The sequence below is a fragment of the Micromonospora sp. CPCC 205539 genome (assembly GCF_036906815.1).
Taxonomy (GTDB): Bacteria; Actinomycetota; Actinomycetes; order Mycobacteriales; family Micromonosporaceae; genus Micromonospora.
Genome location: NZ_JBAKHW010000015.1, coordinates 1 through 57671, shown reverse-complemented (window position 1 = coordinate 57671; position 57671 = coordinate 1). Strand labels below are relative to the sequence as shown.

Below are 57671 nucleotides of genomic sequence, written 5' to 3'. Positions count from 1 at the left end.
GGCGGGCGCGCCGGTCAGCGCGGCCCGGGTGAACGCGGCCAGCTCGGCGTCGAAGAGCACCGCGGAGTGGCTGTCGAAGACCGCGTGGTGCACCACGAACTGCAACCCCACCCGGTCGGCGGCGAACCGGACCAGCCGGGCCCGCCACGGCGGCGGGGTGTCCAGCGGGATCGGGGTACGCGCCAGCTCGGCCAGGGTCTCGTCGTAGCGCGCCCCCTGCTCGTCGGCGGGCAGGCCGCTCAGGTCCAGCTCCGCCAGCTCCAGCGGCTCGACGGCCCGGACCACCTGCACCAGCGCGCCGTCGACGATCCGCAGGTACGTTCGCAGCGACTCGTGCCGGGCGACCACCTGGCCGAACACCTCGGTGGCCTGTGCGGCGGTGACGCCGACCGGGAACCGCCACGGCGCCGAGACGTTGTAGACCGGCGATCCCAGGTCGAGCTGGTTGGCCGTCCACACCCGTTCCTGGGCGAGGGAGGCCGGGAAGGTCCACTCCTTGCTCATGACGCTCCCTCGCGTACGGAGCGGGGGCGCATGTCGGTCCAGACGGTGTCGATGTGGGCCAGGCACTCGTCGCGGGTGCCGGCGAAGCCGGCGTCGTGCCACCCCGCCGGGAGATCCCGCTCGGCCGACCAGATCGAGTACTGCTCCTCGTCGTTGCGTACGACCAGGAATCGGGGCTCGGCCATCACTGCTCTCCGTTGGTGTCAGGGGTGTGCGGCTCGGCCATCGCCACGGCGATCTTGCGGGGGCCGGTGAACGGTTCCCGCCCGTGGGCGGCGGTCATGTTGTCGACCACCAGCACGTCGTCGCGCTGGTAGTCGAAGCGGACGCTCGCGGCCCGGTAGGCGGCCCGCAGGTGGTCCAGGACGTCAGTGGGGATCTCGCCGCCGTCGCCGTAGTAGGTGTTCGACGGCAGCCCGTCCGCGCCGAACATGTCCAGCAGGCCCTCCTGGAGGTCCTTCGCCAGGCTGCTCACGTGGAAGAAGGTGGCGTGGTTGAACCAGCGGGGAACGTCCGAGCCGGGGCGGTGGTGCACCGCGTCGCGTACCGCGCGGGTACGCAGCCCGTCCCGGCCCACCCACTCCAGGGTGATCCGGTTGGCCGCCGCGTACGCCTGCACCTCGGCACGGTCCTCGGTGCCGAACACGTGCTGCCAGGTGGTGCCGAAGTCCTCGTGGAAGTTGCGCATCAGCATCCAGCGCCGGCGGACGAACTCCTCGCGTACCGCCGGGTCGATCTCCCGGTAGACCTGACGGATGTCGGCCAACGGGGTGGCGCCCAACGTCTGCGGCGCGGTGATGCAGTAGAAGAACAGGGTCAACGGCCACCGCGCCTGGTACGAGTTCTCGTTGTGCAGGAAGATCTCCTCGTCCGGCGGGTAGTCGGTCGAGGTGTACACCCGGCCCTTGATGGCGTGCCGCGGCGAGGACCGCTCGGTGTAGGTCAGTGGTTCCCCGGACAACGCCCGGACCACCTGGTCGAAGCCGTCCACCCCGCCCACGTCGAAGCCGCGGAACAGCAACCCACCCTGGTCGGCCAGCGTGGCCCGCAGCTCGGCGCGTCGATCGGTGATCAGCTCGGTCAGCGCCCGGCCGTCGGATTCGACGACCACGGGCAGCGTGGCGATCGTGTCGCTCATTGCTCTCTACTCCTGATGTGTCGTTACGCGCGGGGCAGTCGCGGAATGGCGGTGGTCGTCGCCGGGGCGGCCGGCTCGTCGGTGCTGGCGGCTCGCAGCTCCTCGATCCGGGCGGCCAGCCCAGCCACGGTGGGGGTCTCGAAGAGGCTGCGCATCGGCAGCCGCACGCCGGTCGCCTTGCGCATCGCCGCGATGAGCTGCACCGCGACCAGGGAATTGCCGCCCAGGGCGAAGAAGTCGTCGTCGACGCCGACCTGGGTCACCCCGAGCCCGTCCTCCCACACCCCGGCGATGATCTTTTCGAGCTCGGTGCCCGGCGCGGCGCTGCCGTCCCCGACACCGGACCGGGCCGAGCCGGTGGCCGCGTCGTCGCCGGCGAGGTCGTCGGCGGTGACCCGACCGGCCCGGTGCCGGATGTCGGCCACCGTCCGGGTGGCGATGACGACCTGGGCGCCGAGACCGGCGGTGAGGCTGCGGCGGAACGCCTCGGCACCGTCCACCGGCCGGATGTCCTCGGTCGAGGCCGACGGCGGGGCATCCACCGCGGACGTCTCCGTGAGGCCACCGGTGACCGCCCCCTGGTCGACCCTGCGCAGCACGAAGTCGCTGATCGCGACCAACTCCCGGCCGTCCGGGTCGCGCAGCGACAGGTCGGCGGCGACCACCTCGTCGGTGTGACCGGGCCGGTGTCGCAGTTCGCTGGTGAACCGGGCCGGCAGCGAGCCGCGTACCACGATCCGGCCGTAGGACAGCGGCAGGTAGGCACCGCTGCCCTGGCCCCGGCCGAACGCGGTCGCCACGTCCAGCAGCGCGGGGTGCAGGCCCCAGGCGGGCAGGTCACCGATCGCCGCGGCAGGGGCCTCGATCACCGCGACCTCGGTGTCGTCGGCGAGGTGGTGCTCGTTCAGCGCGGCCCAGCGCGGCCCGAAGGTGAGCATGCTGGTGCGGCCCCGGCCGAACGACGCGTCGTCGTCCACCCGCCGGCCGGCCGGTTCCGCCGGGCTCGCCGGTGGGGTCGGCTCGTCGGTCCAGCCGGCTCCACCTCGCACGTGGGTGCGCAGGAGACCGCCGGCCAGGCTCCGGACGGCGAAGTCGGTGCCGCCGTCGTCGGCCGGCGTCAGCTCCACCCGGTACTGGGCGATGGTGCCGTCGGGCACCGCGAACGGCTCCAGGAAGACCACGTCGCGCAGCTCCACGGCCGCGTCTCCCCCGCGCGCGGGCAGTGCGGCGGCCACCGCGGCCCGTACCGACTCCAGGTGGGCGGTGCCCGGTACGACCGGTACGCCGGCGATCCGGTGCTCGTCGAGCAGCCAGTGCGTGCTGGCCGAGACCAGGCCGTGCAGCACCGTCTCCGTCGGCCCGGTGACCTTCGTGGTGAGCACCGGGTGGTCGACCGTGCTGGTCACCGTGTCACGGCCGGCAGCCCGGAACCCGGCCGGCACGGCGGTCTCCACGGCCATGCCCACCTCGGCCCAGCCGCCCCAGTTCTGCGACAGCACCGGGGCCCGCCAGCCTCCGCCCGAACGGGCGTGGGCGTCCAGGAACGCGTTCGCGGCGCAGTAGTCGACCTGCCCGAAGCCGCCGACCACCGCGGTGATGGAGGAGCAGAGCACCACGAAATCCAGCGGCAGGTCACCGAAGACCTGGGCCAGGGCGAGCGTGCCGGCGAGCTTCGGCGCGAGCACCCGCTCGGCGTCGGCCCTCTCCTTGACCTCGAGCATCCCACCGCCGGGCAGACCGGCCGCGTGCACGATGCCGTCGATGCCGCCGTACGCGGCCTGCGCGGCGTCGCGCACCCGGCGCAGGTCGGCGGGGTCGGTGACGTCCGCGGCGAGCACCAGCACCTCGGCGCCCGCAGCCTCCATCCGGCGGATCGCCGCGATGGCCCGACCGGCCCGGTCGTCGCCGTGCACCGCGAGGTGGTCGTCCCACCGCTCGCGCTCCGGCAGCCCGGAGCGGGCCAGCAGCACCAGCTTCGCCCGGGCGCGGGTGGCGAAGTCCTCGGCCAGGGTGATGCCGATGCCGCCGAGCCCACCGGTGATCAGATACCGGCCGCCGTCGCGCAGCGCGCCCGGCTCCCCCTCGGCGTCGAGCGTCACCTGCTCGACGTCGGCCACCCACCGGCGGCCGCCGCGCAGGGCGACCTCCGGCTCCCGGGGGCGGCGCAGCTCGGCGACCAGAGCGGTCACGTCGTCGTCGGCCGGGTCCGCGTCGACCAGCCGGACGGCCAGCCCGGGTAGCTCGGCCGGGAGCACCCGGGCCAGCCCGGCGAGGGTGGCGTGCTCCGGGCGGCGCAGGTCGTCGCCGCGCACGTCGCCGGTGCCGGCGGTCACCAGATCCAGGGCGACGTCGCCGTCCTCGCCGGTCAGGCCGGCGCCGGCGAGCGCCTGCACCAGGTGCAGGGCGCTGAAGAAGCCCAGCTCCTGGGCCGCCCAGGTGGCCGCGATGTCGGTGCCGGTCGGCGCACCGTCCAGCGTGAACGCGTGCACCAGCCGAGTCGGCAGGCCACCGTCGGCGGTGAGCGCGGCGACCAGCGCGTCATGATCCGAGCGCACCCCGGGGCGCAGCCGGTAGCCGCCGTCGGCGGTGAAGGCATCGCCGGGGCGTACCGGCACCGGGTCGGCGCCGGCGGCCCGCAGGCCGGCGACCAGCGCGTCGCCGCGCGGGCCCGCGGTCAGCACCAGGCAGCGGCCCAGCGACCCGGTCGGCGGCTGAGGCGCGGCCTGCCGCCAGACCGGCACCCCGAACCACTCGGGCAGCGGTCGCGGCCCGGCGTCCACCGCGGCGGCGGCGACCTGCTGCTCCGGGTCCGGGTCGATCCAGTAGCGACGCCGCTCGAAGGGGTAGCTGGGCAGCGGCACCCGCCGCGCCGCCGGGTCCACGGCGAACCGTACGGGCAGCCCGGCGCACCAGAGGGCGCCGGCGGTGCCGAGCAGGGTGGCCAGGTCGCCGGTGGCCTCCCCGGCGGCGGGCAGGCTGCCCAGCGGGATGAGCGGGCGTTGCTCCGGCGCGGCCTTGGCGACCTGCATCCGGGCCAGGCTGGCCAGTTGGCGGCCGGGGCCGCACTCGATCAGCTGCCAGGTGCCCGCCGCGAGCAGGGTGGCCACGCAGTCGCCGAAGCGGACCGGCTGGCGCAGGTGCGCCGCCCAGTACGCCGGGTCGGTGGCCTGGTCGGCGGTGATCCAGGTGCCGGTGACGTTGGAGAGGAACGGCACCGTCGGTGGGCGCAGCGACACCGTGCCCATCAGCGCGGTGAACTCGGCGAGGATCGGCTCCATCATCGGCGAGTGGAACGCGTGCGAGGTGCGCAGCATCTTGGACTTGGCCGTCAGCGTCGTGGCGAACGCCTCGACGGCGGCGGTCTCGCCGGCCACCACGCAGGTCCCCGGACCGTTGACCGTGGCCACCGAGAGCCCGTCGGGAAGCAGGTCGGCGACCGCCGACTCGTCCAGCGAGACGGCGAGCATCGACCCGGCGGGCAGCGACTGCATCAGCCGGCCCCGGGCGGCGACCACCCGCAGCGCGTCCGGCAGGCTCAGCACCCCGGCCACGGTGGCCGCGACGTACTCGCCGATGGAGTGCCCGATCATCGCGGCCGGGCGTACGCCGGTGGCCTGCCAGAGCGCGGCGAGGGCGTACTCGACGGTGAACAGCGCCGGCTGGGTGTAGCGGGTCTCGGTGAGCTTCTCCCCCGCCGCCGGATCACGACCGAGGATCAGGTCACGCAGGTCCAGGCCCAGGTCCGGGAGGAGCAGGTCGGCGCACTCGTCGACGACCGCCGCGAAGCGGGGCTGCTCGGCGTAGAGCTGCGCGCCCATCCCGGCGTACTGGGAACCCTGGCCGGAGAACAGGAAGGCGACGCTCGGGGCGGGACCGCCGGTCGATGGTTGCGGCCCGCGTTTGGGCGCGCGGAGGGCGGCCACGGCGGCGGGGAGATCCGACGCGACCACCGTTCGGCGGTGCGGGTGCGGGCGGCGGCCGACGAGCAGGGTGTGCGCGACGTCGGCGAGGTACGCGGGCCCGGCGTCGGCGGTGCCGTCGAGGTGCGCGGCGAGGCGCTGCACCGCGGCGTCCAGGGCGCTCGGGGTGGCCGCGCTGACCTGGAGCAGGTGCGCCGGGGGCACCCGGCGGTCGCTGCGGTACGCCGCCGGCGCCTCCTCGAGCAATACGTGCGCGTTCGTGCCGCCGATGCCGAACGAGCTGACCCCGGCCCGGCGCGGCCCGCCGTCGGTGTCCCACTTGGTGAGGGTGTTCGCCACGTAGAACGGGGTGTCGGCGAACTCGACCGCCGGGTTCGGCGTCTCGAAGTTGATCGTCGGCGGGATCAGGCCGTGCTCCATGGCGAGCACCGTCTTGATCACGCTGACGATGCCCGAAGGTTGGCTGAGGTGACCGATGTTCGACTTCACCGAGCCGATGCCGCACCAGCCCCGCTCGTCGGTGTCCCGGGTGTAGACCGCGGAGAGCGCCGCCACCTCGATCGGGTCGCCCATCGCGGTGCCGGTGCCGTGCGCCTCGACGTAGCTGATGGTGCGCGGGTCGATGTCGGCCATGTCGACGGCCTGGGCGATCGCCGCCATCTGCCCGTCGACGCTGGGCGCCGTGAAGCCGACCTTGCCGGCACCGTCGTTGTTGATGGCGTTGCCGCGGACCACGGCACGGATGTGGTCGCCGTCGGCGATCGCGTCGGAGAGTCGCTTGAGCAGGGTCACCCCGACGCCACTGCCCCACACGGTGCCGTTGGCGGCCGCGTCGAACGGGCGGCACCGGCCATCGGGCGAGGTGAAGCCCTCCATGCCGAGGTAGCCGACGTGCGGCAGCTCGATGTTGACGCCGCCGGCCAGCGCCATGTCGCACTCACCGTTGCGCAGCGCCTCGCAGGCCAGGTGGAACGCGACCAGCGAGGTGGAGCAGGCGGTGTGCACGGTCAGGCTCGGCCCGCGCAGGTCCAACCGGTACGACACGTTGGTGGCCACGTAGTTCGGCGAGTTGCCGGTGGCGATGGAGACCGCGCCGTGCGGGTTGCCGCCCACCCGCTGGTTACGCAGCACGTAGCGGTTGAGGTAAGCGTTGCCGCCGGTGCCGGCGTACACGCCGACCGCGCCGTCGTAGCGGGCCGGGTCGTAGCCGGCGTCCTCGAGCGCGGTGTGACAGGACTCCAGGAACAGCCGGTGCTGCGGGTCGGTCAGCTCCGCCTCCCGGGCGGTCATCCCGAACAGCGTGGCGTCGAACTCGTCGTAGCCGTCGACCAGCGGGGCGCGGTTGACCCAGCCCGGGTCGTCGACCTCCGCGGGTGTCGCGCCCCGGGCGAGTTGCTCCTCCCGGGTCAGCTCGGTGGTGGACTCCACCCCGTCGACCAGGTTGCGCCAGAACTCGTGGACGTCGGCGGCGCCGGGCAAGCGAGCGGCCAGGCCGACGATCGCGATCGGTTCGATGCCCTGGTCGGACAGCTCGGTGACGTCGTCGGACTGGTCGTTTGCTATGGGGTTGCTCATCAGGCTGTCCTTCGTCACGCGGAGCCGCCGGGGCGGCGAGGTGGGTTACGACGGGTACGACTGCGGCGTGCGGCGGCCCGCAGGGCGGCCCGGGCCAACTCCGGTCGGTCGGCGGCGCCGTCGAGGCTGGCGGCGAGCGCTCGGACGGTGGGGTGGCGGAACAGGTCGAGCATGCGGAGGGACCGGCCGGTCGCGGCGGTCAGCCGGGCGTGCACGGCGGCGAGCGCCAGCGAGTGCCCGCCGATGTCGAAGAAGTTGTCGGTCACCCCGACCCGGTCGCGCTCCAGCACCTCCCGCCAGATCCCGGCGATCAGCTCCTCGGTCTCGGTGAGCCCGTCCGGGCCGACCGGCATCAGCGCGGACGGGGGGCCGACCGGGTCACCACCGGCGACCGTCATCGCGCCGAGCTGCGGCACCCGCACGGTGGGCCGGGGCAGCGCGGTGGCCACCTCGCGGGCCGGCGTGTCCGCCGCCGCGGCCAGCGCGCCCACCAGCTCGGCCAGGTCGGCGAGCAGGTCGTCGACGCGCCCCGCGTCGAACAGGTCCGGGTTGTAGACCACCTCGACGCCGGTACGGCCGCCGCGCTGCACCACGTAGACGGTGATGTCGAACGGTGAGCCCGGCTTGGGCACCGACACCGGCTCGGCGGTCAGCCCGGTCAACGTCAGCGCGGGCGGCGCGAAGTTGAGCACGTTGAACAGCACCTGCACCAGCGGTGCGCGGGCGGTGTCCCGGCCGACGCCGAGCGCCTCGACGATGCGTTCCAGCGGTGCCCCCGGGTGGGCGGTGGCTTCGTGCAGCTCCCCGGCAGACCGGTCGACCAGCTCGGCGAAGCTCGCCCCGCCGGTGCGGACCCGCACCGGCACGGTGTCGATGAAGAAGCCGATGACGTCGTCGAACGCGGCCAGCCGCCGGTCGGCGACGATCGCCCCGAGCACGTGGTCGTCGCCACCGGTGAGCCGCGCGATCAGCTCGCCGAAGGCCGCCAACAGCACCGCGGCGACCGTGGTGCCGCGCCGCTCCGCCAGCTCGCGGACCGCGCGGTCGGTGTCGGCGGGCAGCCGGACCGCCGCCTCCGCTCCGGCGTACGTCTGCACCGCGGGCCGAGGGCGGTCCCGGGGCAGGTCCAGCACGGTCGGTACGCCGTCCAGGTGCCCCGTCCACCAGGCCAGGTCGGGCCCGCCCCGTAGGCGGTCCCGCTCGGCGCGCCACACCGCGTAGTCGGCGTACCGGGCCGCAAGCGCGGGCAGCGTGGGCACCTCGCCCGCCACCGCCTGGGCGTACCCGGAGGCGAGGTCGTCGTAGCAGATCCGCTCCGACCAGCCGTCGAAGACGGCGTGGTGCCAGGTGACGGCCAGCACGTGCTCCGCCGGGCCGAGCCGGTAGACGGTCACCTGCCACGGTGGCCCGGTCGCCAGGTCGAAGGGGTGCGCGGCACCGGCCGCGAGCATCTGGGCCAGCTCCGCGTCGGGCTCGGCGCTGCCGGTCAGGTCGACCACCGGCACCGCCACGTCGGTCGGCTCGGCGCAGACCGCGTAGGGCACCCCGGCGGTCTGCGGGATCCGCCAGCGCAGCACGTCGTGCCGCTCGGCGACGGTCCGCAGCGCCGCGCCGAGGGCGGCGATGTCCAGCGGGCCACGCAGCCGGTGCGCGACCGCGATGTTGTACGGCGCGCTGGACGGCGCGAGCTGGTCGACGAACCAGAGCCGGCGTTGCGGTGGGGAGAGGGTGGGCGGGTTGCCGGTGCTCAGCCGGTCGTCGCCGACGGGTGCGGCGGCCACCCGCTCGGCCAGCCGGCCGAAGGTGCGCTCGGTGAACACCTCTCGGGTGTCGAGCTGCCGGCCCAGCTCGGCGCGCAGCGCGGCGACCAGGCGCATCGCCGCGATGGAGTTGCCGCCGGCGGCGAGGAAGTCGGTCGCCGGCCCGGGTGCCGCGCCGAGCAGTCGGGCCCAGATGCCGGCCACGGCCGCCGCGAGAGGATCGCCGGGCACGTCCGGAGCGACGGTGTCGGCGGGAGGGACGGTGTGGCCCGCGGCCAGCGCGCGCAGCGCCGGGCGGTCCAGCTTGCCGCTGATCGGGCTGACCGGCAGGGCCGCGCTGCGCAGCACCCGCGCCGGCAGCATCGCCGTGGTCAGCCGGCTTCCGGCGTACGCGCGCAGCCGGTCGTCGTCCGGGGCGTCCGCCGGAGTGAGGAACGCGACCAACTCGGTGCCGGCCGGGCCGGGCACCGCCTCGACGGCCACCCCGGTCACTCCGGGCAGGTCGGCGAGCACCGCCTCCACCTCGCCCAGCTCGATGCGCTGCCCGCGGATCTTCACCTGCCGGTCGGCCCGGCCCAGGTAGACGATCCGCCCGTCCGGGGCCTGCCGCACCAGGTCGCCGGTGCGGTACAGCCGCTCACCGGGCAGCCCGGAGAACGGGTCGGGGACGAACCGCTCGGCGGTCAACGCCGGCCGGTCCAGGTAGCCGTCGGCCAGCCCGGGCCCGCCGAGCAGCAGCTCACCGGTCGCACCCGGCGGCACCGGGTCCAGCGCCTCGTCCACCACGTACGCCCGGTGGTTGGGCAGGGGCCGGCCGATCGGCACCGGGTCGACCTCGACGGCGCTCAACGGGCCGCTGACCGCCACCACCGTCGTCTCGGTGGGGCCGTACGCGTTGAGGAAGCGGCGGCCGGGCGCCCAACGGGCGGCCAGCTCGGCCGGCACCGCCTCGCCGCCGCAGAGCACCGTACGCCAGCCGGGCAGCTCGGCCGGGTCCAGCATGGTCAGCACGGTGGGCGTGATGAAGCCCCAGTTGACCTCGTGCTCGACGATGAACCGGGCCAGCCGGACCGGGTCGGCACGATCCTCGGCGCCGAGGAGCTGCACCGTCCCGCCGAGAAGCAGCGGCACGAACAGGTCGATGGTGGCCGCGTCGAAGCCGAGCGATGCCAGGCCGAGGCTGCGTACGCCGGCGTCGGCACCGCTGAGCGCGGCCATGCCCGTGACGAACTCCACGACGTTGCGGTGGCTGGTGAGCACACCCTTGGGCCGACCGGTGGAGCCCGAGGTGAACAGCACGTACGCCGGATCACCGGGCAGGGCCGGGCAGGGCGCGAGTGGGGCCGGGCCGGGCAGCACGACCGCCTCGATGCCGGGCGCGTCACCGAACTCCGCCTCGGCGGCGTCGCCGACCACCAGGGACAGGCCCGCGTCGGCGGCGATCCCGCGAAGCCGCCGACGCGGGCCGCCCGGCTCCAGCGGCACGTAGCAACCGCCGGCCAGCAACACCCCCAACACGGTCGCCACCAGCTCCGGCCGGCGGCTGCCGCACACCCCCACCCGACTCTGCCGGCCGACACCCCGGGCGCGCAGCTCGGCAGCCACCCCGGCGGCCTGGGACAGCAGCTCGGCATAGCTGAGCCGGCTGTCCCACTGGCGCACCGCCGTCGCCTCCGGCGTACGGGCGGCCTGCGCGACCACCAGCTCGGCGATCGTCGCGTCCGGCCAGGGCAGTGCCTCGCCCCGTACGGCGTTGCTGGACAGTAGGTCGGTCACCCGTTCCCCCCGGGATAGCTGTTCGGATCGGTCATCTGCAGGCGCAGCTCACTGACGTAGCCGCGGCCCTGCGCGTCGGTCACCCAGCTCTCGTTCGGCGCCGGCAGCAGCTCGCTGACCACGAGTGCGGCGTCCGGCCCGACGCGGGCGGCGGCGTCGACCATCGCGCACAGCGACTGGGCGTGGAGCGGGCCGCTGAAGTCCACATAGCAGGGCTTGACCTCGGTGCTGACCTTGACGAACACCCGCTCCGGCAGGCCGAGTCGGGCCCGCCACCGGCGTACTGCGAGAAACCGCGCGGCTTCCCCGGTCACCCCGGCCAGGCCGCTGTCGCCGACCGTGGTCCGCCAGGTTTCGCGGGCCACGACCAGACGGTCGATGGTGATCCGGGGTGTGTGCGGCGCCGGGTCGAGCAGCTTGAAGCTGTCCACCAGCAGCGAGCCGAGCAGGTTGGCGAAGACCTCCACCAGCGGCCACCGGCTGCCGTCGGGCAGCACCGCCGCCAGCCGGTCTCCGGCCGGTTCCACCCGCACCTCGGTCGCCGGGACGAGCTGGTCGATCTCGCCGCCCCGGGCGGTGTCGATGCCGAGCTGCCGGTCGGCCGGGCTGGTCAGCCCGTACGTGGTCCGGGTGGTGACGCGGGGGAAGCCCTCGGGGTAGAGGACCCGGACCCGGGCCGGGCCGAGGTCGGCGTCCAGCCCGGCGCGTAGCGCCGCCGGGTCGGGATGGAACGGCACGAAGACCGCGTTGTCGCAGGTGGCGTTGGCCGGGTGCAGCTCGCCGAGCACGAGCAGGAACTCGCCCCGGTTCAACGCGGCCAGGTCGACGGCGCGGATCTGCACGTCCGGGCTGTGGATCCGGGCCGACGGCCAGCCCGGGGCGTCGGCCGGGAACACCCGACGGGCCCGCTCGAGGAGCTCCACGCCGCGCAGCCGCAGCTCGGACTGCCCCGGCGGCAGAGCCGCCAGGTCGAACAGCTCCGCCCAGCGGGCCGTGAAGCCGGCTCCGGCAGTGGCCAGCGGCCCATCCGGGGCGAGCAGCAGCCCCTGGGCAAGCGACCACACGTCGGCCAGCCGCACCGGCCCGTCGGCGTGCAGCTCCTCGTACAGGTCGGCGAGCAGCCGTTCACAGGCGGCACCGATCTCGGCGGTCAACCACCGGGCGGCGTGGAGCAGCACGGCCAGCGGTGTGGCGAGGGCGTCGAGCACCGCCGTCCCCACGGTGATGGTGAGGTCACGGGCGGTCTCCTCGTAGACCACCGTGCGGCCGACGTACATCTGACCGGCCGCTCGGGTGGCGGGGCGCCCGCTGACGGCGGTGAACTCGGTGTTGAGCGCGGCCAGCGCGGCCCCCAGCCGGTCCGCGTCACCGGCCGCCGCGGCGACCTCGTCGCGAGCCGCGCAGAGCCGGTCGAAACTGTCGGTCACCTCGACGCGCAGCGCGGCGTCACCGATCGCGGCCAGCCGTGCCCGCAACACCTGCTCGGCCCGAGGGCTGATCGGCAGGCCGGCGTCCCAGGTCAGCAGCCCGCGCTCGACCAGCCGGTCGAGCAGCAGGTACGCGTCGGCGGCGCAGCGCAGGCCGGCGTCGGCGTCGGCGAGCACCCGCTCCGCGAGCCGTACCGCCGGGGTGCGGCCGTCGCAGCCGGCCAGCAGCCGGGCCTCCAGCACGGACAGCTCCACCGGCGGGTGCAGGGGTCGGTGCAACCGCCGGCCCGCCACACTCAGGTGCGGTGGCAACGCCGGTGCCCACCAGCGGCGTACGGCCGGGTCGTCGGCGAGCCGATCGGCGTACGCGACCAACGCCCACCCCTCGAAGTGCACCTCCCGCCGCGACAGCGGCCTCGGCCCCGGTCGCAGCCGGGTCGACTCCTCGACCGGGTCGAGCGTGCCCCAGCAGACCGGGCCGAAGAAGCCGATCGTCTCGGCCTTGCCGCAGTAGCGCTGCCAGTAGCGCAGCAGGCTGAGCTCGCGCTTGCGCCGCCGCACGTTGCGGACCGACGGGTCGGTCCGCAGCAGCCCGTCCAGGGCGATCAGCATCTCCGGGTTCTGCCAGGTGACCGCCTCGCGCAGCAACGGGTCGGCGGCGATCCGGCCGGCGGTCGCGGAGGAGTCGGCGAGGGCCGCGGCGAACGCCTTGTCGAACACCTCGGCGGCCGACCGCTCGGCATCGGTGCCCAAGGCGGACAGCAGCGCATCGGCGTCGGCGGCGACGTCCGGAGCGGCGAAGTCGGCCAGACCGTCGGCCGGGAAGCCGGCGGTACGCAGCACCACGTCCCGCCACACCGACCAACCCGTCCCGCCCAGCGGCAGCACGTGACTCATCGGACCGGTTCCGGCTCGTCGGCGTCCACGATGTGCAGCCGCAGCTCGCTGAAGTAGCGCCGACCGGCCCCGTCGGGCACCCAGGCGTCCTGCGCGGTGGGCAGCATCTCGCTGACGACCACCGTCGCGTCGTCGCCGCCGTCCCGCTGTGCCGCGCGGATCATCGCGCACAACATCTCGGCGAAGGCGGGACTGCTCAGGTCGACGAAGCAGGGCTTGGTCTCGGTGCCGAGCTTGACGTACACCTGCTCCGGTAGGCCCAGCCGGCGTCGCCAGTCCCGTACCGCCAGGAAGCGGGCCCGCTCCCCCTTCGCCGCGCCGAGGTCGCACGCGCCGACGGTGGTCCGCCAGGTCTGCCGGGCCACCACCAGCCGGTCCAGCGTGATCCGCGGGGTGTACGGTGCGGCCGCGACCAGCTTGAACCCGTCCACCGCGTGCAGGCTGAGCAGCCCCGCGCACACCTCGGTCAGGGGCCAGCGCTGCCCGTCGGGGGCCACGACCGTCAGTCGGCCGTCCTCGTCGTGCACGGTCAGTGCCACGGTGGGCAGCACCCGGTCCGGGTCCGCGTTGGGCGCTGCCGCGAAGGCCATCTGCCGATCGGTCGGGCCGATCAACGCCTCGGCGACCCGGCTCGTGCGGCGCGGCCAGTCGGTGGGATAGAGCAGCCGGATCCGGTTCGGGCCGAGGTCGGCCGCCAGCGCGGCGCGCAGCCGCTCCACGTCCGGATGCGCGGCGGTGAACACCTGACAGTCGAACGACGGCCAGGCGGCGTGCAGCTCGCCGAGCACCACGGTGTAGTCGCCACGGACCAGCGCGTCGACGTCGGCCGCGCAGATCTGCAGGTCGGGGCTGTGCAGCCGGGAGTTGGACCACTCCGGCCGGAGAACGGGAAAGACCTCGTCGACCCGGGCGGCCAGGTCCGCCACGTCCAGCCGCACGTCGGTGCTGCCCGGCGGCAGGTCGGCCAGCCCGAACAGCCCTGCCCAGCGGGCCGCGAAATCGCCCGCCACCGCGTCGACCGGGCGCGGCCCGCTGCCCCAGAACATGCCCTGCACCAGGAACCACAGGTCGGACAGGGCCACCGGGGCGTCACCGCTCTCGGCGCGCAGCTCGTCGTACAGCTCCCGGAACACCGCCCCGTACGCGGCCTCCAACGCGCCGGCCAGCCAGCGGGCGGCCCGCAGCAGCACGCCCATCGGGGCGGCGATCCCGTCCAGCAACGGCGCGCCGAAGACCACGTCCAGGTCCCGGCTGGTGTCCTCGTAGCAGAGCGTCCGACCGGCGTACATCTGCCCGGCCCGGCGCTGTGCGGTCTGCCCGGTCAGGTCGGTGAACGTCTCGTCGAGCGCGTCCAGCGCGGCGGGCAGCCGGTCCGGGTCCCCGGCCGCGGCGGCGACCGCGTCCCGGGCGGCGCACAGCCGGTCGAAGCCGGCCTGGGCGGCGGCCCGCGCCGGAGCGTCACCGACCTGCGTGATCCGCTGCCGCAGCACCTCCTCGGCGGCCGGGCTCACCGGCAGCGCGGCGTCCCAGGTGGTCAGCTCCCGCTCCACCAGCCGGTCGAGCAGCGCGTACCCGTCCTCCGGCCGGCGCAGACCGATGGCCGGGTCGGTGACCAGCTCGTGGGCCGGGCGTTGGCCGTCGGCGGCGCCGAGCAGTGCCGCCTCGACCGGGGACAGCGACACCGGCGGCCGGCCCGGCCGGCGCACCTCCCGGCCGGCGAGGCTCAACTGTGGGGCGAGCCGGGGTGCCCACCAGCGGCGGACGGCCAGGTCCTGGCCGATGTGCTGCGCGTACGCGGCCAGCGCCCAGGACTCGAACCACACCCAACGGTCACGGGTCAGCGCCGTGCCGGCCCGGACCTCGGCGGCGACCGGCAGCTCCGGGTCGAGGGTGACCCAGCAGCTCGGGCCGAAGAAGCCGACCGTCTCGTTCTTGCCGCAGTAGCGCTGCCAATACCTGAGCAGGGCGCGTTCCCGCTCGCGTCGACGGGTGTTGCGGGCGGCGTCGGGGCCGCCCCGGACCAGCGCGTCCAGGGTGGCCAGCACGCCCCGGTTCTGCCAGGTGACCGCCTCGCGCAGCAGCGGGTCCGCGGCCAGCTCGCTGATCCGCTGGGTGGCGGTGGAGAGCGCCTCGGCGAGCTCCTTGTCGAAGACCTCGGCGCTGGCGCCGGTGGCCAGCAGCTCGTCGGCGGCCGCGGCGGCCTGTGGAGCGGAGAGCAGGGTCAGCCCGTCGGCCGGAAAGCCGGTGCTGCGCAGGATGGCGTCGCGCCACACCGACCAGCCGGTGTCGCCCAGCGGCACCCGGTGCCCGTCGGCCGGTGCCGGGTCGACGGGCGCGGTGGCCCGGTCGGCGGACGTCGACACGACGGCCGGCGGCGGCACGGCGGTGAGCGCCGCGCTCAGGTCGGCGCGGATCGCGGCGGCCAGCTCGGGCAGCGCGTCGTGCAGGAAGAAATGCCCACCGTCCAGCTCGTGCAGGGTGAAGCCCGCAGCCGTGTGCTCCCGCCAGGCGGCGCTCTGCTCCCGGGTCACCGCCCGGTCGTGCCGACCGCTGAACGCGACGATCGGCACCGGCAGCGGTTCCTCGGGCCGGTACCGGTAGGTGTCCACCCGCTCGAAGTCGGCGCGTAACAGCGGCAGCAGCAGGTCGACCAGCTCGGGGTGCTCGAGCAGCCCGGCGGGCAACCCGCCGCCGGTTTCCAGCCGGCGCAGCAGCTCGTCGTCGTCCACCTGGGACAGCCCGTCGAAGAGGCTGGGCGCGGTGACGTGCGGCGCGCGGGCGCCACCGACGTAGAGCCGCACCGGCAGCGCGAGCCCGGCGCGGCGCAGCTCGCGGACCACCTCGAAGCCGAGCCGGCCGCCCATCGAGTGGCCGTAGATGGCGTACGGCCCGGTGGCCCGCCCCGCGATGGCGCTCGCCACGTCGACCACCCGGAAACGGGGGTCCTCGCTGATCCGGTTCTCCCGGCCGGGTAGCTGCACCGGCAGCACCTCGACGTCCGGACCGAACTGGCCCGGAAAATGACGGAACGCGCCGGCGCCCGCGCCGGCGTAGGGCAGGCAGAACAATTGCACCGGTGCCGGATCGCGGCTGCCGGCGGAGAGGAACCAGTTCACCGAACACCTTTCTGAGGAGGTTCGATCCAGTACCGCTGCCGCTGGAAGGGGTAGGTGGGCAGCGACGTTCGTCGGACGCCGTCGGCCGGGTGCAGGGCCGTCCAGTCCAGGGCCTGGCCGGTCACCCAGCCGGCGGCCAGCTCGCGCAGAGTGCCGGCCGGGCCGGCCACCCGGGTGTCCGTGGCCAGCAACTCGTCGAGCGCGGCGACCGCGTCGGCCGGGGTGGTGGCGACCACCGCGGCTCGACAGCCGAACTCCCGTCGGCCCAGCGCCAGTGTCGCGGCGACGTCGGCCAGCGTGGGTGCGGTGCCGGCCAGGTGCCGCCGCAGCCGGGTCAGGGCCGCCCGCAGGGCCGCCGGGGTACGCGCCGACACCGGGAGCAGCTGCGCGCTGGCCGACCCGGCGTCGACCGGCTCGACCGCGGGTGGTTGCTCCACCACGACGTGCGCGTTGGTGCCGCCCAGCCCGAACGAGCTGACCCCGGCGACCCGGCGCGGTGCGTCGGGCCAGTCCCGCACCTTGGTCGGTACGTAGAACGGGCCGGCCGCCAGGTCGATCTCCGGATGCGGGCGGGTGAAGTGCAGGTTCGGCGGGATGATCCCGTGCTGGACGGCCAGCACCGCCTTGATCAGCCCGGCGATGCCCGCCGCCGCGTCGAGGTGGCCGATGGTGGTCTTCACCGAGCCGAGCGCGCAGGTATCGGCGGGGGCGGCGCCCTGGTACACCTCGTGCAGCGCGGCCACCTCGATGGCGTCGCCGAGCGGCGTACCGCTGCCGTGTGCCTCGATGAAGCGAACCTCGCCCGGGGCGACCTCGGCGGCGGCGAGCGCGCCGGCCACGGCGGCGGCCTGCCCGGCCGGCCCGGGGACGGCGTAGCCGGCCCGGTCGGCGCCGTCGTTGGTGACCGCCCAGCCGGGCAGGATCGCCAGGACCCGGTCCCCGTCGGCCTGGGCGTCGGCGAGCCGACGCAGCGCCACCACCCCGACGCCGGAGCCGAAGCCGGCGCCCTGGGCGGCCTCGTCGAAGGCGCGGCAGCGACCGTCCGGTGAGGCCAGGCCGCCGGGGGTGTGCCGGTGCCGGGGCCAGGTCACGCTCACGCCACCGGCCAGGGCGATGTCGCACTGGTAGTCGGCCAGGCTCTGCGCGGCGAGGCAGACCGCGACGAGTGAGCTGGAGCAGGCGCTCTGCACGGCCACCGCCGGCCCGGTCAGCCCCAGCCGGTACGCCACCTGGCCGGGCAGGTGGTCGGTGAGCTGCCGGCCGACCAGGCGGGCCTCCCAGTCGTCCGGATCGACGTCACCGATCACGGCCGGGTTGTCCATCAGGTGGAAGAGGAAGTAGCGGTTGACGGAGGTCGCCCCGTACACGCCGACGAGGCCGGGGAACCGGCTCGGGTCGTGGCCGGCGTCCTCCAGCGCCTCCCACGCGGTCTCCAGGAAGAGCCGGTGCTGCGGGTCGGTACGGGCGGCCTCCTGGTCGCCGAAGGAGAAGAACTCCGCGTCGAAGTCGGCGACACCGTCGAGTCGCCCGGTGGCCTTCACGTGCCGGGGGTCGGCGCGCAGGCCGGGGCCGACGCCGAGGGCGGCCAACTCCTCGTCGCTGTGGTCGTGGATGGCGTCCACGCCGGCGCAGAGGTTCCACCAGAAGGTGGCCGCGTCCGGCGCTCCGGGGAACCGGCCGGCGAGACCGACCACCGCGATCTCCTCGCCGGTGTAGTCGCGTGCGCCGACCGACGCGGTGTGCGGACCGTCGGCGGACGGGGTCGACGCCGAGGCGGTGGCGACGGGCTGGGCCGGCAGGTCGGTGGGCGGCGGCGGGTCGACCAGTCGGGCCTGGGCGGCGATCGTCGGGTGGTCGAAGAGCCGCAGCAACGGCAGCCGGACCGCGAACCGTTCGGTCAGCCGCTGCTGCACCTGGCCGAGCAGCAGGGACTGCCCGCCGACGTCGAAGAAGCTGTCGGTGCGGCCGACGGCGTCCCGGCCGAGCACGGCGCACCAGATGTCGTGCACGATCCGCTCGGTCGGGTTGGCGGGACGATCCTCGGCCAGCACGGCCCGGGCCGGGGCCGGCAACGCCCGTTCGTCGATCTTTCCGCTGACGGTCAGCGGGAACTCGGCGACCGGCACGACGGCGCGGGGCAGCGCGTACTCGGGTAGTTGCCGGGCCAGGGCGGCCCGCAGCGCGGCCGGGTCCACCGGCGACCCGGAGGGCCGGACGTACGCCAGCAGCTCGCCGTCGCGGGCGATGGCACGCACCTCGGCGACGCCCGGCTCGGCGGCGAGCACCGCCTCGATCTCGGTCAGCTCGATCCGGAACCCGCGCACCTTGACCTGCCGGTCGAGCCGGCCGAGGCAGCGCAGCTCGCCGGTGGGCAGCAGCTCGCCGAGATCACCGGTGCGGTACGTCGGCACCCCGTCGGGGTCCCGGCCGAACCGGTCGCTCACCTGGTCGAGATAGCCGGGGGCGAGGTGCCGCCCGCGCACCACGATCTCGCCGTCCGGTGCCAGCCGCAGCGCGTACCCGGGCAGGGCGGTGCCGATCGGCAGCGGGCCGGTGGCCGTACGGTCGACGTCGGTCAGCGGCAACGCGGACCGGGCCGCGAAGGTCATCTCGGTGGCCCCGTAACCGTTGACGAGCACGCAACCCGGTGCGAAGCGGCCCTGGGCGCGAGCGGCGTCGACGTAGCTGGCCTGTTCGCCGCCGAGCAGCACCACCCGGACCCGGTCGAGCCGGTCGACGCCGGGAGTGTCCAGCAGGTACCGGAACACCGTCGGGGTGGAGTGGTAGACGGTGACGCCGTGCCGGGCCAGTTGCTCGGCAGCGTACGCCAGCCCGTGGCGACGCAGGTCGACCGGGACGACGGTGGCGCCGGTGAGCAGCGCCGGGTAGACGTCGGGGATGGCCGCGTCGAAGCTGAACGAGGCGAGCAGGCTGAGCCGGTCGGCCGGCCGCAGGTCGAGGGTGGCGATCTGGTTGTCCACCACGTGCAGGAGGTTGCGGTGGGTCTGCCCGACGGCTTTGGGCCGGCCGGTGGAGCCAGAGGTGAACAGCACGTACGCGAGCGCGTCCGGGTCCACCGGCACCGGCCGCAGCGGCGCCGGCCGCACGTCGACGGCGGGGACGACCCGCGCGTCGGGCCGGTCGGTGGCGAGCCGCCGGGCCAGCTCGGTGTGCTCGCCACCGCTGAGCAGCACGGTGATGTCGGCGCCCTCGACGAGGTGGCGCAGTCGCTGCTCCGGGAAGCCCGGGTCCAGCGGCACATAGGTGGCGCCCACGGCGAGGGTGCCCAGCATGGCGGCGATGGTGCCGGCGCCGTGGGTGGTCAGAAGTCCGACACGGTCACCCAGTCGGATGCCGGCCTCGGCCAGCAGATCGGCGTGCCCGCCGGCCAGGCCGGCCAGGCCGGCGTAGTCGAGTGGGCCGGTGTCACCGAGCACGGCGGGATGGTTGGGCCGAGCGGTAGCGACATCGCCGAAGCGATGGATTAACGTCGAGTTTTCCATCTCAGGACGCGCACATCGCTCCATTGAGGACAAATGTGCCGCGGTCGGCTACCTTGATCATGATTCCCCCCCAGGACTTCACAATGGAACGAGCATATGGCTCAATGCGTCCGGGGAAAGATCATCGACTAGAGTCGACCCGAAGGGGCTAGCGGGCGATCAGACGAGGGATGACGAAAATCGTCCGATCATCCCCCTGGTGCAGCGGCGGATTTTCGCCTAAAACGATCACCACGGACTATTTTTTCGGTACCACATTCCTTGCGTTGAGGAATTTCCCGACCGGTGGAATTGGCTCGGCAGTTGCGGACCGTGCATTCACGACGGGTCAGCGCTCGAACGGTTCCGGCGGGATGGGCCCGACAGCACCGTCGTCGTCGCGCGGCAACCGCGCGACCATCTCCCGGAACTCCCGCACGGTGACCGCCTCGCGCAGGGTGGCGAAGACGGCGCCAGTGCCGGCCCGGGCGGTGGCCGGGTCCACCCCGGCGCGCTGGCCCACGCGGCGAAGGAAATCGGCCGGCCCGGCGTCCGCCGCCGGCCCAGCCCCGGCCGGTGGCTTTGCGCCCGCCGGTGGCTTCGCGCCCGTCAGTGGTCCAGCGTCCGCCGGTGGCCCGATGTCCGCGTCCGGTGGTTCGCCCCTGCTCCGTTCCAACCCGCCCAGGTCCAACCTCGTCATGCCCCGGTCCAACCCGGTCATGCTGACGTCCCGCCCGGTGATGTCGCCGTGCGACTCAACCGAAGCCGGATCGGTGGAAGCCGGGTCGGTCAGAGCCGGATCGGTCAAAGCCGGGTCGGTCAGAGCCGGGTCGGTCAAAGCCGGGTCGGTCAAAGCCGGGTCGGTCAAAGCCGGGTCGGTCAAAGCCCCGTCGGTCGAAGCCGTGTCGACGGCTGCGGTCGGGTCAACGACCCACGTCGGGTCGGTCGAGAGCGGATCTACCGCGGCCGGGTCGACGGCCGAAGCCGGGTCGGCAGCCGCGGAGGGGTCAACGGGCAAGGCCGGGCCGACGGTCGGGGCGCGCAGGTAGCCGTCGAGGTCGTCAGGTAGGTGACCAGCGAGATCGCCCGAGCGGTTACCGGCGAGATCGCCGGGCGGGCCGCCGGTCACCCGTTCAGCCATCGTCTGCAGAACGGCGCGCGTGACAGCGGCAGCCTGCTCGGTCGGCAGGCCGGAGCGCCGGGATACCGCGTCGATGAAGTGCGGAAACCCCCCGCCGCCCGCCGTGTCGGTCACGGCCGGGCGCTTACCCCCGACCCTGAGGGACAAACGGCGTCGCGGTCAGCGCCTAAAGGTGACGGCGGCGGTCCGCGCCGATGATCGACTCGACTTCAGGGATGTCGGGGCGTCCCGCTCCCGTTGACACCCCGACTTCCCCGAGGCCGAGTCGATCAAGCCCGACCGCACCGAAAGTCGGGGTGTCCAAGGCCCGTTGACACCCCGACATCACCGAAACCGAGTCGATCAACGCCGACCGCACCCACCAACACGGCATCCCGCGCCCGTCCACACCCCGACATCACCGAAACCGAGTCGATCAACGCCGACCGCACCCACCAACACGGCACCTCGGGCCCGCAGGTGGCCGGGCACGGCCCCACGGCGGGAGGCGGCCACCGCTCTCCTCAGCCCGCGTCGGTGGGTCGCTCCTCCTCCAACAGGTCGAGCAGCAACGCGGCGGTCCAGCCGAACGCCGGCGAGCCCAGCCCGACTCCCGTGTCCGGGTGGAAGTACTCGTGGCAGCCGGCGGCGGCGACCAGCCCGATCATCGACCGGTGCAGCCCGGCGGCCAGCTCCGGGTGCCCGTGCAGGAGCAGGCCACGGCGCACCAGCCAGCCGATGTTCAGCCAGCTCGGCCCGCGCCAGTAGCGCAGCGGCTCGAAGTCCGGCGCGGTCCGGTCGTACGTGGGCAGCGGCCGCTCCATCCGCCGGGCCACCCCGAAGCGCGCCGAGCATGCCTCGACGACCAACGCGTCGACCTGCCGGGCCGGCAGGTCGGGCAGGATCAGCGGCGCCAGCCCGAGCACCGTACGGGCCGGGAGCAGCCGGTCGGTGCGCAGGTCACGCGGTGCGAACGTGCCGGTCACCGGGTCGTACAGCCGACGTACCAGCGCTTCGGTGATGTGGGCCGCGCGGGCCCGGTGCGGACCCGGGTCGACGCCGACCATCTCGGCGATCCGGGCCAGCGCGTGCTCGGCCGCCCCGTACGCCGCGTTGAACAGCGGACACTCCACCAGAAAGGGGTGGCCGTCGGCCAGGGCCCGGTCGGCGTAACCCTGGTCGCGGTAGGCGGCGACGATCGCCAGGTAACGCGCGTAGTCCAGGTCGGTGGGGCGGTGCGCGGCGTCGGCGTGCGTGGTGTCGTGCCGACGGTACGCGCGCATCACCGCCGCCTCGGCCGGCACCGCGGCCATCGGCTCGTCCCAGGCCGGGCTGTTGTCCAGACCGGACTCCCACGGGTGCACGATGCAGACCAGCCCCTCGCCGGTCAGGTCCCGCCGGTCGGCCAGGTACCGTTGCTGGGCGACCAGCGCCGGATAGAGCCGACGCAGCGCGGCGAGACCGGCCGGGTCGGGCGCCCTCCGGTACGCCAGCCACGCCGCGAGCGCGTGCACCGGCGGCTGGACCAGGCCGGAGGTGTCGAGGGCCGGTGAACCCACGGCGACCGACGAGCGCCACAGCTCGGGCCCCGGGAAGTAGGCGCCGACCCGCATCGCCGGGTTGAACACGATGTGCGGCACCCGCCCGTCGGCCCACTGGGCCCGGAACAGGCTCGCCAGCTCCCGCCAGGCCCGCTGCGGGCGGACCTTGGCCAGCCCGATCGCGATGAACGCCGAGTCCCAGCTCCACTGGTGCGGGTAGAGCGTGCGGGACGGCACCGTGTGGTCGTGCTCCCAGTTGGCGTCCAAGGTGGCCACCGCGAGCCGGCGCAACTCGGCGAGATCGGCCGGGCCCCCGGTGCGGGTCGGCGCGGCCCCGGCGGTCACGCCGCGGCCTTACGGGGCAGCGCGTGCCGCAGCACCGTCGCGGCCTGCTGCAGAGCGCGGACCGGGTCACCCCGCAGCCGGCACTCCAGCGCCAGCCAGCCACGGTAGTCGAGCTCCAGCAGGGTACGCACGAGCGCCGGCCAGTCCAGGTGGCCGGCACCCGGCTGATGACGGTTGGAGTCACTGACCTGCACGTGCCCCAGGTACGGCGCGGCCGTCCGCAGCGCCCGGTGCACGTCGTCCTCCTCGATGTTCATGTGGAAGGTGTCGGCGACCACCCGCAGTGACGGCAGTCCGACCGCGGCGCAGAGGCCGGCCGCCTCGTCGAGGCGGTTGACCATGTGGTCCTCGTACCGGTTGAGGGGTTCCAGAAAGAGGGTGACCCCCTCGGCCCGGGCGTGCTCACCCAGCTCGCCGAGGGCGTCGAGGAGCACCCGCCGGTCGCCGGTCGGCGGACGCGGCGGCTCGAACGGCGGCAGGCGTCGGGAGAACATCCCCCAGGACGCCGGGGTCATCGCCCCGACACCGCCCAGCTCGGCCATCACCGACAGTTGCGAGCGCAGGTTGCGCACCGCGTCGGCGGAGCGGCCCGGGTCGAAGTCGCCGATGAAGTGGTCCATCTCCACACAGACGGTGGGCATCACCACCCCGGCGGCGCGTGCCCGGCGCAGTTCGGGCAGCCGGCGCGCGAACGCGAGGTCGCCGCGTCCACGGAGCTCGATGCCCTGGTAGCCGAGGGCGCTGGCGAGCGCCCACTTCTCGATCAGGTCGGTGCCCGGCAGGAGTTGTTCCTGGCAGGCCAGCGCGATGGTGGTCATTCAGAACCTCAGCACCACTTGGAGGACGTCACCGGCGCCGCGGTCGAGCAGCGCGAGGGCGTCGGCGACCGCGCTGGCGTCGACGATGTGGCTGACCAGCGGCAGTGGGTCGACGCTGTGCTCAGCCACCAGTTCCATGAAGGTCTGTGCCACCCGGTCGCCGGTCCATCGGCCGGCGGTGCCGGGCGCCGGCGTCGGCCCGGAGACCTGGGCCGCCACCAACTGGATGCGGTTGTGGTGGAACTCCTCGCCGAGGCCGAGACCGGCGGCCTGGCCCTGGTAGAAGCCGGCGGCCACGACCCGACCGGCGTGCGCGGTCGAGCGGATCGCCTCGTGCAACGCCGGGTACGACCCGGACAGCTCCAGGCAGACGTCCGCACCTCGGCCACCGCTGGCCAGGCGCAGCACGGTGGCCGCGGACTCGACGCTGGCGTCCACCGCTAGGCGGGCGCCGTAACGGGTGGCGTGCGCCAGCCGGCTGGGCACCCGGTCGACCGCCACCACCCGGGCGCCGGAGAGCACCGCGAGCCGGGTGGCGAGCAGACCGATGACGCCCTGCCCGAAGACACCGACCCAGTCGCCGAGGTGCAGGTCGCCGGCGAGCACGGCGGTCAGCGCGACGGCGCCGGGCCGGGCGAAGACCGCGGCGAGCGGGTCCAGGCCGGCGGGCAACGGGCGGACCGCCTGTGCGGCCAGCACTGCCTCGGCGCGGTGCCCCCAGATGCCCCAGACCAGCTGCCCCCGGTGCCGGTCGGTGACCTGCGGCGCCACCTCGACGATCTCGCCGACCTCCTCGTAGCCGAAGCCGATCAGCGGGTAGGGCACCGGGGTCTGCCGGGGCACGAACATCCGCGTGACGTCGTCCCAGTCCTTGCTCAGACGGGGGTTGCTGCCTCGGTAGAGGGTGAGTTCGGTGCCGGCTGAGATGCCCGAGTAGCAGGTGCGCACCCGAACCTGGCCTGGGCCGAGCGGATCCGGCGGGCAGGGCTCGAGGCTGATCCGTCGAGGCCCGGCGAGCGAGACAACCCAGTTGTCCATGTGTCACATCCCGGTAGCACTGGGCTCCAGGATAGGCAAGAAATCGGTATATGTCTTGTTATTGATCAATCGAAGGTGTTGAATCCTTCTTGTACCCTTCGAGAGGAGTGCCACCGATGTCAGCACCTCCGAGGCGGATACTCGCCACCACCCTGATCATGACACTTGCCGCGAGCACCTTGCTGGCCTGCGGCGACGACGGATCTGACAGCAACAGCAAAAAGATCACCGTTTGGAGTCTGGAGGACGTGGCCGACCGGGTCACCGCCACCAAGGCGATCATCGCCGACTTCACCGCGCAGACCGGCATCCAGGTCGAGCTGGTCACCGTCAACGAGGACCAGTTCCCCTCGCTGATCGCCGCCAACGCCGCCGCCGGTGACCTGCCCGACGTGGTCGGCTCGGTCTCCCTGGCCGGCATCCGTACGATCGCCGGCAACGAGTTGCTGCACGACTCGGCCAACGCCGAGATCGTCGAGCAGCTGGGTCGGCAGACCTTCTCCCCCCGGGCACTGGAGCTCACCTCCGACGACGGCAAACAGCTCTCCGTGCCCAGCGACGGCTGGGGGCAGCTGCTCGTCTACCGCAAGGACCTGTTCGATGCCGCGGGCCTACCCGCCCCCGACACGTACGAGAAGATCACCGCCGCCGCGGCCAAGCTGAACACCGGCGGCGTCGCCGGCATCACCGCGGCCACCGCCCCCAGCGACGTGTTCACCCAGCAGACCTTCGAGCACCTGGCACTGGCCAACGGGTGTCAACTCACCGACGACGCCGGCGCGGTCAGCCTCGCCTCACCACAGTGCGTCGAGGCGTTCCGCTTCTACAGCGACCTGATCCGCACCAGCTCGGTGAAGGGCGCGCAGGACGTGGACACCACCCGGGCCACCTACTTCGCCGGTAAGGCGGCCATGCTGGTCTGGTCGCCGTTCATCCTCGACGAGCTGGCCGGGCTGCGCAACGACGCCAAACCGACCTGCCCGCAGTGCCAGGCCGACCCGAGCTTCCTGGCGAAGAACAGCGGGTTCGTCACCGCGATCAAGGGCCCCAACGGCACCCAACCGGCCCAGTACGGCGAGATCAGCTCGTGGGCCGTGCTCGACGGCGCGGCCGCCGACCCCGCGAAGTCCTTCGTGGAGTACATGCTCGGCGACGGCTACCCGCGCTGGTTCGGGATGTCACCCGAGGGCCGATTCCCGGTCCGCAAGGGCACCGTCGCCGAACCGGAGAAGTTCCTCACCGGGTGGAACGCCAGCCAGGCCGGCGTGGACGTGAAGAAGCCCCTCGCGGACGTGTACGGCGACGAGGTGCTGGCCACGCTGCGCAGCAGCCCGGACACCTTCCAGCGCTGGGGGCTCACCCAGGGGCAGGGCAAGCTGGTCGGCGCCATGCTCGGCGAGCTGCCGGTGCCCAAGGCGCTGAACGACGTCCTCTCCGGCAAGTCCGACGCGGCGGCGGCCGCCGCCCGGGCCAAGAAGGACGTCGAAGCCATCAAGGCGGGCGTCAATTGACCACCACCGCACCCGGCCCCGGCCGCTCCCCCACCCGGGAGCGGCCGGCCCCGGCCCGCCGCCGCCGACCGCTGACCCTGCGCCGCCGCGAGTCCCGGGCCGGGCTCGCGCTGGTCGCCCCGACCCTGCTCGTCACCATCGCGGTGATCGGCATCCCGATCATCTGGACCGTGGTGCTCGCCTTCCAGCGGGTCCGGCTCGCCACGCTGCGCAAGACCGGACTGGTCGGCGAGTTCACCATGGACAACGTCGACCGGGTGCTGCACACCCCCGGCTTCGCCGAGACGCTCTGGACCACGCTGCTCTACAGCCTCGGAGGCACCGTCGGGTCGATCCTGCTCGGCCTGGTCGCCGCCCTGGTCGTCCGCCGGCCGTTTCGCGGTCGCACCCTCGTCCGGGCGTCCATGCTGCTGCCGTACGTCGCCCCGGTCGTCGCGGTGACCTTCGTCTGGCAGGTGATGCTCGACCCGCAGCTCGGCATCGTCAACGACTGGGGGCAGCGGCTGCTCGGCTGGGACGCCCCGGTGCCGTTCCTGTCCCAGGAGTCCACCGCACTGGCCACGGTGATCGTGTTCGAGGCGTGGCGCTACTTCCCGTTCGCGTTCCTGTTCCTGCTGGCCAGGCTCCAGGCGGTGCCCGGCGAGTTGGAGGAGGCCGCGCGGGTCGACGGTGCCACCCCCACCCAACGGTTCCGGCACATCCTGCTGCCGCAGCTGCTGCCGGTGATCGCCCTGCTCGGCGTCCTGCGCTTCATCATGACGTTCAACAAGTTCGACGACGTCTACCTGCTCACCGGCGGCGCGGCTGGCACCGAGGTGGTCAGCGTGCGGGTGTACGAGTTCCTCACCGCGCGTACCGACATCGGCGCCGCCGCCGCACAGGCGGTCGTGCTGGCCGTGGTGCTGATCGTGTTCGTGCTCATCTATCTGCGCTTCTTCGGACGGAGGGTCGGCTGATGGACCGGGACGCCGTCGAAACGGTGAGCCTGCGCTGGCTGCGCCGCCTGGTGATCGCCGCGTTCCTGGTGATCACCGTCTTCCCCTTCTACTACATGGTGGTGCTCTCGGTGCGCCCCATCGAGCGGCTGCTGCTCGACCCCGGGGCGTTGGTGGTCGGCTTCGGCGAACTCACCGTGGCCACGTACGCCGAGGTGCTCAGGGCCACCGACGACGGCGGCCAGGGTTTCCTCACCTTCATCCGCAACAGCGGTCTGGTCGCCGTCGCGGCGACCCTGCTCACCCTGGTGGTCGCGATCCCCGGGGCGTACGCGGTGGCCCGGCTGCGCTTCTTCGGCCGGCGGCAGGTCGACTTCCTGTTCCTGGCCGTCTACCTGTTCCCGTCGATCGTCATCGCGATCCCGCTGTTCGTCGTCTTCACCCGGGCCGGGCTGCGCGGCTCACTCTTCGGCCTCGTGCTGGTCTACATCTCGCAGACGCTGCCGGTCTCGGTCTACATGCTGAAGAACTACTTCGAGACCATCCCGGTCAGCCTGGAGGAGTCCGCCGCCATCGACGGTGCCGGTCGGCTCGGCATCATCCGGCGGGTCAGCCTGCCCCTGGCGATGCCGTCGATCATGGCGGTCGCGCTCTACGACTTCATGATCGCCTGGAACGAGTTCCTCTTCGCCCTGTTGTTCCTGGTCGACAAGCCCGACCGGTGGACGGTGTCGCTCGGGCTGTCCCTCCTCGCCGACGGGGTGGAAGTGCCCAAAACGGTGCTCATGGCCGGTTCGGTCGTGCTCACCCTGCCCATCGTGATCCTCTTTTTCGCCAGCGAACGGCTGCTCACCGAGGGTTTGACCAGCGGCGCGGAGAAGGGGTGAGCGGGCCGGCAGCAGCGTCGGGGAAAAACACGGGCTGTGACACCCCCCACTGTCGCCTTGCGGTCCGTACCATCGGCACGTCCATTATCTGGCGCAGCTGAGGAGCCAGCGCATGAGTCAGGCACGACCTGCACGTCCGACCGAGACGGCCGGCGAGGACTACACCGATCGGCTGCAGCGACTCGGTGGGGCACGCTGGAAGCAAATGCTCGACGTGCAGGCCCCCTACCGGTGGAATCTGCGCCGGCTGAAGCTCGGGAAGACCCTCGACGTCGGCTCCGGCCTGGGCCGTAACCTGGCCAACCTGGAAGACGGCGTCGGGGTCGACCACAACCCCACCTCGGTGGCGCACTCCCGGGCCGCCGGCCTCGAGGCGTACACGATCGAGGAGTTCAAGGAGAGCCCGCACGCCCGCCCCGGGGCGTTCGACTCCCTGCTCGCCGCCCACCTGCTCGAGCACATGCCCGCCGAGGAGGCACGCGAGGTCATCTCGTCGTACCTGCCGTACGTGCGCTCCGGCGGGCAGGCCGTCTTCATCACCCCGCAGGAACGCGGCTACGCCAGCGACGCCTCGCACGTCCGGTTCGTCGACTTCGCCGAGGCCGCGAAGACGTGCGAGGCGCTGGGCCTGACCGTCACCAAGCAGTACTCGTTCCCGTTCCCCCGGGCGCTCGGGAAGCTCTTCACCTACAACGAGTTCGTCACGGTGACCCGAGTCCCCTGATCCCGCTGTCCCGGGTCGGCCGCCAGGTGGCTGCCGACCCGGATACGGTGACCCCATGGCCAACCCGACCCGCTGGGAGACCGACACCGGGCCCGAGCACTCACAGTGGTACATCGACCGGTTCCGCAAGCTCGCCGCCGACGGCGTGGACCTGGCCGGTGAGGCTCGACTGGTCGACACGCTGGTCCCGCCCCGCTCGCGGATCCTCGACGCCGGCAGCGGCACCGGCCGGGTCGGCGCCGCTCTGGCCGAGCGCGGGCACTCCGTGGTCGGGGTCGACGCCGACCCCGCGCTGGTGGCCGCCGCCCGCGCCGATCACCCCGGCCCGCGCTGGCTGGTCGCCGACCTGGCCGAGTTGGATCTGCCGGCGGCCGGCGAGGCCGAGCCGTTCGACGCGGCCGTACTGGCGGGCAACGTGCTCGCCTTCGTCGCGGCCGGCACCGAGCCGGAGGTGCTGCGCCGGGTCGCCGCGCACCTCCGCCCGGACGGCGTACTGGCGGTGGGCTTCGGCACCGAGCGCGGTTACCCGCTGACCGCGTTCGACGCCGACGTGGTCGCCGCCGGCCTGCGCCTGGAGCAGCGCTTCGCCACCTGGGACCTGCGCCCGTGGCGTGACGACGCGTCCTTCGCGGTCAGCATCGCGCGGCGCCCCGCCGACTGAGACCCGTCACCGCCGGGGTCGTCGCCCGGGCCCGCGGCCGTCGGCACGTGGCCCGGGCGTCAGTCGGGGGCGGCGACGGCCCGGGCGGCGGCCGGGTCCAGAGTTGCGCCGGCCGGCACCAGGCTGACCAGGCCGGCGGGCAGCCGCAGCGGGCGCACCGTGCGGTAGCCGAGCATCGCGAGCACGTCCCGGTCGGCCAGCACGTAACGCCGGCCCAGGTCGGTGACCACGGAGACGGCGCCGCCGGACGCGCCGGGCGCCGCGGCGGCCTCGACGACCGCGCCGCGACCCGGCTCCACCACCACGTGGTCGGCCAGGACCGCGCCACCGGTCGGCGCGGTCCGCGGCACGACCGCCAGGTTTGGCAGCGGTACGCCCCAGCGCACCTCGCCGACCCCTCCGTCGTCGCCGATCCGCGTGCAGAGCGCCGCGCCGTCCACGGCGGCGAGCCGGGGCGGAGCCGGCGGTGGAGCGGTCGGACCGGTCGGGGCGAGGTCGGGCACCGTGGGCAGCGCGGCGAACCGGCCGAGCGTCATCGGTTCCGGCTCGCCCTGCCCCGTTCGGGCGAGCAGCAGGCCGGCCTGCAACTCGGTGATCCCGGCGAGCCCCGCGTCGAGCGCCACCGCGTACTGCCGGCCACCGCCGGAGTTGGACACCAGGTAGACCTGGCCGATCGCGGCACCCGGCACCCGGGTGGCGCCCCGGCCCAGCCCGGGCAGCTCGAGCGGGGCAAGGTCGGCACCGGCCGGCAGCGAGTTGAGCAGGGCGGGCGCCACCGACACCGCCTGGGCCCGGGTGGTGGCCAGCGCCGCCAGCACCCGGCTCGGATCGCGGACCAGGTAGCGGCGCTGGTGCCAGACCAGATGCAGGCCGCCGTCGGGGTGGCGCAGCAGCAACGCGTCGTCGCCGAGCGGTCGACCACCGTCGGGCTCGGTGCCGATCAGCAACGCCGAACGCGGCGTCTTGTCGGCCGTGTCGGCCTGGATCGTCGAGCAGACCGTCCACGCCGCGGTGGCCAGCCGACCCGGCGCGGGCAGCGAATCCGGCGCGTCGGCGATGCCCAGCGGCAGACCGCGCGGCACGCCGTCGATCGACCGCCGGGAGACCAGCACGGTCTTCGACCGGTCCGCGCCGACGATCAGCAGCGCCGAGGCGTAGTTGAGCACCGGGTGCAGCTTCTGTTCGCGGTAGACGAACCGGGCGCCGGACTCCTTCTCCACGATCACCGCGCCCGGGTCGCGCCAGCCGCTGCCTCCGCCCGCGAACAGACCGTAGAGCGCCGAAGCGCCCAACCCGATCGCCGCGACCAGCACGCTGGCCAGGCCGGCACCGGCCAGCCGCCGGAATGGCGACTGGGCGGGGTCGGTCTCCCGCATCACCAGGGCGGCGACCGCTCGCTGGACGCTGAACTGGTAGGAGTGCAGCTGGTCCTGCCGCGACGGCATGTGGTCCCTTTCCGCTCGATCGGCCGGGCACAGGATATGCGCTGCGTCGATGTCCCGTGGACCCAGCGTTGCCGCCGCGGGATGGCCGGTAGCATCCGGGGACGGATCTGGCGGCGAGAGGACACCCGTGGGCGCGCGTTTCGAGGAGTTGGCCTGGCGGGAGACCCCGATCGGCGCGATCAGCCTGCGTCGGCGGCGGGACCCCGCGCTCCAGGTCGAGGTGTACGAGGTCAAGCTCGACGACGAGTACCTGATGTCCAGCCTGTTCCCCGTCGCGGAGATCGAGCTGGCCCGGCTGGGACTGGCCGAGCTGACCGGCGACGCGCTCGACGTGGTGGTCGGCGGCCTCGGGTTGGGCTACACCGCCCGCGCCGCGCTGGACGACCCACGGGTGCGTTCGCTGCTCGTGGTCGAGGCGATCGAGGACGTGATCGACTGGCACCGGCGGGGGCTGCTGCCGTTCGCCGCCGGGCTCGCCGAGGACCCCCGCAACCGGTTCGTGCAGGCCGACTTCTTCGCCGCGGTGGCCGGCGACACGGGCTTCGACGCCGACGCGCCCGGTCGGCAGTTCGACGCCGTCCTGCTCGACGTCGACCACTCCCCGCGCAACGTCCTGCACCCCAGTCACGCCGCGTTCTACGCACCGGATGGTCTACGCCGGCTGGCCGCCCTGCTGCGCCCCGAGGGGGTCTTCGCGCTCTGGTCGGACGATCCGCCGGACGTCGACTTCACCGCGGCGCTCGTCGAGGTGTTCGCGACCGCGCAGGCGCACGTCGTGCCGTTCGCCAACCCGCTGACCGGGGGTCAGTCCGCAAACACCGTCTACGTCGCGCGCAAGGCCGGCTAAGCCAACCCAGCCCGCCGCCGCCCGACGCTTGCCGCGCCACTGCTTGATCAACACGACGTCGGCGAAGTCGCGGCATCCCACCGCTTGATCAACACGACGTTGGCGAAGTCGCGGCATCCCACCGCCGACGACACCCCGACATCAGCGACCCCGAGTCGATCAAGGCTTTGAGCGGACGTTGACCCCTGACTCTGGGCGAGCGCTGTGCTCGGGCATGGTTTCGGCCGGATCGGGAAGGTGACCCGGACGTCGTTGCCGCGGGCGCGACCGGTTACCGGAGGTGGACATGCGTGCACTGCTCTGGGTCGTGGGCGTGGTCGCTGGCGTGTTGATCCTGCTCGGGCTGATTCTTGAGGCGGTCCGCTGGCTGATCATCATCGGCTTGATCGCGCTGGTAATCGTGATCATCCTGGGTGTGGTCAAGGGTGGGAAGGCCGCGGTGCGTCACCAGAGCCGACGGTGACGCACGGCGGGGCCGGGCCCGCTCAGAACCAGTCGGCGTGCATCGCCAGCGTGGTCTGGTCCCGGCTGTCCAGCAGGTCGAACTGTGGACCGGTACGGGGCAGCTCGACCGTGAAGAAGTAGCGCGCGGCCTGCCGCTTACCGGCGTGGAAGGCGTCACCGGCCCCCTCCGGTGGCAGGGCCAGCACCTGCTCCAGCCACATCCAGGCGATCACGACGTGCCCGGCCGCCTCCAGGTAGACGCTGGCGTTGGCCAGCGCGAGCACCGGATCACCGTCGGCCCAGAGCCGGCGGGTGCTGTCGACGAGCCGGTCCACCGAGTCGGCCAGCCGGCCGGCCAGCTCGGCGGCCTCGCCCTCGGCCTTGCGGGCGCGGTCGATCGTGTCGCGGATCGTCCCGGTCAGCAGGGTCAGGCCCGCACCCTTCTGCATGATCATCTTGCGCCCCAGCAGATCCAGCGCCTGGATGCCGTGGGTGCCCTCGTGGATCGGGTTCAGTCGGTTGTCCCGGTAGTGCTGCTCGACGTCGTGGTCACGGGTGTAACCAGCGCCGCCGAGCACCTGGATCGCCAGGTCGTTGGCGGTGAGGCACCACTGCGACGGCCAGCTCTTGGCGATCGGGGTGAGGACGTCCAGCAGCAGGTGCGCCCGCTCGCGGTCCGCCTCGGCGGGGGCGGTCTTCTCCTCGTCGAGCAGCCGGGCGCAGTAGAGGACCAGAGCCAGCGCCCCCTCCACGTAGCTCTTCTGCGCCAGCAGCATCCGGCGTACGTCGGGGTGGTCGATGATCGGCACCTGCGGCGTACCCGGGTCCTTGGCGCCGACCGGGCGGCCCTGCGGCCGTTCCCGGGCGTACGCCAGGCTCTTGAGGTAGCCGGTGTAGCCCAGCGCCGTGGCGCCGGCCCCCACCCCGATCCGGGCCTCGTTCATCATGTGGAACATCTGCGCCAACCCCTGGTGCGGCGGGCCGACCAGGTGGCCCACCGCACCAGCCCGCCCGGCCGGGAGGTGCCCGCCGTCGCCGAAGCTGAGCAGGGTGTTGGTGGTGCCCCGGAAGCCCATCTTGTGGTTGAGCCCGACCAGGACCACGTCGTTGCGGTCGCCGAGCGACCCGTCCGACCCGACCAGCACCTTGGGCACGATGAACAACGAGATGCCCTTCACCCCGGGCGGAGCGCCGGGGATGCGCGCCAGCACCAGGTGGACGATGTTCTCGGCCAGCTCATGATCGCCACCGGAGATCCACATCTTGGTGCCGAAGAGCCGGTACGTGCCGTCGTCCTGCGGCTCGGCGCGGGTGGTGATGTCGGCCAGTGAGCTGCCCGCGTGCGGCTCGGACAGGCACATGGTGCCGTAGAACCGGCCCTCCAGCATGGGTCGGACGTAGGTGTCGACCTGCTCGGGGCTGCCGTGCGCCAGCAGCAGGTTGGCGTTGCCGAGGGTGAGGAACGGGTACGCCGACGTGGACACGTTGGCGGCCTGGAACCAGGCGAAGCAGGCTGCCGCGACGGCGTGCGGCAGTTGCAGGCCGCCGACCGAGGCGTCCAACCCGGCGGAGAGCAGGCCGGTCTCGGCGAAGCTGTCCAGTGCCGCGCGGACCTCCGGGATCAGCCGCACCCGCTGCCCGTCGAAGGTGGGCTCGGCGAGGTCGGCGGCGCGGTTGTGCGGGGCGAACTGCTCGGTGGCCACCCGCTCGGCGAGGTCCAGGGCGTCGTCGAAGGTCTCCCGGGAGTGCTCGGCGTAGCGGGGGCGCTCGACGAGCTGGGTCACCCGCAGCCAGTCGTGCAGCAGGAACTCCAGGTCGCGACGGGAGAGCAGGGTGGACGGCACGGCACTCCTCAGCGGGCACGGGGGTGGGTAGGTGCGGGGCGCCAGCCCGGCGTCGCCCCCGGCCCATCCTGACGGATACACCGGGCGTACACCACTGGCACCCGGGTCAACGGCGGCCGGCCAGTTCGGCCAGCCGGCGGTCGGCCAACTCCTGGATCCGGTCCTTGTCGCTGCTGACGACGGTGCCCGGGTCGGCGTCCGGAAGTTCGTCCTCCAGCCGCCGGATCGGCCGGTACGCCCACCCCACCACGGCCAGCGCGAGGGTGCACAGGCCGGCGGCGACGGCGGTCAGCGCGATGCCCCGGCCCGGCCCGTGCCCGATCAGGACACCCAGCAGTTGCCCGGTGTCGCCCCCGGTCGCGGCCAGCGGGGTGAACACCCGCTCGGCGAGCGGGGCGGCGCAGAGGAACCCGGCGGGCACCATCAGCCAGGAGAGCATCAGGGTGGTGGCCAGCACCCGACCCTGCAACTCCAGCCCCACCTTGGCCTGCACGATCGCCAACCAGTGGCTGTTGACCAGCGCCGAGGTCAGCCCGAGGCCGAACAGGCCGAGCGCCGGAAAGATCGGTTCCGGCCGCAGACCGACGGTGACCATGGCGACCGCGAGCAGCAGCACACTGGACAGGATGCCGGTCATCCGTCGGGCCGTGCCGCCCCAGACACCCATCGCGATGCTGCCCACCAGCAGTCCGCCACCGCTGGCGGCGAGCACCATGCCGAGCACCGACGGGTCGCCGAAGGACAGGGTCAGTGGGGTGGCCAGCACCTCGACCACGGCGAAGAAGAAGTTCAGCGTGGCGGTGAGCACGATCATCGCGAGCAGCCCGTGCCGGCGGGCGATGAACCGCCAGCCACCCATCACCTCCTGGCCGAAGGACTCCTCCCGCTTCTTGAACAGCGTGTCCGGGAAGCGCACGGCCAGCATGATGCCGACGGCGATGGCGAAGGTGGCCAGGTCGAGCAGGACGATGCCGCGCAGCCCGATGGCGACCACCAGCGCACCGCCGGCCAGCGGCGCGAGCACCGTGCCGGTGGCCGCGCCGAGCGAGATGATGCCGTTGGCCCGGCCGTAGTACCGCTTGGGTACGAGCTGCGTGACCGCCGCCAGGTACGCGGGTTGCTGGAAGGCGGTGGCGATCGCGCTGACCGTGAGCGCCGCGAAGACGTGCCAGAGCTGCGCTCGACCAATCCACAGCAGCACGGCGAGGGTGACCGTGCCACACGCGGCGAAGGCGTCCGCGGCGATCATCACGAGCCGGCGGTTCCAGCGGTCGGCCACCGCGCCGGCGATCGGGGAGAGCACGACGGCGGGCAGCAGCGCCAGCACCGACGCGAACGCGAACCAGGAGATGGAGCCGGTGCGCTGGTAGACCCAGAGCGCCAGGGCGAAGCCGGTCAGCCCGGTGCCGATCAGCGAGACGAGCTGCCCGAACGCGACGGCGAAGAACGTCCCGAGCCCGCTCTCGGCCTGCCCGACGCTCCGGGACTCCGGCTCGGGAACGGCCGGTGCCGCTGGCTCGGCCAGGATGATGTCGGCGAGTTCAGTTGCCTGGTGCTTCTGGAAGTAGTGGCCCGCACCCTCGATGGTGCGCAGTGACACCGTGTCGGCGAAGTACGTCCACTCCAGATAGCGTTCCTCGTACAGCTCGGTGGCTCGGTCCTTCGTGCCGATCACGCAGACCAGTGGCGTGGTCAGCCGGTTCGCCGGCCCGGTGGCGTACGCGCCGGTGTAGTACTCCTCCCCCACCCGGGTGTCGGCCAGGAAGACCGTCATCAGGAAGTCCTTCTCCCGCTCGGTCAGCACGTCGGTGAAGAAACCCATGGCGCGCAGGAAGTCCAGCGCGTGCCGCTTCGAGGTCCACCGCTCGAGCGGGAAGATCCGCCGGAACCAGCCGGCGAGCCGGCCCGGCAGTCGGGGTGCCGGGAAGTGCCCGCCGATGACCACCCGGCGCACGTCGACGCCGGCCAGTTCCAGCCGCCGACCCAGCTCCACGGCCGTGGCGCCACCCATGCAGTGCCCGTAGATGATCACCGGCCCGCTGACGTCGGCGGTCACCTCCGCGACGCAGCCGTCGACAAGCTCGTCCATCTCCAGGCCCGGCTCGTCCGGCCGGTTGAGGTCGTGCCCGGGTCGTTGCAGCGCGAGCAGGGCCACCTGGTCGGGCATGGCCGAGGCCAACGGTTGGAAGATGACCGCACCGGCGCCGGCGAACGGTACGCAGAGCACGGTCACCGCCGGCGCGGCGTTCCGCGACGGGGTCAGCTCGTGCAGCAGCCGCCCCGGCGTGCCGGCGTCCCCGTCGAGGTCGGCGGTGAGCCCTCGGATGGTGGGGTGGCGGAACAGGTCGAGCACACTGATCGGCGGCTCGGTGCCGGCGAGCGCCCGGATCGCCGTGAAGGAGTCCCCGCCCAGGTCGAAGAAGTCGTCGTCGATGCCCACCCGGTCGTAGCCGAGCACCTGCGCCCAGCGTTCGGCGAGCGCGGCCTGCACCGGTGTGGCCGGCGCGGCCAACTCGACGCCGGTACGAGCCCCGCCGCGCTCGGGCGCCGGCAGCGCGGCCCGGTCGAGTTTGCCGTTCGCGGTCAGCGGCAGCGCGTCGAGCCGCACGAACACCGCCGGCACCATGTGGTCGGGCAGCCAGTCGCGCAGGAACGTCCGCCAGCCGCCCGGGCCCGGGTCGTCCGCGCCGGTGCGCAGCGCCAGGTAGCCGACCAGGGCCGGCTCGCCGTCCAGGTCACGGACCACGACGGCGCTCTCCCGCACCGCGGGGTGCCGGTGCAGGGCCGCCTCGATCTCGCCCAGCTCGATCCGGAAGCCGCGCACCTTGACCTGCGAGTCGTTGCGGCCCAGACATTCCAGCCGGCCGTCCGGGCGGTACCGGGCCAGGTCACCGGTGCGGTAGAGCCGGGCGCCGGGCCGGTCCCCGAACGGGTCGGGCAGGAACCGGTCCGCGGTCAGCGACGGCTGGTCGAGGTAGTCCCGGGCCACCCCGGCGCCGCCGAGGTACAGCTCGCCGACCACCCCCACCGGCACCGGCCGCAAGGCCGAGTCGAGGACGTACGCGCGGGTGTTGGCGATCGGACGGCCGATGGTGACGTCGGCGTCCCGGCCGATGCGGGCCACCGTGGACCAGATGGTCGCCTCGGTCGGGCCGTACATGTTCCACAACTCAGCGACCCGGGGTGCCAGCTCGCGGGCCAGCGGGGCGGGCAGCGCCTCCCCGCCGCAGAGCGCCCGCAGGCCCGGCTGCCCGGACCAGCCGGCGGCCAGCAGCAGCCGCCAGGTGGCCGGGGTGGCCTGGAGCACGGTGGCCCCCTCGGCGCGTAACAGCTCGGCCAGCGCGCCGGCGTCGTAGCCGACGTCCCGACCGGCGACGACCACCCGGGCGCCCACGATCAGCGGCAGAAACAGCTCCAGCACCGAGATGTCGAAGGCGAACGTGGTCAGCGCGACCAGGGTGTCGTCGGCGTCCAGCCCGGGGGTGTGCGCCATCGCGGTCAGCAGGTTCACCACCGAGGCGTGGCTGACCCGGACCCCCTTCGGCCGCCCGGTCGACCCGGAGGTGTAGAGCACGTAGGCGAGGTCCTCCGGTCCGGTGACCGGCTCCAGGTCGTGGCAGGACTCGACGGCGGCGCCGGGGTCGTCGACCCGCAGCACCGGGCCGGCGAAGTCGGCGAAGGACTCCGTCGGTCCGGCCTCGGTGACCAGCGCGGCGGCCTTGCTGTGGGTGAGCACCCACCGTTGCCGGTCCAGGGGGTACGACGGGTCCAGCGGCACGTACGCGCCGCCGGCCTTGAGCACGGCCAGCAACGCCACCAGCAGGTCGGCGGACCGTTCGAGCGACACCGCGACGGTGTCGCCCCGGGCCACCCCGATCCGGCGCAGCCGCCGGGCGAGCCGGTTGGCCCGCACGTTGAGCTGGGCGTACGTCAGGGTGGTCGAGCCGCAGGTGACCGCCGGCCGGTCCGGGGTGCGGGCCACCTGCTCCTGCACCAACCGGGTCAGCGTCACCGCCGGCACCGGCCGGTCGGTGTCGTTCCAGGCCGTCACCTGCTGCTGCCGCTCGGTCGGGGTCAGGATCTCCACGTCCGAGAGGGGTCGGTCCGGTTCGGCGACCACCCCGCGCAGCAACTGCTCCAGGTGCGTCAGCATCCGCTGCGCGGTCGCCTCGTCGAAGAGCGCGGTCGTGTACTCGAGGCAGCAGAGCAGCCCCTCCGGCCGGTCGTACGCGTAGAGGGTCAGGTCGACCTGTGCGGTGCCGTTCTCCACGCTGAGCGGCTCGGCGCGCAGCCCGCCCATCGTCAGAGGCTCGTCCGGCAGGTTGAGCAGGTTCACCATCACCTGGAACAGCGCGTTGCGGCTCAGGTCGCGGGGCACGTCGAGGGCGTCCACCACCCGTTCGAAGGGCACCTCCTGGTGGTCGTACGCGGCCAACGCGGTGTGGCGGACGTCCTCGAGCAGCCGGCCGAAGCTCCACCCGCTCTCCAGCGTGGTCCGCAGCACCAGGCTGTTGAGGAAGAAGCCGATCAACGGTTCCAGCTCGGCCCGGACCCGGCCGGCGACCGGCGAGCCGACGCAGATGTCGCGCTGACCGGTGTAGCGGAACAGCAGCGTCTGCACCGCGGCGAGCACCGTCATGTACAGCGTGGCGCCGTGTCGTCGGCCCAGGTCGCGGAGTTGCTCGGTGAGCTCCGGCGGCAGGGTGCGCCGGGTTACCGCACCGTCGAAGGACTGCACCGCCGGTCGGGGCCGGTCGGTGGGCAGCTCCACGGCGGTGGGCGCGCCGGCGAGCTGCCGCCTCCAGTAGGCCAGGCCCGCGTCGGCGTCGGCGCGGTCCCGCTGCCAGCGGGCGTAGTCGGCGTACCGCAGCGACAGCTCGGGCAGCGGCGATGGCGCGCCGGCCAGGTACGCGTCGTAGAGGGCGCCGAGTTCGTTGCGGATCACCCCGAGCGACCAGCCGTCGGAGACGATGTGGTGCATGCCGAGCGCCAACACGTGCCGGTCGGGGGCGCTGCGGAACAGCACCGGGCGGAACAGTGGACCGTTGGCCAGGTCGTACGGCTCACGGGCCACCGCCACCAGCGCGACGCGCTCCCGTTCGGCGAGGTCGGCGTGGGGCGGGCCGGCGGGCAGCTCCCGTACGGACAGCGGCACCTCTTCGGCGGGGCGGACCACCTGCACCGGGTCGCCGCCGTCCGGCCCGGGCTCGAACACCGTGCGCAGCACGTCGTGCCGGCGGACCAGCTCGGTGAGCGCGGCGCCCAGCACGTCCACCCGCAGGTCGCCGTGCAGGCGCAGGGCGGCGAACGCCACGTACGCCACCTGGTCGTGGACCTGTTCGAGGAACCAGAGCCGGCGCTGGCCGGAGGAGACCGGCGCCGAGCCGGCCGGGCCACGGGGGATGCGCTCGAGTGGCTGGGTTTCGGCCGCGACGACGAGCGTCGCGCTGGCCGCCGGCCCGACGGGAACGGGTAGTGCGGCGGCGATGCCAGCGACGGTCGGCGTGGCGAAGACCGCCTCGATCGGCAGCGCCACCCCGAGCCGGGCGTGCACCCGTACGACGAGCTGGGTGGCGAGCAGCGAGTGCCCGCCCAGCGCGAAGAAGTCGTCGTGCGCGCCGACCGGTGCGATGCCCAGCAGCTCGGTCCAGATCTCCGCCACCGCCCGCTCGGCCGGGTCGCGGGGTGCCACGAAGACCGTCGGCAACGCCGGCCGGTTGCCGGTCGACAGGTCCGTCGGCTCCGGCTCGGCCACCGCGGCGGGCGCGGCGGCGCTGCCGCTCGCGGGCTGTGTCCGTACGCCGCGTTCGATCCAGTGCCGTTGCCGCTCGAAGGGGTAGGTGGGCAGCTCCACCGGGCGCCGCGGTCCACGGTGGAAGGTCGACCAGTCCACCGGCACGCCAGCCAGCCACAGCCGGGCGACCGCCGTCAGCGCGATCCGTTGGTCGTCGCCGTCGGCGCGGGGGTGGCGCATCACCGGCACCACCCGGTGCGGTGCGACGCCGGCCTGTCGGACCAGCCCGCCCAGGGTGTGCCCCGGGCCAACCTCGGCCACCACCAACTCCGCTCGGGCCAGCAGCGCGGCGCAGTCGGCGAAGCGGACGGTGCCGCGCAGGTGCCGCACCCAGTACTCCGGGTCGGTGGCCTGTTCGACGGTGACCGGCGCACCGGTCACGTTGGACAGGTACGGCAGCCGGGGTGCCCGGTAGGTGACCTGGCGGGCCTCGACCCGGAACTCGTCGAGCACCGGATCGAGCAGCGCGGAGTGGAAGCCCCGGTCGGCGGGCAGCGGCCGGCACTCGACCTGCTCGGCGCGCAGCCGGGCGGCCACCGCGTCGAGGGCCGTCGGCCGGCCGGACAGCACGCACAGCTCGGGCGCGTTGACCGCCGCGAGCGCCACCTCCGGGTCGAGCAGCCGGGCGATGTCGGCCTCGGGTAGGGCGACGGCGAGCATCGCCCCCGGCTCGGTGGACTGGGACAGCCGGCTGCGGGCGCAGATCAGCCGCAGCGCGTCGGCGAGGTCGAAGACCCCGGCGAGGCAGGCGGCGACGTACTCGCCGAGGCTGTGCCCGAGCATCAGCGCGGGCCGCAGCCCCCGGTCGAGCAGCAGCCGAGCCAGCGCGTACTCGGTGACGAAGAGCGCGGGTTGGTTGATCCGGGGCTCGGCCAGCAGCCGCAGCGCGGCGTCGAGGTCGTCCGGCCCCGGGTCGAGCACTCGGCGCAGGTCCAGCCCGAGCGGCTCACGCAGCAGCTCCACGCACTCGTCCACCACGGCCCGGTAGCCGGGCTCGGCGCGGTACAGCCCGGCGCCCATCCCCGGGTGCTGAGCCCCGTACCCCGGGAAGACGAACGCCAGTTCGGCGTCGGTCCGCTCGGGTGCGGCGCTGAGCAGCCGCTCCGGCGTGGCCAGCGCGTCGACGGCGTCGGCCCGGTCGGCACAGACCACGGCCCGCCGGTATGCCATCGAATGCCGTCGGCCCAGCGCCGCCGCCACGTCCGGCAACTCCAGGTCGGGGTACGCCCCGAGGTGCCCCCGCAACGCGGTGGTGGCCCGGTCCAGCGCGCCGGGCGTCCGCGCGGAGAGCACCAGCAGCTCCGGTCCGGCCGGTGTCGGCGGGGCCTCCGGGGTGGCCCGTTCGGGCGCCTCCTCGAGCACCACGTGCGCGTTGGTGCCGCCCATCCCCAGTGAGCTGACGGCCGCCCGGCGGGGCTGACCGTCAGCCGGCCAGGGCTGCGCCTGCGCGGGCAGGTGGAAGGGGCTGGTCGCCAGGTTGATCGCCGGGTTGGACCGCCGCACGTTCACCGCTGGCGGCAGGGTGCGGTGCCGCAACGCCAGGACCGCCTTGATCAGCCCGGCCACCCCGGCGGCGGCGTCGGTGTGCCCGATGCTCGCCTTGACCGAGCCGAGCGCGCAGAACCGTTGGTCGGCGGTGCCCCGCCGGAACGCCTCGGTGAGCGCGCTGACCTCGATGGGGTCACCGAACAGGGTGCCGGTGCCGTGCGCCTCCAGGTAGCCGATGTCGCGCGCGGCCACCCCGGCGACGGCCAGCGCCCGGCTGACCACCTCGACCTGACCGGCGACGCCGGGGGCGGAGTAGCCGGCCCGTTGGGCGCCGTCGTTGTTCATCGCCGAGCCGCGGATGACGGCGTGGATCAGGTCGCCGTCGGCGATCGCGTCGGTGAGTCGACGCAGGACGACCAGCCCGATGCCGCTGGCCGCGATGGCGCCCCGGGCATCGGCGTCGAACGGCCGGCAGTGCCCGTCCGGGGAGAACAGGCCGCCGTCGTGGTGCAGGTAGCCCTGCCGCTGCGCCGGAACGACGCTCACCCCACCGGCGACCGCCAGGTCGGACTCACCGCTGAGCAGGCTCTGCCGGGCCAGGTGCACGGCGACCAGCGAGCTGGAGCAGGCGGTGCTGACGCTGACGCTCGGCCCGGTGAGGTTCAGCTTGTACGACGCCCGGGAGGTCAGGAAGTCCTTGTCGTTGCTCAGCGCGAGCTGGTAACCGCCGACCGCGTTCACCAAATCCGGTGCGGTGAGCAGGTGTTCCAGCAGATAGGTGCTGCGCCCGGAGCCGGCGAACAGGCCAATTCGCCCCGGGTACGCCTCCGGGTCGTGCCCGGCGCGTTCCAGCACCTCCCAGGTGCACTCCAGCAGCAGCCGGTGCTGCGGGTCCAGCAGTTGCGCCTCGCGGGGGGTGAAGCCGAAGAAGCCCGCGTCGAAGCGGTCGATGTCGGCCAGCTCGCTGCCCCGGCGCACGTACGCCGGATCGTCGACCAGGGCCGGGTCGGCACCGTCGGCGAGCAGCTCCGCGGTGCTGAACTCACGGACCGTGTCGACGCCGTCGTGGATGATCCGCCAGAACTCCTCCGGCGTCCGCGCGCCGGGGAACCGGCAGGCCATCCCGACGACGGCGATCGCGTCGGCCGGCGGCGCGGTCCGGGTCGGGGCCTCCATCGGCCGTGCCGCAACCCGGGCACGCTCCCGACCACGCGGCACGGCGGCCGACGGCGCGGCAGCGGCCAGCACGTCGGCGAGCGCGTCGACGGTGGTGTGCCGGAACAGGTCGGTGACCGTGACCACCGGCCCGAGCCGGTCGACCAGCAGCCGGTGCACGGCCAGCAGCCGCAACGAGTGTCCGCCGAGGTCGAAGAAGTTGTCCCGCTCACCGACGTGGGGCACCCCCAACACCGCACGCCACACCTCGGCCACCAGCCGGCGGGCCGCCGCCCGGTCACCGGCCGACACCACGGTCGTCGCCGGCCGGCCCAACCCGCCGCCGGTCGCGTCGGCCCCAGCCAGCTCGTCGTCGGTCGGGTCGCCGTCGGTCGCTGGTGCTGTGGCGCTGGCGGTCGGCCGACGCCCGGTGTCGGTGGCGTCCGCCGTCGGTGCGGGCAGGGCGGTCGGGTCGAGCTTGCCGTTGCCGGTGAGCGGCAGCGCCGCCACGCCCACGAAGGCGGCCGGGATCAGGTACTCCGGCAGCTCGGCGCCCAGTCCGGCGCGCAGCACGGCCGGGTCCGGGTCGCCGGTGAGGTACGCGACCAGCCGTGGGTCGTCCGGGTCGTCGCGGCGCAGCACGACGGCGACCTCGCCGCCCGGGTGCAGTCGACGCAGCGCCGCCTCCACCTCGCCGGGCTCGATCCGGTGACCGCGCAACTTGATCTGCCCGTCGCTGCGACCCAGGAATTCCAGGGTGCCGTCGGGGCGGTAGCGGGCCAGGTCGCCGGTGCGGTACAACCTCCGCCCGTCGGCGGCGAACGGGTCCGGTACGAAGCGGTCGGCGGTCAGGCCAGGCCGGTTGAGGTAGCCCCGGGCCACGCCGGCCCCACCCACGTACAGCTCGCCGGGCAGGCCGACCGGGACCGGGTCGAGACGGTCGTCGAGCACGTACAGCTCGGTGTTGGCGATCGGCCGGCCGATCGGCACCGAGCCGTGCTCCGGGGTGCCCGGGCCGACCTCGTGCACCGCGCAGCCGACCACCGTCTCGGTCGGGCCGTACTCGTTGACCAACCGGGTGCCCGGGGCGTACGCCCGCCAGAGCGCGACCTGGTCGGCGCGCAGGTTCTCCCCACCGATCACGAACAGCCGGGTCCGCCCGGGTGCCCCGGCCTCGTCGACCTGCCGGTTGACGATCTCCAGCTGGGCCGGGGTGAGCTTCACCAGGCCGTACGGGCTCGTCCGGTCGAGCAGCGCCGCGCCCAACCCCGCCGGGCCGACGTCGTCGCCGAGCAGGTGCACGGTGCCACCGGCGGCCAGCGGCACCAGCAGACTGGTCACCGTCAGGTCGAAGCCGATCGAGGAGTGCACCGGCACCGCGTCGCCCGGGCCGATCCGGTAGGCGGCAGCGGCCCACCGCAGATAGTTGACCACTCCCCCGTGGGTGACCAGCACACCCTTGGGGCGCCCGGTGGAGCCGGAGGTGTGCAGGACGTACGCCAGGTGGTCGGGGCCGACCGACGCGGACGCCGCGGGTGCGGGGTCGGCGGCCGGCGCGGTCAGGTCCACCTCGACCGGCCGGGCCGGACCGTCCGGCAGTCGTGGGCGCAGCGCGGCCGAGGTGAACACCACCGGCGCGGCGGTGTCGTCGAGCACCCAGCCCAGCCGTGCCGGCGGGTGCGCCGGATCCAGCGGGACGTACCCCGCGCCGGTCTTGAGCACCGCGAGGACCGCGACGGGCAGCGCGGCGGTGCGCTCCAGCAGGATGCCCACCAGGTCGCCGACGCCGATCCGCTGCCGCCGCAGGGTCGCGGCGAGCGCCTCGGCGTGGGCGTCCAGGTCGCGATAGGTCAGCGTGCGCGTCCCGTCGTCGACCGCCACCGCGTCGGGGTGGCGACGGGCCTGGCGCTCGATCAGCGCGTGCACCGTCCCGTCGGGTGGCGCGCCGGTCGCGGTGTCGTTCCAGGTACGCAGGATCAGCTCGCGGTCGGCGTCGGTGAGCAGCCGGGCGGCACGCACCGGGGCGTCCGGGTCGGCCAGCAGGTCGGCGAGGAGGGTACGGAAGCCGGCCGCGAACCGGTCGACCGTGCGGGCGTCGAACACGTCGGAGCGGTACTCCAGCGCGGCCTCCAGGCCGTCGGGGCCGGGCCGCACCGCCACGGTCAGGTCGAACTTCGCGGTGGCCGCCGGGACCTCGACCGGGGTGACGTCGATCCCGGGTAGCGGCATCGGCGCGACCGCGTCCGCGTACAGGAACATCACCTGGAACAGCGGACTGTGCCCGGCGCGGCGGTCCGGGCGGGCCGCGGCAACCAGCTCCTCGAAGGGCAGCTCCTGGCGCTCCTGGGCGGCGAGCACGGCGGCGCGGACCCGACCGGTCAGCTCCGCGAAGCTGGGGTCGCCGGCCAGGTCGGCGCGGATCACCAGGGTGTTGACGAACAGGCCGATCAGCGGCTCGGTGGCCGGGTCGCGGCGGTTGCCGACCGGGGTGCCGACCGGCACGTCGTCCCGGCCGGTCCAGCGGGCCAGCAGCACCTGGAACGCGGCGAACAGAAGCTGGTACGGCGTGACGGTGAGCCGGCGGCAGGTTGCCCGCAGCAGCTCCGCCGGCACGTCCAGCGGCACGATCCGGGTGGCGCCGGCACTGGTGGGCACGGCCGGCCGGGCAGCTCGTCCGCCGGGCAGCTCGGGGACCGGGGGCGTTCCGGCCAGCCGGTCGCGCCACCAGTCCCGCTGCGCCGCGGCCTGCGGGCCGGCCAGCCAGCGACGCTGGTCGGCGGCCCAGTCCTGGTACGACCGGGGCAGCTCGGGCAGCTCGGGCGCGCGTCCGGCGCGCCCGGCGGCGTACCGCTCGGCCAGCTCGGCGGCGGCGAGCCGCAGCGACCACTCGTCGACCGCGACATGGTGGACGGTCAGCACGAGCACGTGCTCGGTGTCGGCGAGCCGGAACAGGGTGGCCCGCAGCACCGGCCCGACGGCCAGGTCGAGCGGGGTGGCGGCCTCGGCGGCCAGCCGGGCGGTCAGCTCGGCCTCGCGGGCCGCACCGGCCAGGCCGGTGAGGTCGGTGACCCGCAGCAGCCCGCTGCCGGGTGGCTGGACCACCGGCACGAGGTCCCCGTCGTGCAGGCGCAGCGTGGTGCGCAGCGGCTCGTGCCGGGCCACCAGGGCGTCGACCGCCGCTCCGAGGGCCGGCACGTCCAACGGCCCGCGCAGCCGGTACGCCACCGGCGCCAGGTACGCCGGGTCGCCCGGGGCGGCCTGGTCGAGGTACCACATCTGCCGCTGACCGGCGGAGACCACCGCGTCCGCCGGCCCGTCTCCGGTGACCGCCCCGACGGCGGCGCTCGGGTCGGCGGCGCTCGGGTCGGCGGCGCTCGGGTCGGCGGCGCTCGGGTCGGCGGCGCTCGGGTCGGCGGCGCTCGGGTCGGCGGCGCTCGGGTCGGCGGCGCTCGGGTCGGCGGCGCTCGGGTCGGCGGCGCTCGGGTCGGCCTCGCCGGTTGCAGAGTCCACAGCGGCCTCGGCACCCGCGGCAGCCTCGGCGGCCCGGCGGGCGCGCAGGGCGGCCAGCAGCGCTGCCTTGCGCGGTGAGAGCAGGTCAGTCATCGAGGCGTCCGAGCAGAGACTCGGCGTCCGCCTCAGAGCAGGCGAGCACGCTCAGGTACAGCTCGGCGGCCTCGTCGACGGCCATACCGTGCTCGGCGCGCAGCGCCGCGGTGAACCCGCCCAGGGTGGGATGCTCGAAGACCGCGCTGAGCGGCAACCGCACGTCCAGCGCGGTTCGGAGCTGCGCGGCCATCCGGGCGGCGGCCAGCGAGTCACCGCCCCGCTCGAAGAAGTGGTCCTGCTCGGTGAGCCCCGCCACGCCGAGCGCCGCGCCCCAGGCGTCCGCGACGACCCGCTCGATCGCATCGACCCGGACGGGCCGTCGTTCCTCCGTCGTCATGCTGTCCCCCCGTCATCCGCGCCGGCTCCCCTGCCGGCGGCGCTGTGCTGTCGTGCTGTCGTCGGGCCCGGTGCCGGCTGGCCGGCCGCGGTGGCCGGCCGGTGCGGCAACCGGGCGATGGCCTCGGCGTCGTCGGCCAGCACGGTGACCGGGCAGGACACCCGCGCCTCGCCGGCCCGCGCGGCGTCCAGCAGGAACCACAGCCAGGCCAGGTAGCGGCCGGCGATCTCCTGCGCCGCGGTCTCCGCCTCGGCCGGCGGAAACCCCTGCGCGTCGACGAACGCGCGGGCGTGCCCGGTCAACTCGGCCCGCCAGCGATGGACGATCACGTGCGGGTCGGCCGGGCCGGCCGGTGGCGTCGGCGCGGGCTCGCCGGTCAGCTTGCGAAGCAGCGTGGCGTGCTCCCGCCAGGCGGTCCGTTCGTCGGGCACGGTGGCCGCGACCAGGACCAACGCGTCGGGTGGTGACCCGGCCGCCGCCAGAGCCCGCGTCAGGTGCCCGGCGAAGAGCGCCGCGCTGCAGTACCCGACCACGGTGAGCGGACCCGCGCCGGCCGGCCGGTGGCGCAGGAACTCCGCGGCGGCGGCGCCGGCCAGGGTGGCGTGGTCGGGCAGCCCGCCGTCCAGCTCCACGCTGGTCACCGGGTCCAGCCGCCAGACCTGGTGCCGCCCGTCGGGCGGCGTGGCCGACTCGGCCGCGGCGAGTGTCGCGGCCAGCCCGGCGCCGGTCGAGTCGCCGGGAAACTCAACCGTCAGCAGGCATCCGGCCCGCCCGTCGCCGACCTGCTGCAACACGATCGTCCGAGCCATCGGGTTCTCCTTGTGCGTACGCCTCGAGCTGGTCGGTGACGGCGGCGGCGAGTGCTGCGGCGGCGGCCGGGTCGAGCACTCCGCCGTCGGCCTCGACGAGGATCGACAGCTCGCCGGAGGCCGTCTGGCGCAGGGTGAGGCAGAGCGGGAAGCGGTTCGCCGTGCGGTGCAGCTTCCGCCGCTGCCAGGTGAGCGCGCCGGTGACCAGCTCCGGCTCCTCCACCGAGTCCAGGTAGCAGGCCGGGTACGACCCCGGCCGCGCGCCGGTGCCCCGACGGACCTCCCGGACCACCGCGGCGAACGGCGCCTGCTCGGCCACCACCTGACGCAGGTGCCCGCCGACCCGGTCGACCAGGTCGGCCCAGTCACCGGTACGCACGTCGTCGCAGCGCAGCAGGACGGTGTTCACCGCGTACCCGGCGACCTCGAACTCGTCGGCGGCCCGGCGGGTGCCGCTCGCGCAGCCGATCAGCACGGTGTCCCGGCCCAGCAGGTTGCCCAGGGCGCGGGCGTACGCGGCGGCGACCACCTCGGTGGCGGTGCCGCCGCCGGGGCGGGACAGCGTGGCGGCGGACGCCCGTACCGGCCGGGTCAGCACGGTCCGCTCAACGGGTGCGGTCGGGACCAGCTCCGGTACGTCCCGGACGCGCGCCACGGCGGCCGTGACCGCCGCCCGCCCCTCCTCGCCCGCCGTCCACGCCGACCGGCGCAGCCCGAGGTCGCACACCGTCGTGGCGGGCAGCGCGGGCGAGAAGGTCGGATCGGCGTGGCAGCGGGTCACGTCGGCCAGGAACAGCTGCAGCGACCAGGCGTCGACCACCAGGTGGTGCCAGACCAGCACGAGTTCGGTACGCCGGCCGGCGGTCAGCACCGCGCAGCGCACCAACGGGTCGACCGAGGTGTCGAACGGCTGCTCGGCGCGGGCCCGCACGGCGGCGTCGAGTGCCGCGCAATCGACGAGGCGGCACACCTCCACCTCCGGCTGATGCTGGTCGAGCACCAACTCCGGCAGGCCGTCAACGAGCCGCAGCCCGGCACCGAAGGCGGCATGCGCGGACAGCGCCCGGCGTAGCGCGTCGACCAGCCGGGGTACGTCCACCGGCGCATCGGTGCCGAAGACGACGGGCTCGCAGTAGAGGTTGCTGCCTGGGTGCAGCTCGTCGTGCAGCCAGAGGCCGAGCTGCTCGGGGGTCAGCGGCCCGCGCCGCGCGCCGACCGGTCCGCGCCGGTCCCGGCCTGCGTCGGTGGATGCTACGAGCCGTTCGGCGAGCTCGGCGGCGTCGGCCGCCCGCAGCACGGCGGCGCTGCTCACCGCCACGCCGGTGCGCTCGCTCAGCCAGGCCGCCGCGCGGGTCGCACCCAACGAGGTGCCGCCCAGCGCGATGAAGCTGTCCTCGGCCCGGAGGTCGCGCGCCGGCAGCACCCGCCGCCAGGCGGCCAGCACCAGTGCGAGCGGGCCCCGCTCCGGGTCGCCGGCCGGCGGGACATCCGCAGGCGCGGCAACGGCGGGCCCGTTCTGGGCCGTGGACGCGGTCGGGCCCTCGGACGCGAGACCGGGCAGCGGACGGGCGGCGAGCCGGTCGTGGTCGTACTTGCCGTGCGGGGTGAGCGGCAGCCGGGGCAGCAGCAGGACCGCCGCCGGCACCGCGTACGCCGGCAACCGCTCGGCGGCGTACCCGCGCAGGGTGCGTTCGGTGAGCCCAGCGCCCGGCTCGGCGGTCAGGTATGCCACCAGCACATCACCGGCGTCGGGAAGCCGCCGTGCGGCCACCACCACGTCCCGCACCCCGGGCAGGCCGCGCAGCACCGCCTCCACCTCGGCGGGTTCGATCCGGAAGCCCCGGATCTTCACCTGCCGGTCGACCCGGCCGAGGAAGAGCAGGTTGCCGTCGGGCAGGGTGCGCACCAGGTCACCGGTGCGGTAGGCCCGCCGGTCCGGCTGCGTCGGGTCCGTGATGAACGCCGACGGGCCGACCGGCGGACGCAGGTAGCCTCGGGCAACCGCCGCCCCCGCGACGACCAACTCCCCCGTGCCGGTGCGGTGGTGCGACCCGTCGGCGTGGCGCAGCAGGAGCGCGGTGCCGCGGACCGCGGTGCCGATCGGGGTACGTTCGCCGGCCGCCGCGCCGTGCCGGGGCACCACGTAGAGGGTGCAGCAGACGGTGGTCTCGGCCGGGCCGTAGCCGTTGACGACGGTCAGCTCGGGCCGGCTGCGGGCGATCGCCTCCAGCAGTGTCCGAGGGATCGGCTCCACCCCGACCAGCAACCGGCGCAGGCCGGTCAACGCGCCCGGCTCGGCGCGCAGCAGCGCGAGCAGCTCCGGCAGGAACGCGGGCGGCACGTAGCCGCTCTGCGCCCCGGTGACGTCCAGGAAGGCGGCGAACGCCGCGCCGTCGTGCCGGGCCGCCTCCGGGACCACCCGGACGCTCCCGCCACGGCTCAGTGGCGCGAAGCACTCCCAGACCGCGACGTCGAACGAGGGCCGGGTCCACCAGCTGCCGATGTGCCCGGTCGGCACCGGGGCCCGCTCGTCCAGCTCGACGAGCAGGTTGCTCAGGTTGGCGTGCTCGACCTGCACGGCCTTGGGTAGGCCGGTGGAGCCGGAGGTGTGCACCACGTACGCCACGTCGGAGGGCGCCCCGAAGTCCGCGAGCGGCATCCCCGGTCGCCCGACCACGGCGGCGGGACGGAGCACGGCTCGACCGGGCAGGGTGGACTCGGCCACCACCAGTCGCGGGCCGGCCGCGTCGAGCAGCGTGCCGATCCGGGCCGGCGGCTGGGCCGGATCCAACGGCACGTACGCGGCCCGCACCGCGAACGCGCCGATGGCCGCGGCCACCGCGTGGGGTCCCGGTTCGAGCAGCACCCCGACCCGGTCGCCGGGGCCGACGCCGTACCCCCGGTAGCCCGCCGCGTACCGGCCGGCCAGGTCGAGCAGCCGTCCCCAGCTGACGCTGTCGGCGTCGGAGTGCACGGCGATCGTCGCGGGGCGTCGCCGGCCGGCGGCGAGGAGGCGGGTGAGCAGGGTGCCGGTCACCGCGCCGCACCGGCCCCGTCCACGGCCGCCTCGTCCTCCAGTGCCCGCACCGCCGCCAGGTAGTCGGCGTACCGGCGGTGCTGGTAGAGCAGCGCGGCCCGTACCTCGATCCGCAGCCCCTGCCGGAGCTGGGCGGTGAGCCGCACCGCGAGCAGCGAGTCCCCACCGACCAGGAAGAAGTCGTCCTCGGGGCGCGGTGGCGCGCCGAGGACGGCGCGCCACGCCTCGGCCACGGCGGCCCCGGCGGGATCGGTCGCGGCCGACTCGGCCGGCGGAACGGAGGCGGCCTCCTCGGCGGACCAGCGCCGTTCGGTGTCGCCGCGCAGCGCCGCCCGGTCCAGTTTGCCGTTCGCGGTCAGCGGCAGGGTGTCCCGGATCTCCACCGTGTGCGGCACCATCGCCGTGGGCAGCCGGTCGCGCAGACCCGCGCGTACCGCCTCGGGTGTGACCGCGCCGGTCACCCAGGCCACCAGCAGCGGCGCTCCTGCGCGGTGCACCGTGCCGGCGGCGGCCTGACCGACCCGGGGCAGCTCGAGCAGGGCGCTCTCCACCTCGCGCAGCTCGATCCGTTGGCCACGGATCTTGACCTGGCTGTCGACACGCCCGATGAAGTGCAGGTCACCCGCGGCGTCGCGCCGGCAGACGTCCCCGGTGCGGTACTGCCGCGCCACCCCGTCGGGGCCGGTCACGAACGCCCCGGCGGTCGTCGTGGGCACCCCCCGGTAACCCCGGGCCAGCACCGGTCCGCCGATCACCAGTTCCCCGTCGCCGGCGCCGTCGAGGGTCAGCCGGGCGCCCGCGACCGGCCGGCCGATCGGCGGCGGGACGCCGCGGTCGGCGTACCGGCGTAGGTCACCGGTGGCGGTGACCAGGATGGTGGCCTCGGTGGGGCCGTACAGGTTGTGCACCGCCGCGCCGAACCCGACGGGTGGCCAGAGACGCAGCCGGTCACCCCCGGTGGCCAGGGTGCGCAGCCGGCCGGTGTCCACCCCGGAGCGCAGCAGCTGCTCGGCCAGCGGAGTGCTGAGAAAGCAGTGGTCCACCTCGCGCAGCACCTCGGCGATGCGCTCCGGGTCCCGCGCGACCTCCTCGTCGGCGAGCACCACCGTCGCGCCGCGGATCAGCGGCGCCCAGAGGTCCAGCAGGGCGGCGTCGAAGGCCAGGCCGGCGAAGGCCGCGCAGCGGACGCCCGGGTCGAGGCGGAAGAACCGCGCGTACCAGTCGAGCACCGTCCACAGGCTGCGGTGGGCGACCTCGACCTGCTTCGGCTGGCCGGTCGAGCCCGAGGTGGCGATCAGGTACGCCAGGTCGTCCGGGTCGGGCAGCCGCAGGTGCTCCTCCCGACCGGCACGAACGGCGGTGACCTCGGCGGGCAGCAGGTCGACCAGTTCGTCGGCGGCGACCGCGACCCGGCACTGCGCATCGGCGAGGATCCGGGCGATCCGGGCCGGGGGCAGCCCCGGGTCCAGCGGCAGGAACGCGGCACCGCAGAACATCGCGGCGAGTGGCCCGACCACCGCGGCGGCGGTACGCGGTTGCAGTACGGCCACCACCGAGCCCGCGTCCGGGTGCCCCGGGGCGGCCGGCGGCGGCAGCTCGCGGGCGAGAGCGCCGGCGAGGACGGTCGCCGCGTTCACCAGGTCGCGGTAGCGCAGGACGCCGTGCCGGTCGACGACCGCGGGTCGCTCGGGGTACGCGGCGGCCCGCCGCAGCACCTCGGCGGGAACACTGGTGGGACGGCCCGGGCCGGCGTTCGGAACGGCGGTCACAGCTGTCCGCTTGGTCGGATCACGACATCGGCTCCCGGTCTACGCGACGACGACGGCGCGTAACGGCGTGGCAAAATCTGTTACCAGGAGCCATCCTGACATCGCTGTCGGTGTCACGGCCATCAGCCGAGACCGATGTCTGTGGATGCGATCGCCCCCAATTTCGTGCACGTAGGTCTATTGACGTCCTCGTCTGGTCCATGCGGGGCATCGACGAGCTGAAGTTGTCACACCGCCCGGTTAGGGTCGCTGACCGTGACCGCACCCGGAGATGTGCCGCCCGAGGTCCTCGACCGACTACGGCCGATCTGCCTCGGCCTGCCGGAGAGCTACGAGGAGCCGGCCTGGGTGGGCACCCGCTGGCGCATCCGCAAACGCACCATCGCCCACGTGCTCACCGTCGACCCCGAGCACCAGGCCGTCCACGCGCGCGCCGCCGAGCTGGACCGCCCGGCCTGCCTGCTGACCTTCCGGTCGCCGCCGGAAGAGATCGCCGCGCTCATGGCCGTTGGGCACCCCTTCTATAAGCCGGACTGGAGCCCGACCGTGCTGGGGATGGTCGTGGCCGACGACACCGACTGGGCCGAGGTCGCCGAACTGCTGACCGAGAGCTACTGCCTGCTCGCCCCGAAGCGGCTGGCCGCCCTGGTCGACCGGCCCACCGGCTGACCGAGCGGCTGCGCCGGGCAGGTGCGCGACGCCGCACCGGCGGTTTCGCGCGCTGTGGCCCGGGATACCGCGGGAGCGAGGTCGGTGCCGCCGGGCCACCGGGTCGATCCCCCGGCACTGTCGGAGGTTCCGGCTAGGGTCTGCGCATGGCAGAATTCGTATTGGTGGCGGGCGCTTGGCTGGGGTCGTGGGCGTGGGACGAGGTCCTGCCGCCGCTGCGCGTGGCTGGCCATGGCACGCATCCGCTGACCCTCTCCGGCCTCGCCGAGAAGCAGGGCTTGCCCGCCGGGCAGCAGACCCACGTGCAGGACATCGTCGGCGAGATCGAGCGGCGCGACCTGCGCGACGTGGTGCTGGTCGGGCACAGCTACGCGGGCATCCCGGTGGGTCAGGCCGCCGAGCGGATCGGCGATCGGCTGACCCGGGTGGTCTTCGTCGACTCGGAGGTGCCCGTCGACGGCGAGTCGTTCGCCTCTCGCTGGTGGCAGGGTCCGGCGGCGCTGACATCGTTGATCGCCGACAACAACGGCTACTGGCCACTGGGCGCGGCCGACCTCGACGGTCAGGGCCTCACCGACGAGCAGGCCGCTCGGCTGATCGCGGGCGCCACTCCGCACCCGGGCGGCGCGCTGACCGAACCGGCCGTGCTGACCCGTCCGCTGGACGATCTGCCCGCCACGTACATCAAGTGCCTGCTCGACGGGCCCGAGCCCAACGACACCGTGGCCAAGCTGCTGACCAGCGAGCACTGGCGGCTGGTCACCATGGAGACCGGCCACTGGCCGATGGTCTCCCAGCCCGCCGAGTTGGCCCGCCTGCTGCTGGCAGCAGCGAGCTGACCTGCGCGGGCGGTGGGGCGGGCGCTCGCCCCACCGCCCGCCCGAATCAGGTTGCCGCCTCGTCCAGACTGGCGATGTGGCGCACCGGCGACGCGACCAGCCAGAGCACGGCGAGCACGCCGCCCAGGCCGGCGACGACCAACGTCGGCCGCAGCCCGATCGTGGTGCCGAGCGCGCCGCCGACCAGCGCGCCGAGGGGCCGGATGCCGTAGTTGACGGCACTGTACGCACCCGCTCGGCGGCCTCGCGCGTCGTCGGGCGTGACCGCGGCGAGGAGGGCGTTCAGGTTGACGTCCATCAACATCACCCCGATGCTGGAGACCACCTCGATGGCCGCCAGCATGCCCACCTTGGCCCAGGTCGGGCCGGTCAGCAGCGCGGTCAGCGCCAGCGGCGCGGGAAAGAGCACCGCGCCGAGCATCGCGGTACGCCCCAACCCGATGGCACGGGAGATCCGGGGTGCCAGCGCCGCGCCCGCCAGCCCGCCGAACGCCCCGATGCCGAACGCGATGCCGATGGCGCCGGCCGACAGGCCGAGGTCCTGGCTGGCGTAGAGGATCAGCAGCGCGGCGGCGATGAAGGTGAAGAAGTTGACGGTGGTGGTGCAGCCGAGCGCGGCGCGCAGCACGGGGTGACGCAGCACCAACGCGAGCCCCTCGCGGACCAGGCTGAGGGTGGACACTCGCTGCGGCGGTGGGGGCGCCTCGGTGACCGGGATGCGGCTGATCAGCAGCGCGGAGCCCAGGAAGGACACCGCGTCGACGACGATCGCGAACGGCGCGGTCAGCAACTGGACCAGCCCGCCGCCGACAGCCGGACCGGCCACCGACGAGGCGGCGCGGCTCAGGCTCAACTTGCTGGTCGCGTCGATGTAGGCCGACCGCGGCACCAGCGCGACGAAGAACGCCTGCTGTGCCATGGCGAACAGCACCGCGCCGGCGCCGGTGAGCAGAGCCACCAGGTAGAGCTGGGTGAGGGTGACCGCGTCGAAGAGGTAGGCCACCGGCAGGCTGAGCAGCACCACCGCGCGGAGCAGATCGGCGATGATCAGGAGCCGGCGCTTGCGGGTGCGCTGGTCCACCCACGCTCCCAGCACCAGGCCCAGCAGGTTGGGCAGCCAGATCAGCGCGGTGAGGACGCTGACCTGCGTGGGCGTCGCGGCGAGCAGGGTGACGGCGATCAGTGGCAGGGCCAACTCCCGGACCCGGTCACCGAACTGGGAGATCGTCTCGCCGATCCAGAAGGTGCGGAACCGCCGGTCGCGGTGCAGGGCCGGCGTGGGTGCCGCGCTGACGGTGGTCACGACGCGGCCGGGTCGTCGTCGCCGGGCTCCGGCAGCAGGTAGCGCAGCATCCGGACGACCTGCGCGCCGGCCGGTGCGGGCTCGCCCTTGCGCCGCACGTACGGGGCGAGCAACTCCTCGATCGCGGTCTCTACCTGCCGCAACTCGTCGACGGTGGCCACGAACTGGGTGTCGGCCACCCCGGCCACGCCACGCCACTCGTCGTCCAGCCGTGGCTCGTCGTGCAGCAGCCACTGCTGCGGCGCCTCGGCGGACCGGGCGAACATCTCCCCCCGCAGTTGGCGGCCGGCGGCCTGCCCCTCGGCGTCGTCGGGCAGCGTGAAGCGGAAGCCCCGGGCCGCCGCCTGCCACCAGCGCTCTCGCTTGCTGCTGGCGCCCTCCCAGTCGGTGACCAGGCCGAACGTCGCGAGGTGCCGCAGGTGCCAACTCACCACCGAGGGCGTGGCGCCGACGTGCGGGGACAGCCCGGTGGCGGTGGCCGGGCCGTGCCGCTGCAGCCGGTCGAGGATGGCCAGCCGGACCGGATGGGCCAGCGCCCGCAGCGCCTGCGGCTCGGTGATCTCGAAATCCCCGTACGGATTCGTGAGAGACATGTTTCGAAAGTAGTCTCTCACGTCAAACCGGGCAACCCCGGGGTGAGCCGGGGCGCCGCCGTCAGCTCACGCCCAGCCGGGCCAGCGGCTCGACCAGCTCGCGCTCCTCGTAGCTGAGGTGGGACAGCAGGGCATCGGTCAGCAGGTCCACCGCGGCGCGCAGCTCGGGCAGCCCGTCCGTGGCCCCGACGTACGCGACCAGGGCCTGGTCGACGCCCTCCAGCACGTCGTGGATGACGTGGTGCTCCTGCTCCAGCCGGTCGACGACCGGCGCGAGGCGCGGGTCGCGCTGGCGCAGCCGTGGGAAGAGAGCCTGGTCCTCGATGGTGTGGTGGGTGGTGACGACGCGGCAGTAGGACTCGCAGTAGGTCCCGAGCGTCCACCTGTTCTGCCGCATGGTCATCGTGTTGATGTGCGAGCGGGCCGCGCCGGCGTCGATCTCACCGGCCGCGACCTGCTCGATCAGGTCGTGGATCTGGGCAAGCTCGCTGCGCAGGTGGTCGTGCACCTGCACCAGGTGCTGGCCGTTGGCCTGCTCGTGCGCGGTGTAGGTGCGCGTCGGGTCGGGCACGGGCCCCGTGGGGCGGGCGGACTCGTCCCAGACCTTCCGGTCGCTGCGGCGCCGACCATCGTCCGGCGTCGGCACCACGGCGAAGGCGCCGCCGACCACCTTCGGGCGCGCCGTCCGTGCCGTCGGCGAGACGACCGGAGCCGGCTCCGGAGCCGGGGTACGCGCCGGCGTGCGCTCGGTCGCCGAGTCGCTCGCGCGCTCGGCGGCGACCAGCTCGCGTACGGCCGGTGCCACCTCGCCGGCGAAGCGCCGGAGATCATCGGGGTCGTCGCCAGCGAAGATGAAGGTGCTGATGCCCTCGCTGAGCGCCAGATCGGCGAGCTCCTCCGCCCACTGCTCGGCCGGCCCCTGGAGCGGACCGCGCCCGGTGGCCGAGAACTGCCCGGAGATGTTGAGCAGCCGGCGGACGTCCTCCGGCGCGCGCCCGGCCTCCCGGGCCGCGTCGTCGATGATCGCGTTGCCCTTGGCCAGGTCGCCGGGCTGGAGGTAGGCCAGCGACGGCAGCCAGCCGTCGGCCCGGCGACCGGTGAGCCCGAGCATGCGCGGCTTGTACGCGCCCAGCCAGATCGGCACGTCGTGAGCGGGCGCGGGGCCACGCTTGGCACCGACCACGCGGTGGAACTCGCCGTCGACACGGACGCCGCCGCGCGCCTCGGCGTCCCAGACTTGGCGAATGACCTCGATGGCCTCCTCCAGCGCCCGTACGCCCTGCCCGGGGGTCAGTCGCTGGCCACCCATCGCCTCGATGGCCTCCCAGAACGCCCCCGCGCCGAGGCCGAGATCGATCCGGCCACCGCTGAGCAGGTCCAGGCTGGCCACGCTGCGGGCGAGCACCGCCGGCGGACGCAGCGGCAGGTTCGTGACGTTCGCCGAGAGGTGCACCCGATCGGTCCGCGCCGCGACGTAGCTCAGCAGCGTCCAGGTGTCGAGGAAGCCCGGCTGGTACGGGTGGTCCTGGAAGGTGACCAGATCCAGCCCGACCTGCTCAGCCAGCACGGCGAGACCGACGGTGCGGTCCGGATCGTCGTTGCGCGGAGTGGTGAACGATCCGAAGACCAGGTCGTGGCCGTAGTCGCTCATCGGCAAGCCCCCCGTGTCGCGTGATGCGTCATGACCTAAACCTTATGCCATGCAGAACATCTACTGCCAATAAGGTCTTGGTCACTGCGCTATTGTCGAGGCATGACGGGTGCCACCGATGCGCGGGACCGGCCCGATCCGCTCGACGACGACCTGGGCTGGATGCTCGGGATCGTCTTCCGCGGCTATGTCCGGGCGGCCGACCACGCGCTCGTCGACTTCCCCGGTGGCCCGCGCGGCTATCAGGTGCTCACCGCCGCAATCAAAGGGCCGCCTCGCAACCAGGGCGCGATCGCCGAGGAGCTCGGCATCGACCGGACGGTGCTCACCTACGTCATCGACGACCTGGAGCGGCCCGGGTTCGTCGCCCGCAGGGCGGACCCGGCCGACCGGCGCAGCCGGCTGGTGGACGTCACCGACGCTGGCCGTACGGCCTGGGAGCAGCGCCGGCTAACGCTGCGGCAGCTCGAGTCGCACCTGCTGGCGGCGCTCACGCCGGCCGAGTCCGCGACGCTGCGGGGGCTGCTTCAACAGGTCGCCTGCTCGACCCAGGCCGTCGACCCGCTGCGCGATCTCTGCGAGGTGGTTGCGCAGGTGAAGCCCGATCCGGCCCCGCCGGCCCCAGGCGGATCGGCGGCGTCCGCACCCACGCGCCGAACGCCGGCCACCCGCGCCCGCCGTCACGGCTGAACCGTCCCCCGACCCACCCCGACCCGCCACGCCACGACCCGCCACGACCCGCCACGCCACGCCACGACCCGACCCACCCCGACCCGACCCGCCCCACCCCGACCCGGTCCGCCCCACCCCGACCCCACCCCCCCCCGCCCGGTCCGGCCCCCCCCCGCCCGCCCCCCCGGCCTTCC

Annotated in this window: 32 protein-coding genes (1 of these 32 running past the window's edge); 10 read left to right on the top strand and 22 right to left on the bottom strand. The window is 74.1% G+C overall.

From position 1 onward, the window contains the following. The 12 genes from V6V47_RS15475 to V6V47_RS15420 all read right to left on the bottom strand — a co-directional run. Positions 1–504, bottom strand: partial view of a non-ribosomal peptide synthetase gene (locus V6V47_RS15475; RefSeq protein WP_334628905.1) — the beginning only. It extends 2613 nt beyond the left edge of the window; the window shows 504 of its 3117 coding nt (coding positions 1–504); the start codon lies at positions 502–504; its stop codon lies off the left edge, out of view. Further along, positions 501–689, bottom strand: coding sequence for an MbtH family protein (locus tag V6V47_RS15470; RefSeq protein WP_334628904.1), 189 nt, complete (start codon positions 687–689; stop codon positions 501–503). Before V6V47_RS15470 ends, V6V47_RS15475 begins: the two co-directional genes overlap by 4 nt. Next, positions 689–1642 carry a TauD/TfdA family dioxygenase gene (locus V6V47_RS15465; protein WP_334628903.1) on the bottom strand — a complete coding sequence of 318 codons (954 nt, stop codon included), beginning with the start codon at positions 1640–1642 and terminating at the stop codon, positions 689–691. Before V6V47_RS15465 ends, V6V47_RS15470 begins: the two co-directional genes overlap by 1 nt. Positions 1643–1665: 23 nt before the next feature. After that, a complete protein-coding gene (locus V6V47_RS15460; RefSeq protein ID WP_334628902.1) occupies positions 1666–7137 on the bottom strand; it encodes a type I polyketide synthase in 5472 nt (1823 codons plus the stop codon). 14 nt (positions 7138–7151) lie between these two features. Next, the gene (locus tag V6V47_RS15455) at positions 7152–10673 is read right to left on the bottom strand and encodes an amino acid adenylation domain-containing protein (protein WP_334628901.1); all 3522 of its coding nucleotides are present in this window, start codon (positions 10671–10673) and stop codon (positions 7152–7154) included. Further along, positions 10670–12997, bottom strand: a complete 2328-nt coding sequence (locus V6V47_RS15450) for a lantibiotic dehydratase (protein WP_334628900.1) — start codon at positions 12995–12997, stop codon at positions 10670–10672. Before V6V47_RS15450 ends, V6V47_RS15455 begins: the two co-directional genes overlap by 4 nt. Then, entirely contained in the window at positions 12994–16113 is a 3120-nt protein-coding gene (locus V6V47_RS15445; protein WP_334628899.1) for a thioesterase domain-containing protein, read from the bottom strand. Before V6V47_RS15445 ends, V6V47_RS15450 begins: the two co-directional genes overlap by 4 nt. Then, positions 16110–19616: an AMP-binding protein gene (locus tag V6V47_RS15440; protein WP_334628898.1), complete on the bottom strand. Its 3507-nt coding sequence runs from the start codon at positions 19614–19616 to the stop codon at positions 16110–16112. The genes V6V47_RS15445 and V6V47_RS15440 overlap by 4 nt, the downstream gene beginning before the upstream one ends. A 328-nt stretch (positions 19617–19944) precedes the next feature. After that, positions 19945–20850, bottom strand: coding sequence for a DUF2267 domain-containing protein (locus tag V6V47_RS15435; RefSeq protein WP_334628897.1), 906 nt, complete (start codon positions 20848–20850; stop codon positions 19945–19947). Positions 20851–21239: 389 nt separating this feature from the next. Beyond that, positions 21240–22601 carry an MGH1-like glycoside hydrolase domain-containing protein gene (locus tag V6V47_RS15430; RefSeq protein WP_334628896.1) on the bottom strand — a complete coding sequence of 454 codons (1362 nt, stop codon included), beginning with the start codon at positions 22599–22601 and terminating at the stop codon, positions 21240–21242. Then, complete coding sequence (locus V6V47_RS15425; RefSeq protein WP_334628895.1) at positions 22598–23419, bottom strand: sugar phosphate isomerase/epimerase family protein; 822 nt, start codon at positions 23417–23419, stop codon at positions 22598–22600. The genes V6V47_RS15430 and V6V47_RS15425 overlap by 4 nt, the downstream gene beginning before the upstream one ends. After that, positions 23420–24457, bottom strand: a complete 1038-nt coding sequence (locus tag V6V47_RS15420; protein ID WP_334628894.1) for a zinc-dependent alcohol dehydrogenase — start codon at positions 24455–24457, stop codon at positions 23420–23422. It abuts the gene before it with no gap. 116 nt (positions 24458–24573) lie between these two features. Here V6V47_RS15420 and V6V47_RS15415 point away from each other — a divergent pair, with 116 nt between their 5' ends. The 5 genes from V6V47_RS15415 to V6V47_RS15395 all read left to right on the top strand — a co-directional run bounded on the left by V6V47_RS15415 (position 24574) and on the right by V6V47_RS15395 (position 29175). Then, on the top strand, positions 24574–25968 hold the full coding sequence (locus V6V47_RS15415; RefSeq protein WP_334628893.1) for an ABC transporter substrate-binding protein: 1395 nt from the start codon (positions 24574–24576) through the stop codon (positions 25966–25968). Further along, on the top strand, positions 25965–26924 hold the full coding sequence (locus V6V47_RS15410) for a carbohydrate ABC transporter permease (RefSeq protein WP_334628892.1): 960 nt from the start codon (positions 25965–25967) through the stop codon (positions 26922–26924). The genes V6V47_RS15415 and V6V47_RS15410 overlap by 4 nt, the downstream gene beginning before the upstream one ends. Then, positions 26924–27790 (top strand): carbohydrate ABC transporter permease, encoded by an 867-nt coding sequence (locus V6V47_RS15405; RefSeq protein ID WP_334628891.1) that lies wholly within the window; start codon positions 26924–26926, stop codon positions 27788–27790. Before V6V47_RS15410 ends, V6V47_RS15405 begins: the two co-directional genes overlap by 1 nt. Positions 27791–27902: 112 nt before the next feature. Next, a complete protein-coding gene (locus tag V6V47_RS15400) occupies positions 27903–28514 on the top strand; it encodes a class I SAM-dependent methyltransferase (RefSeq protein WP_334628890.1) in 612 nt (203 codons plus the stop codon). Positions 28515–28569: 55 nt separating this feature from the next. After that, positions 28570–29175 carry a class I SAM-dependent methyltransferase gene (locus V6V47_RS15395; RefSeq protein ID WP_334628889.1) on the top strand — a complete coding sequence of 202 codons (606 nt, stop codon included), beginning with the start codon at positions 28570–28572 and terminating at the stop codon, positions 29173–29175. Between the two features lie 59 nt (positions 29176–29234). On the opposite strand, the gene eccB is transcribed toward V6V47_RS15395, so the two are convergent. Next, positions 29235–30620: a type VII secretion protein EccB gene (gene eccB, locus V6V47_RS15390; RefSeq protein ID WP_334628888.1), complete on the bottom strand. Its 1386-nt coding sequence runs from the start codon at positions 30618–30620 to the stop codon at positions 29235–29237. Between the two features lie 127 nt (positions 30621–30747). Here eccB and V6V47_RS15385 point away from each other — a divergent pair, with 127 nt between their 5' ends. Continuing rightward, entirely contained in the window at positions 30748–31467 is a 720-nt protein-coding gene (locus V6V47_RS15385) for a spermidine synthase (protein WP_334628887.1), read from the top strand. A gap of 286 nt (positions 31468–31753) precedes the next feature. Then, positions 31754–31930, top strand: a complete 177-nt coding sequence (locus tag V6V47_RS15380; RefSeq protein WP_334628886.1) for a hypothetical protein — start codon at positions 31754–31756, stop codon at positions 31928–31930. 22 nt (positions 31931–31952) lie between these two features. Here V6V47_RS15380 and V6V47_RS15375 read toward each other — a convergent pair whose 3' ends face one another. The 6 genes from V6V47_RS15375 to V6V47_RS15350 form a co-directional block, all read right to left on the bottom strand. After that, positions 31953–33755: an acyl-CoA dehydrogenase gene (locus V6V47_RS15375; RefSeq protein ID WP_334628885.1), complete on the bottom strand. Its 1803-nt coding sequence runs from the start codon at positions 33753–33755 to the stop codon at positions 31953–31955. 106 nt (positions 33756–33861) lie between these two features. Then, positions 33862–45795, bottom strand: a complete 11934-nt coding sequence (locus V6V47_RS15370; RefSeq protein ID WP_334628884.1) for a non-ribosomal peptide synthetase/type I polyketide synthase — start codon at positions 45793–45795, stop codon at positions 33862–33864. Continuing rightward, a complete protein-coding gene (locus V6V47_RS15365; RefSeq protein WP_334628883.1) occupies positions 45788–46135 on the bottom strand; it encodes a phosphopantetheine-binding protein in 348 nt (115 codons plus the stop codon). The genes V6V47_RS15370 and V6V47_RS15365 overlap by 8 nt, the downstream gene beginning before the upstream one ends. Further along, positions 46132–46944, bottom strand: coding sequence for a thioesterase domain-containing protein (locus tag V6V47_RS15360; RefSeq protein ID WP_334628882.1), 813 nt, complete (start codon positions 46942–46944; stop codon positions 46132–46134). The genes V6V47_RS15365 and V6V47_RS15360 overlap by 4 nt, the downstream gene beginning before the upstream one ends. Then, the gene (locus V6V47_RS15355) at positions 46880–49981 is read right to left on the bottom strand and encodes an amino acid adenylation domain-containing protein (protein WP_334628881.1); all 3102 of its coding nucleotides are present in this window, start codon (positions 49979–49981) and stop codon (positions 46880–46882) included. The genes V6V47_RS15360 and V6V47_RS15355 overlap by 65 nt, the downstream gene beginning before the upstream one ends. Continuing rightward, positions 49978–51750 (bottom strand): non-ribosomal peptide synthetase, encoded by a 1773-nt coding sequence (locus V6V47_RS15350; protein ID WP_334628880.1) that lies wholly within the window; start codon positions 51748–51750, stop codon positions 49978–49980. Before V6V47_RS15350 ends, V6V47_RS15355 begins: the two co-directional genes overlap by 4 nt. 255 nt (positions 51751–52005) lie before the next feature. On the opposite strand from V6V47_RS15350, the gene V6V47_RS15345 reads away from it, so the two are divergent. Continuing rightward, entirely contained in the window at positions 52006–52419 is a 414-nt protein-coding gene (locus V6V47_RS15345) for an MmcQ/YjbR family DNA-binding protein (RefSeq protein WP_334628879.1), read from the top strand. Between the two features lie 146 nt (positions 52420–52565). Further along, positions 52566–53258: an alpha/beta fold hydrolase gene (locus V6V47_RS15340; protein ID WP_334628878.1), complete on the top strand. Its 693-nt coding sequence runs from the start codon at positions 52566–52568 to the stop codon at positions 53256–53258. Positions 53259–53304: 46 nt separating this feature from the next. On the opposite strand, the gene V6V47_RS15335 is transcribed toward V6V47_RS15340, so the two are convergent. From V6V47_RS15335 to V6V47_RS15325, 3 genes are all read right to left on the bottom strand, one after another. Further along, positions 53305–54561: an MFS transporter gene (locus V6V47_RS15335; protein ID WP_334628877.1), complete on the bottom strand. Its 1257-nt coding sequence runs from the start codon at positions 54559–54561 to the stop codon at positions 53305–53307. Then, the gene (locus V6V47_RS15330; protein WP_334628876.1) at positions 54558–55154 is read right to left on the bottom strand and encodes an ArsR/SmtB family transcription factor; all 597 of its coding nucleotides are present in this window, start codon (positions 55152–55154) and stop codon (positions 54558–54560) included. Before V6V47_RS15330 ends, V6V47_RS15335 begins: the two co-directional genes overlap by 4 nt. A 61-nt stretch (positions 55155–55215) precedes the next feature. Beyond that, complete coding sequence (locus tag V6V47_RS15325; protein ID WP_334628875.1) at positions 55216–56805, bottom strand: LLM class flavin-dependent oxidoreductase; 1590 nt, start codon at positions 56803–56805, stop codon at positions 55216–55218. 102 nt (positions 56806–56907) lie between these two features. Between V6V47_RS15325 and V6V47_RS15320 the strand changes: the two genes are divergently transcribed. Further along, positions 56908–57495, top strand: coding sequence for a MarR family winged helix-turn-helix transcriptional regulator (locus V6V47_RS15320; RefSeq protein WP_334628874.1), 588 nt, complete (start codon positions 56908–56910; stop codon positions 57493–57495). The last annotated feature ends 176 nt before the right edge of the window (positions 57496–57671 follow it).

Excerpts from the sequence above, each read along its gene's own strand:
- V6V47_RS15330 (WP_334628876.1), bottom strand. The coding sequence starts at position 55,154 with ATGTCTCTCACGAATCCGTACGGGGATTTCGAGATCACCGAGCCGCAG.
- V6V47_RS15460 (WP_334628902.1), bottom strand. The coding sequence starts at position 7,137 with ATGAGCAACCCCATAGCAAACGACCAGTCCGACGACGTCACCGAGCTG.
- V6V47_RS15470 (WP_334628904.1), bottom strand. The coding sequence starts at position 689 with ATGGCCGAGCCCCGATTCCTGGTCGTACGCAACGACGAGGAGCAGTAC.
- V6V47_RS15365 (WP_334628883.1), bottom strand. The coding sequence starts at position 46,135 with ATGACGACGGAGGAACGACGGCCCGTCCGGGTCGATGCGATCGAGCGG.
- V6V47_RS15400 (WP_334628890.1), top strand. The coding sequence starts at position 27,903 with ATGAGTCAGGCACGACCTGCACGTCCGACCGAGACGGCCGGCGAGGAC.
- V6V47_RS15395 (WP_334628889.1), top strand. The coding sequence starts at position 28,570 with ATGGCCAACCCGACCCGCTGGGAGACCGACACCGGGCCCGAGCACTCA.
- V6V47_RS15320 (WP_334628874.1), top strand. The coding sequence starts at position 56,908 with ATGACGGGTGCCACCGATGCGCGGGACCGGCCCGATCCGCTCGACGAC.
- V6V47_RS15440 (WP_334628898.1), bottom strand. The coding sequence starts at position 19,616 with ATGGAAAACTCGACGTTAATCCATCGCTTCGGCGATGTCGCTACCGCT.
- V6V47_RS15340 (WP_334628878.1), top strand. The coding sequence starts at position 52,566 with ATGGCAGAATTCGTATTGGTGGCGGGCGCTTGGCTGGGGTCGTGGGCG.
- V6V47_RS15420 (WP_334628894.1), bottom strand. The coding sequence starts at position 24,457 with ATGGACAACTGGGTTGTCTCGCTCGCCGGGCCTCGACGGATCAGCCTC.
- V6V47_RS15380 (WP_334628886.1), top strand. The coding sequence starts at position 31,754 with ATGCGTGCACTGCTCTGGGTCGTGGGCGTGGTCGCTGGCGTGTTGATC.
- eccB (WP_334628888.1), bottom strand. The coding sequence starts at position 30,620 with ATGCCGTCGCGGCAGGACCAGCTGCACTCCTACCAGTTCAGCGTCCAG.
- V6V47_RS15370 (WP_334628884.1), bottom strand. The coding sequence starts at position 45,795 with ATGACTGACCTGCTCTCACCGCGCAAGGCAGCGCTGCTGGCCGCCCTG.
- V6V47_RS15405 (WP_334628891.1), top strand. The coding sequence starts at position 26,924 with ATGGACCGGGACGCCGTCGAAACGGTGAGCCTGCGCTGGCTGCGCCGC.
- V6V47_RS15425 (WP_334628895.1), bottom strand. The coding sequence starts at position 23,419 with ATGACCACCATCGCGCTGGCCTGCCAGGAACAACTCCTGCCGGGCACC.
- V6V47_RS15360 (WP_334628882.1), bottom strand. The coding sequence starts at position 46,944 with ATGGCTCGGACGATCGTGTTGCAGCAGGTCGGCGACGGGCGGGCCGGA.
- V6V47_RS15325 (WP_334628875.1), bottom strand. The coding sequence starts at position 56,805 with ATGAGCGACTACGGCCACGACCTGGTCTTCGGATCGTTCACCACTCCG.
- V6V47_RS15450 (WP_334628900.1), bottom strand. The coding sequence starts at position 12,997 with ATGAGTCACGTGCTGCCGCTGGGCGGGACGGGTTGGTCGGTGTGGCGG.
- V6V47_RS15465 (WP_334628903.1), bottom strand. The coding sequence starts at position 1,642 with ATGAGCGACACGATCGCCACGCTGCCCGTGGTCGTCGAATCCGACGGC.
- V6V47_RS15415 (WP_334628893.1), top strand. The coding sequence starts at position 24,574 with ATGTCAGCACCTCCGAGGCGGATACTCGCCACCACCCTGATCATGACA.